Genomic DNA, 55,726 nt, shown 5'->3' with positions numbered 1-55,726 from the left:
AACAGCACGGTCGGCGACGGCGCTCTGGTCGTCAAGTGTTACCAGGGCCCGGAGGCCGCCTTCAGGCTGGGCACGGAGAGCAGGTACCTGCGCCGCCTGCGCGGCCGGCTGCCGGTCCCGCGGGTCCACCAGATCACCGCCACGAGCCTGACCACCCGCTTCGTGGCCGGCGTCCACGGCCAGGACCTCCTGGACGAGGGCCGCGCCGCCGAGGTGCTGGCCGAGTGCGGCCGGGTCCTCGCCCGCATCCACCGCCTCGGCATCGTGCACGGCGACTACGGGCCCCAGAACCTGCTGTTCGACCCCGCCACGTTCGAGACCACCGCGATCCTCGACTGGGAGTGGGCCCACCCGGGCCGGCCGGTGGAGGACCTCGCGTGGTGCGAGTGGATCGTCCGCAGCCACCACCCCGAGCACGTGTCCCTGCTGCCGCGCTTCTTCGACGCCTACGGCGGCCCGGTGCCGGCGTGGACCGAGCGGCAGGCGTCGATGGTGGCGCGCTGCCGCGACCTGCTGGAGTTCTGCGGGCGGTGGGAGCCGGGCGGGGGCGGCGAGAAGCTGTGGCGGGAACGCCTCGACCTCACGGCCGCCTGGAGCGCCTGACGCGCCCCCCGGTGCCCGAGCCCCGGGGCCGAGGCTCGGACGTCCTGACGGATCAGCCGCAGTGGCTCCAGCCGCTGGTCCACACGTACGGCGACTCGTCCCAGGCGCCGCCCCACTTGACGCAGGTGTTGCCGGCGGACAGGATCACCGGTCCCGCGTACGACTTGAACTCACCGGCGTCGGACTTGGTCGCGCCGCCCTGCACGCTCAGCGTCGCCCGCATCCACCGCGTGTACGGCGTCTTGTTGACCGTCACGACGCAGTTCTTGCCGGTGCCGGAGTTGTAGGACAGGTAGATCGTGCCCAGCGCCGTGCTGCCGGACTTGAACGGGTGCGAGTCGATGACGCGGAACCCGGACCCGCACACGCCGGCCGGGTCCACGGCGGCGGTGGCGGCCTGGGCGGGCAGGACGCTCGCCAGCCCGCAGGCGAGCACACCCGCAGTGAGGAGCGTCTTGGTGATCGTGCGCATGTTCATCCTTACTGTCGCTCTTGATCGTCCGTCAGCTTCGCGCAGCAAGTGATCAACAAAGCGAACAGCAGGCGAACAACACACAAATGCGATTTCGGCTCCCCCGTAATCCACAGCCCTCCCGGCCCGGCCAGGGACGACCGCGCAGGTACGGCGGGGTCACCCCAGAGCGGCGGCGAGCCGCGTGATCTCGCCCACAGCCGCGCCGAGCCCGGCGATCTCCGCCGCGCTGAGCGTCGGGTTGGCCTCCCGCCTGGCCCTGGCCGCCGCCAGATGCTCCTCCCCCGGCAGGGCGTCGCCGAGCCCGGCCAGCAATCCGCCCAGGACGGCGTGCGCCACGTCCGCGATCCCGGTCTCCGGCCGCACCGCGACCTCGGCCAGGATCACCGCGGACATCGCGCGGTCGAGCGCGGGCGGCCCCTCCTCGGCGTTGGCCCAGTCGATCACCATCGGCCCCCGGGGCGTCAGCATGACGTTGTCGGGATGCAGGTCGAGATGGAGCACCCGGTGCCCGGGATCGGCCGCCGTCCGCGCCGGGATCTCGTGCAGCCCGCGCAGCAGCCGCGCGAGGATCGTCCCCGCCTCCCGGGGCTCCATCCGGCCGGCCAGCACGGCGTGCAGCATCGTGGGCCCGGCCAGGCGTTCCATCACCAGGTCGGCCGGCCCGTGACCGCCCGGGTACACCCGTGGGACGGGATAGCCGCGGGCCGCCACGTGAGCCATGACCTCCGCCTCCCGGCGGCTGTCCACCGGGAACCGGTTGCGCCGCAGCACCCGGCCGTCCCCGAGTGCGTACACGTCCGCGGTGCGGCCCGTTCCCAGCAGCTCGCCGATCTCCATCAGGCCCCTTCTTGTGGTGTCGGAGAAGTGTCGCGCGACATGCGCCCCGCTTTGGGGCAGGATCCCACCATGGTGTCGGTATTGCAGAACGTCGCGATCGACTGCGCGGATCCGTACGAGCTGGCCAGGTTCTGGAGCGAGGTGACCGGCTGCCCCGTGCACCCGGAGGACCGTCCAGGGGACGAGGAGACCCGGGTGATGCTGCGGGAGGGCCCGATCCTGCACTTCAACAAGGTGCCGGAGCCGAAGGCGGTCAAGAACCGGCTGCACCTGTGCCTGCGTCCCGACTCCACGCGTGACGAGGAGGTGGCACGCCTGGTGCACCGGGGGGCCACCCTGATCGCCGACCTCCGCGAGCCGGACGGCACGGGCTGGGCGGTGCTCGCCGACCCCGAGGGCAACGAGTTCTGCGTCCTGCGCAGCGCCGCCGACCGCGCCGCCGCCGCCCACCCATAGGCGGATCCCGCGCACGGGGGCAGGCGCCCATAAATGCCGCATTAGATAAAATGAGTGGGAATTCCTCCCTGGTCCAGCCAAACTGATCACCAACCAGTGAGGAGATCTGAATTCATGCCGAACCAGCCCGCACCGAATTTGCTGTCGTGGGCCAGCGAGATCGACGAAGGCGCGATCATGCAGGCCGCACGTACCGCCCGCCTGCCATTCGTCTCCGGCCACGTCGCTCTCATGCCTGACGCGCATGTCGGTATCGGCGCGACGGTCGGCTCGGTGATTCCCACGGAGAATGCCATCATTCCCGCCGCCGTCGGCGTGGACATCGGCTGCGGCATGGTGGCCACGGAAACGACGCTCACGGCCTCGGACCTTCCCGACACCCTGGCCGCCCTGATGCCGATGGTGGAGCGCCGCATCCCCGCCGGGGTCGGCAAGGGCCACGAGGACCCGTCGATCGACCGTACGCTGAGCGACCTCGGCGTCCCCTACACCGACCTCAACCCGAAGCAGACCAGGAAGGTGGCCGAGCAGTTCGGCACCCTCGGCTCCGGCAACCACTTCGTGGAGGTCTGCCTCGACGAGCGCGACCACGTCTGGACGGTCCTGCACTCGGGATCGCGCGGCATCGGCAACCAGCTCGCCCAGATGCACATCACGGGCGCCAAGAAGCTGATGAGGAAGCAGGCCGTCGGCCTGGAGGACCCGGACCTCGCGTACCTCGTCCAGAGCACGCCGGAGTTCACCGCGTACATCGAGGACATGCTGTGGGCCCAGCACTACGCCATGGCCTCGCGTGCCCGCATGGACAAGGTGCTGATCGACGCCCTGTTCAGGGTCGTCGGGACGGGCCGGCGCGTCCGCACGATCAACTGCCACCACAACTTCACCCAGCAGGAGACCCACTACGGCAAGTCCCTGTGGATCACCCGCAAGGGGGCCATCAAGGCCGACACCGGCGACGAGGGCGTGATCCCTGGCTCGATGGGCACCCGCTCCTACATCGTGCGCGGCCGGGGGAACCCGGAGTCGTACAACTCCTGCTCCCACGGTGCGGGACGCCGCATGTCGCGCACGAAGGCGAAGCGGGAGTTGTCGGCCCGCTCGCTGACCGAGGCGATGAAGGGCCGCACCTGGAACGCGGACCGCGCCGCCGCCCTGGTGGACGAGCACCCTGAGGCGTACAAGCCGATCGACCAGGTGATGGCCGACCAGAAGGACCTGGTCGAGGTTCAGCACACCTTGCGCCAGATCTTCAACTACAAGGGCTGACCGGGGATGTCCCGCCCGCGGGACATCCCCTGCGTCACCGCTGTTCTCCCAGCTCCCGGAGCGACACTGACAGCATGTCGAATTGCACTCACGGTGAGTCGCCTGAAGGGCAACGTCGTCGCCCGAGGGAGGCGATGGTTGGGGTGGACCCCGACAGAGGAGCAGCGACATGGTCAGGCGAAGAGCGGACCGGGAGCCACCGACCGAACTGACCGCCGGCGCGGTCGGCATCATCGTGGTGGGTTTCGCCACCCAGACAGGCCCATTGCACGCCACCTGGGTCGCACAAGGAGCTGCCGGGACGATCTCCCTGATCCTCCTCCTTCTCACCGCCCTCGCCCTGCTGGGAACGCTGGCCGCCTGGACGACGGCTAAGTACAGTTCCGTGGCGAGGGCGATGTATCCGCGGCTCGCCATGACGGGAATCCTCCTGTTCGTGGCCTGGCTGTTCACGGCGACCGCGTTGCCGGGCTGATCCACGACCGCTAGGAATGGTGATGCAGCCACCTCCAGACGCAGGCGGCCCCTCCGCCTCCTCCTTCGCCTTCTGGGAATCCCTGCAACCGGAGGATCGGGATCACCTTGAGGCCGTCGGCCACCTCCGGCGTTTCCAGGCGGGCGGCATCCTCATGCGCAGCGGCGATCCCGCCGAGGAGGTGCTGGTCGTGCGGAAGGGCGTCGTGCGGATCTACATCGCCGACGCCGAGGGGCACGAGGTGATGATCAACGTCCTGGGAGTCGGCGCGGTCGTCGGCTCGTTCGAGGCCGTGGAGCAGGACGGCCGGATCGCGACGGCACAGGCGATCAACGACGTCATCGCGCTGTCGCTGACCATTGAGCAGTTCGTCGGATTCCTGAACTCCCGCACAGAGGGCTGGGCCCTCATGTGCAAGATCCTGGTCGGGCACATTCGACAGTCGAACCGCGCGCGACTGGCCTATCGCGTGCTCGACGCGCGCCAGCGACTGGCGCTTTCCATTCTCGACAACCTCGACGCCCTACAGAATTACTACGACGAGAGCCCCGAGGAGAAGAACACCCTCCCCTTCAGCCAGAACGAGTTGGCGGGCATCATCGGAGCAAGCCTTTCCACCGTCGCCCACATACTCGCCGGCTGGCGCAAGCGCGGGATAGTCAGGACTCGCAAGAACTCCTTGGTCGTCGACGACACGCTTGCCCTCCGCAAGATAGCCGGGAATCCCAAGTGGATGGGATGACCCGCGCGGCATTCGATCAGCGGGAGCGGACGTGAACCGATACGACTATCTGGCCCACATCCTCGACTCGGACCGAACAGATCCGGGAGCCGTCTTCTGGACCGCGCTCACCCCGGACGAGCAGCAAGCCCTCGCCGACCTCAGCCAGGAGCAGCTCTTCCACCGCGACGAGCCGCTCATGAGAATCGGGGAGCCCCCGATCTGCGTGATGGTCATCCAGTCCGGCTTCGCGAAGGTGCTGTACTCCGACGCCGAACGCACCGACTGCCTGGTCACCGTCATCGGACCGGGAAACCTGGTGGGAGAGTTCGAGGCCATCGACGGAGGGCGGCGCCGGGCCACCATCGTCGCGCTCGACGAGACCCGGGTCTACCGGCTGAGCACCAGGAAGTTCCTGGACTTCATCGAGGAGCACCGGCACGCCGACCTGATACTCAAGCAGTCGCTCATCTCCAGGTTCAGGGAGGTCAACCGGATGCCGCTGTCCATGGCGTCGCGCAAGCCCTCCCAGCGGCTCGCGCTGCTCCTGCTCGACCTGCTCTCGCGCTACGGCACCGACGGCCCCGAAGGGCGCTGCGTGACGGTGCCGCTGACCCAGGAGGAGATCGCCAACTGGGTCGGGGTCAACCGCCAGATCGTCAACAAGCTCCTCGGCTCGTGGCGAAGCGAGGGCATCCTCCGTGTGGCCCTACGTCAGGTGACGGTGCTCGACGCCGATCGCCTGCTTCAGCAGGCGTACCGGCGGTCCATTGGCTAGGGTGACCGACATACGCCCTGTATGCGCGCACCCGGGAGATATACCGTTGAGTACGGCCCGACCCCTCCGACTGCTTGTGGCGGCGGCCTCGTGCGGCAGGCCGAAGGCGTGTCCATGAGCGGTCCCGTCGCCGAGAGAACGGGGCGCACATGATCGCCGTCGCCGACCAGCCGGACGAGCACCCGCTGGTCCACCAGGCGCTCGTCTACTCCAGCGACGCCGGTTTCCTGGCGGTGGCCGTCCCCTTCTGCCGCGACGGGCTGGCCGCGCGGGAGAAGGTGCTCGCGGTGACCACCGCCGCCAACATCGCCCTGCTCACGCGGGCCCTCGGCGACGACGCCGGCGGGGTCGAGTTCGTCGAGACCGGCGGCTGGTACGACGCCCCGGGCCGCACCCTGGCCGCCTACGGCCGCTACCTGGACGGCAACCCCCGGGTCAGGGTCATCGGCGAGCCCGTCTGGCACGGCCGCACGCCGCTGGAGGAGACCGAGTGGACCCGGTACGAGTCCGCGGTCAACGCCGCGTTCGCCGCCCGGTCCGCCTGGATGGTCTGCGCCTTCGACGAGCGGGCGGTGCCGGACCGGGTCGTCGCCGGCGCCCGGCGTACCCACCCTGGGCTGCTGACCGGCGACGGCCCCCGTGCCAGCCCGGACTACGTCGAGCCCGGGTCCTTCACCTGCGCCGCCGATCACGACCCGCTCCCGCCGCCGCCTCCCGGGGCGGCCGCGCTGCGCTTCGACGGCGACCTGCACCGGGTGCGCCGGCACGTACGGGCGACCGCCGAACGGCTCGGCCTGTCCCGCGCCCTGACCGACCGCCTGCTGCTGACCGTCAACGAGGTCGCCGCCAACGCCGTCGAGCACGGCGGCGGACACGGCGACCTCGCGATCTGGACCGACGGGAACGCCGTCGTGTGCGACGTGACCGACCCGGGGAAGCTGACGGCCGTCCTGCCCGGCTACCTGCCGCCCGCCCCGACCGCCCTGCGCGGGCACGGCCTGTGGGTGGTCCGCCAGCTCTGCGACCTGCTGGAGGTGCGTTCCGGCCCCTCCGGGACCCGGTTCCGCCTGCACCTGAACCTGCTTCCCGGCTGAGCGGGCCCGTCTCAGCGCTTGGGGCCGGCGTCCGTCCAGCCGGACTCCAGGACGGCCTCGGAGCTCGACACCGTGCCCGGCTCCAGGACCGCCATCGCGCCGCGCGGCTCGACCACGATGCTCTCGGTGCCCAGTGCCCGCCCGGTGGCCTCGTCGAAGATCAGGCGGCTCTCCCGCACGCCGGTCCTCTTGTCGTTCGCCCGCAGGGCCGCGGCCGTGCCGGTACGTCCCTCGGCGTCGGTGACGTTCTCGATGACCTTCACCGAGTCCAGCCCGGCCAGCATGCGGAAGGCGGCGCCGCGCACCTGCGGGGTCACCGGCATGTCGACGATCAGCCCGACGCTGACCGCGAACAGCCAGTCGTCGGAGGACATCTTCACGCTGGACGACTCGGTCGAGTGCCCGGTGTAGGAGTCGAGCAGCCACTTCTTCAGCTTCGCCGGCTCGTCCGGCAGGCCGCGCAGGTCCTTCATCGTGACGTTGCGGCCCAGCCAGAAGACCTTGTCGCCGTCCACCAGGGAGCTGTGCGAGGTCGCGGGCTTGCCGGAGGCGGTCGACAGGCGCATCGGGGCCACCTTCTTCACCGGCACGACCACGTCGATCTCGCTGGGTGACCCGGCCTGCTCCCAGGCCAGCCGGTCGGCCTCGCCGGCGGGCTCCGCGCCGAGCCGCTGCTGGCGGCTCCACTGGTCGCCGCCGGTCGCGCGCGGCGTCCACTCGTCGTTGCGCTGCCGGTCCACGACCAGGTAGCCGCCCTTGACGGCGGGGTAGACGTACCTGCTCACCGACGAGGTGTACCACCAGTCGCCGGTGCCGTCGGGCTGCCGGTCGGCCTTCTCCGCGGCGGCCAGCAGCACCTCCCTGGCCGACAGCGTGACCTTGCGCGGCGTCGCGGACGCGCTCTCCCCGGCCTGCGGCACCTGGCCGTCGGCCTGCGGAGCCTGCCCGCCGGGCTGCGGCGCCGCGTTCCCCGCCACCACGACGGCCACCGCCGTCGCCCCCGCCGCGAGGGCCGCGAGCCCCCACACCGGACGCACGACCGCGCGCCGCCGCCGGGGCCGCCGGGCGCCCGACATGGCGCGCGCGAGCTCGGCGGCCCTGGTGCGCTCGTCCACCGGCCGGTCGCCGAGGTGCGCGGGCCGGGCGGCCCGGAGTTCGTCCATCGGGTTCATGACCACTCCTCGCTGAGGTTGCGCACGTAGGGACGGGACGGTTCGGACGACTCCATGGCCCGGGCGAGGCGCTTGCGGGCCCGGTGCAGCCGTACGCGGAAGGCCGCCGAGGAACAGCCGACGACCCGGGCGCCCTCCTTGGGCGTCAGCCCGTGCCAGGCGACCAGCATGAGCACCTCCCGGTCGTCCTCGTGCAGCTCGGCCAGCGCCCGCAGCACGCCCAGGCGCTCGGTCACCTGCTCGGCCACGTCCGGACGGCCGTCCTCGGTCCAGGTGCCCAGCTCGGCGGCCAGCGCGTCCCTGCGCGCCTGTGAGCGGGCGTCGTCGCGCAGGAGGTTGCGCGCCACGCCGAGCAGCCACGGCAGCGGCGGCTCGGGCACGTCGTCCAGCCGCCGCCAGGCGATGGCGAACGTCTCGCTCACCACCTCGTCGGCCACCTGCCGGCCCGCACGACTGACCACGTAGGCCCACACCCGTTGTCGGCATTCGTCGTACATGCCGGTGAAACGGTGGGAATCATCCGTCACCGCGCAGCCCCTTCGTCCCTGGTGCGTTCTTCTGACACCGGGAAGTGGTGCGAGCACCCCTGTTGTTACAGCTCGTCCAGAAAAAAGCAGGAGCCCCGCCCCGGTGGCGTTCCGGGACGGGGCCTGCTCGACCTGGCCTACTTGGCGTTGGCCTTGAGGTAGTCGCTGTTCATCTGGGCGATCGTGTCCAGCGGGATGCCCTTGGGGCACACCGCCGTGCACTCGCCGGTGTTCGTGCAGCCGCCGAAGCCCTCGGCGTCCATCTGGTCCACCATGGCCTTGGCGCGGACCAGGCGCTCGGGCTGGCCCTGGGGCAGCAGGCTGAGGTGAGTGATCTTGGCGGCGGTGAACAGGGAGGCCGAGCCGTTCGGGCAGGCGGCCACGCAGGCGCCGCAGCCGATGCAGGTCGCGGCGTCGAACGCGGCGTCGGCGTCCTCCTTGCGCACCGGGACGCTGTGCGCGTCCGGGGCCGAGCCGGCCGGGACCGAGACGAAGCCGCCCGCCTGGATGATGCGGTCGAACGCGCTGCGGTCCACGACCAGGTCCTTCACCACCGGGAACGGCGCGGCGCGCCACGGCTCGATGGTGATCTCGGCGCCGTCCTCGAAGTGACGCATGTGGAGCTGGCACGTCGTCGTGGCGCGCTGCTCGCCGTGCGCCACGCCGTTGATGACCATGCCGCACATGCCGCAGATGCCCTCGCGGCAGTCGTGGTCGAAGGCGATCGGGTCGTCGCCCTCCACGATCAGCCGCTCGTTCAGCACGTCCAGCATCTCCAGGAAGGACATGTCCGGGGACACGTCCTCCACCCGGTACGTCACCATGCGTCCGGCGTCCGAGGCGCCGTTCTGACGCCAGACCTTGAGGGTCAGGTTCACTTGTAGCTCCGCTGGGTCATCTTGACGTACTCGTATTCGAGCGCTTCCTTGTGCAGCACCGTCTCGCCGGAGGGCGTGCGCTCCCAGGCCGAGACGTGCGCGAAGTGCTCGTCGTCGCGCAGGGCCTCGCCGTCGGGGTCCTGCGACTCGGCGCGGAAGTGGCCGCCGCAGGACTCGGTGCGGACGAGGGCGTCCAGGCACATCAGCTCGGCCAGGTCGAAGAAGTCGGCGACGCGGCCGGCCTTCTCCAGCACCTGGTTCAGCTCCTCGGCGGTGCCGGACACCTTGACGTTCTTCCAGAACTCCTCGCGCAGCTCGGGGATGCGCTCCAGGGCCTTGCGCAGCGACTCCTCGGTGCGCTCCATGCCGCAGTAGTCCCACATGAGCTTGCCCAGCTCGCGGTGGAAGGAGTCGGGGGTGCGGGTGCCGTTCACCGACATCAGGCGGTCGATCCTGGTCCGGACCTTGATCTCCGCCTCGGCCACGGCCTCCTCGTCCACCTCGCCGTACGGGCCGTTGGCCAGGTAGTCGCCGATCGTGGTCGGGAGCACGAAGTAGCCGTCGGCCAGGCCCTGCATCAGCGCCGAGGCGCCGAGCCGGTTGGCGCCGTGGTCGGAGAAGTTGGCCTCGCCGATCACGAACAGGCCGGGGATCGTGGACTGCAGGTCGTAGTCCACCCACAGGCCGCCCATCGTGTAGTGGACCGCGGGGTAGATGCGCATCGGCACGTCGTACGGGTTCTCGCCGGTGATGCGCTCGTACATCTCGAAGAGGTTGCCGTACTTCTTCTCCACCGCGTCGCGGCCGAGCCGGTTGATGGCGTCGCGGAAGTCGAGGTAGACGCCGAGCCCGCCGGGGCCGACGCCGCGGCCCTCGTCGCAGACGTTCTTGGCGGCGCGGGAGGCGATGTCACGCGGGACGAGGTTGCCGAAGGCGGGGTAGATGCGCTCCAGGTAGTAGTCGCGCTCCTCCTCCGGGATGTCGCCGGGGGCCCGGTCGTCGTCCTTGCGCAGCGGCACCCAGACGCGGCCGTCGTTGCGCAGCGACTCCGACATCAGCGTCAGCTTCGACTGGTACTCGCCGGAGACCGGGATGCAGGTCGGGTGGATCTGCGTGTAGCACGGGTTCGCGAAGTACGCGCCGCGCTCGTGCGCCCGCCAGATGGCCGTCGTGTTGCAGCCCTTGGCGTTCGTGGACAGGAAGAAGACGTTGCCGTAACCGCCGGTGGCCAGCACCACGGCGTCGGCGAGGTGCCGCTCGATCTCGCCGGTCACCATGTCGCGCACGATGACGCCGCGCGCCCGGCCGTCGGAGACGATCAGGTCGAGCATCTCGTGGCGGGTGTGCATCTCCACGGTCCCGGCCGCGATCTGCCGCTCCAGCGCCTGGTACGCGCCCAGCAGGAGCTGCTGACCCGTCTGGCCGCGGGCGTAGAAGGTACGGGAGACCTGGGCGCCGCCGAAGGAGCGGGTGTCCAGCAGGCCGCCGTACTCGCGGGCGAACGGCACGCCCTGGGCCACGGCCTGGTCGATGATGTTCACCGAGACCTGGGCCAGGCGGTAGACGTTCGACTCGCGGGCGCGGAAGTCGCCGCCCTTGACCGTGTCGTAGAAGAGCCGGTAGATCGAGTCGCCGTCGCCGCGGTAGTTCTTGGCGGCGTTGATGCCGCCCTGGGCGGCGATGGAGTGGGCGCGCCGGGGCGTGTCCTGGTAGCAGAACGACTTGACGTTGTAGCCCAGCTCGCCCAGGGTCGCCGCGGCCGAGCCGCCCGCCAGGCCGGTGCCGACGACGATCACGTTGAGCTTGCGCTTGTTGGCCGGGTTGACCAGCTTGGCGCTGAACTTCCGCTTCTCCCACCGCTCCTCGATGGGACCGGCGGGAGCCTTGGCGTCCCGGATCTCCGAGCCTTCGGTGTACTTCACTTCACAACTCCGAACGTGATGGCGAGGGGCGGGGCCAGGAAGCCGACCACCAGGACCGCCGAGACCAGGGCGGCCGTCAGGCGCAGGCCGCGGTAGCGGTTGCGGTTGGCCCAGCCCAGCGTCTGGAAGGCGCTCCAGATGCCGTGCCGCAGGTGCAGGCCGACCATGACGACGGCCACGAGGTAGATGAGGGTCACCCACCAGCGGGAGGCGTCGAAGCCGGCGATCATGCGGTCGGCGGGCGCGGAGTCGAAGCCCTTGGGGTTCACGACGCCGAAGGTGAGGTCGAGCAGGTGCCAGACCAGGAACAGCAGGATCGTCAGGCCGCCGAACCGCATGATGTGCGTGGCGTAGCCGTTGGCCTGCGACTTCTTGGCCACGTACTTGACCGGCCGGGCCTTGGCCGCCTTGCGCGACAGCGAGATCGCGGCCCACATGTGCAGCACGACCGAGACGACGAGCCCGATCTCCAGGATCGTCAGCACCGTCCGGTACGGCGCGATGGGCTCGAAGAGCGTGCGCAGCGCGTCGGCGTACTCGTTGAACGAGTCCTTGCCGAGGAAGATCTTGAGGTTGCCGAGCATGTGCAGGACGAGGAAGGACACCATCACGGCGCCCGTGACGGCCATGACGACTTTCTTGCCGTTCGACGAGCTCAGGAACCGGCTCGGCTTCTTGGACGTCGGTGCGGGTGAGGCACCCTTGGGGGCGTTAACAGGCGCGGTGGCGGCGCCGCGCTCTATCGTGGCAGTCACGTTTGAACGCTAGGTATCCAGCAATGATCCGTCCAAGTCATCGCGGATCTGGTTTCCATAGCTTCCGGCTATGATGCTTGGTTTATACGGTCGGCATAAGGAAAAATGCTCGGCCGGTGCGAGGAAAATCACATGCAGTTGCAGCAGCTCGCCTACTTCGTCGCGGTCGCGGAGACCAGGCACTTCACCCAGGCGGCCGAGCGCATGCGGGTCGCCCAGCCCTCGCTCAGCAAGCAGATCAAGGCCCTGGAGAGCGAGCTCGGCGCGCCGCTGTTCTCCCGCGCGCGCGGGAACGTCACGCTGACGGCCGCGGGCGAGGCGCTGCTGCCCCTGGCCCGCCGCATGCTGGCCGACGCCGACACCGCCCGGCAGGAGGTGGCCGAGCTGGCGGGGCTGCGCCGTGGCCGGGTACGGCTGGGAGCCACGCCGTCGTTGTGCGCGGGCCTGCTGGCCGACGCGCTGGCGCGGTTCCACCAGGCGTACCCGGGGGTGGAGCTGCTGGTGGAGGAGGGCGGGTCGCGTGACCTGGTCAGGGCGCTGGCCAGGGGGCAGCTCGACCTGTCGCTGATCATCATGCCGCTGCAGAGCGACGACCCCTCGCTGGTGACCGAGGAGATCCTGCGGGAGAACCTGGTCGTGGTCGCGCCCTCGCACGAGCGGGCCCGGGGGCCGTACCTGCGGATAGAGGACCTGCGCGGCCGGCAGATGGTGATGTTCAGGCGTGGCTACGACCTGCGCGAGGCCACCCTCGCCGCCTGCCGCCAGGCCGGGTTCGAGCCCAGGTTCTCGGTGCAGGGCGGCGAGATGGACGCGGTGCTGCGGTTCGTCGAGGCGGGGCTCGGCGTGGCCGTGGTGCCGTCGATGGTGCTCGACGGGCGTCCTGGGCTGTCCGGCACGCCGCTCGCGCCGCCCGGCCTGAGCCGGACGATCGCCCTGGCCCACCGCAAGGACGTCGAGCCGACCAGGGCCGCGCAGGCGTTCCGGGAGACCCTGCTCTCCTTCGTGGTCGAGGCCGGCCAGGAAGGCACGCTTCCGCAAGGGGTCGAACTCATCGCAGAATGAGCAGCAACAGCCCGACTCCCCCGGGAAAGGCGTGTGTGACGGCAAACCTCGACGAGCCGCTGACACTGCTCCTCATCGAAGACGACGACGGCGACGCCTTCCTTGTCGAAGAGCTGCTCAACCAGGCCGTGGCGCCACCGACGATCTTCTGGGCGCGCAGCCTCCAGGAGGCCAGGGCCAAGCTCGACCCGACGATCCAGTGCGTGCTCGTCGACCTCACGCTGCCCGACGCCAGCAGGCTCGAAGCGCTGGAGGAAGTGCTCGCGCTGGCCCCGCACGCGGCCGTGCTGGTCCTCACCGGCCTGCGGGACGTGCACGTCGGCGTGGCCGCCGTCCAGGCGGGCGCCCAGGACTACCTGGTCAAGCAGGACATCGACGCCCGCCTGCTGGCCAGGGCGATCAGGTACGCGATGGAGCGCAAGCGCGCCGACCTGACCCAGCTCAGGCTGTTCGAGGCCGAGCTGACCGCCAAGGAGAACGCCCGCCTGGAGAGCGGCCTGCTGCCCGTGCCCCTGCTGCGCACCGACGCCATCACCCACCAGATCCGCTACCTGCCGGGCGACCGGGGCACGCTGCTGGCCGGCGACTTCCTCGACATGGTCCAGACGCCCGACGGCGCGGTGCACGTCGTCGTGGGCGACGTCTGCGGGCACGGGCCCGACGAGGCCGCGCTCGGCGTGGCGCTGCGCATCGCCTGGCGCACCCTGGTGCTGGCCGGACAGACCGGCGACACGCTGCTGCGCACGATGGACGCCCTCCTGCGCGCCGAGCGCAAGGCGCCCGAGATCTTCACCACGCTGTGCATGGCGACGCTCACGCCCGACCTGCGCGACGCCCGGATGCGCGTGGTCGGGCACCCGCCGCCGGTGCTGGTCCGCGGGGGCGTGCCCGCGGCGGTGGACGGCACGCCCTCGGGTCCGCCGCTCGGCATCTTCCCCGACGCCGAGTGGGCGGTCATCGACGTGCCGCTGGGCGAGGAGTGGTCGATGCTGCTCTACACCGACGGCCTGATCGAGGCGGCCGTCGGCGAGCGCAAGGAGGCGCTCGGCGTCGAGGGCCTGGTCGGGCTGGTGCGCGAGCACGGCGCGATCGACCTCGACCGGCTGATCGCGCACGTCGGGAAGCCGAGCGACGACCTCGCGGTGGTCATGGTGTCGAGGAGACCGGGATGAGCATCCATCCGCTGCCGCCCCCGAAGCCGCCGACCGGGCTCGGCAGGCTGCCCGTGGCCCGCTGGTTCCTGGCCATCGGCGCGGTGGCCGGGTTCGCGTTCGCGGCCGGCGTGGTGGTCACCATGACGATGATCGCGCACGCGCGGGCCCTGAACCCGAGGCCCGAGGTGGCCGCCCAGCTCGACCAGCTCAACGTGGCGCTGATCGTGATGTTCGCGGTGCTGGCAGTGTGCGGGGCGGGCCTGGCGTTCGTCGTCCGGCACGCCGTGCTCAACCCCGTCGCCCGGCTCACCGAGCAGGTCCGCACGGTCGCCGCCGGCGACTTCGACCACCGGCTCGGCGTCGACCGGCCGGCCGAGCTGAGCGAGCTGTCCAGCCACGTCGACTCCATGCGCCGCCGCATCGTCTCGGCCTGGCGCGAGGCCGCCGACCAGGCCGACGAGCTGCGCAGGTCCAACGGCGACCTGGAGCAGTTCGCCTACGTCGCCAGCCACGACCTCCAGGAGCCGCTGCGCAAGGTCGCCAGCTTCACCCAGATGCTGGAGCAGCGGTACGGCCCGCAACTGGACGACCGCGCCCGGCAGTACATCCATTACGCGGTCGACGGCGCCAAGCGCATGCAGCTCCTGATCAACGACCTGCTCGACTTCTCCCGGGTGGGCCGGGTGAACGGCGGCCGCGCGCCGACCGACTCGGGCGAGGCCCTGGGCCGAGCCCTGGAGAACCTGTCGGCCATGATCGAGGACACCGGCGCCACCGTCGTCCACGACGACCTGCCCATGGTCGAGGGCAACCGGCCGCAGCTCACCCAGCTCTTCCAGAACCTCGTCGAGAACGCGGTCAAGTTCCGCTCGCAGGAGCCGCCACGCGTGATCCTCACGGTCGAGCGGAAGGGCGACATGTGGGAGTTCAGCTGCTCCGACAACGGCATCGGCGTCGACCCCAAGTACGCCGACCGCATCTTCCTGATCTTCCAGCGGCTGCACCCTCGCGACGTGTACCCGGGGACCGGCATCGGCCTGGCGCTCTGCCGGAAGATCGTCGAGTACCACGGCGGGCAGCTCCGGCTCGACGACACACCGGCGGACCAGGGCGCGACGTTCCGCTGGACGCTTCCGGCGGCAGGAGACGACGCATGACCGACTGGCACCCGATCGACGTGCTCCTCGTGGAGGACGACCAGGGGGACATCCTGCTCACCAGGGAGGCGTTCGCCCTCAACAAGGTGCGCAACCGGCTCGACGTGGTCAACGACGGCGAGCAGGCGATGGCGTACCTGCGGCGGGAGGGCGTCTACGCCGGCGCGCCCCGGCCCGACCTGATCCTGCTCGACCTCAACCTGCCCCGGATGAACGGCCTGGAGGTGCTGCGCGAGATCAAGGCCGACGCCGCGCTGCGGACGATCCCGGTGGTGATCCTGACGACCTCGGAGGCGGAGGAGGACATCCTGCACAGCTACCGGTTGCACGCCAATGCTTATGTGTCGAAGCCGGTGGATTTCGAGCAATTTATCCGTGTTGTCCGGCAAATAGATGATTTTTTCGTGACCGTGGCGAAGCTCCCGACACCCGGCCGGCGGCCCTGACGCGCCTACGTGACAGGAATCACAGTGGGTCATCGAAAAAGTGAGTGACCCCGCTCACAAAATCCTATGCGGTCGTCGTAACGTATCCCCCACCAATACGCGCCCAGAGCGGTACCGCACCCGCCGTACGCGCGCCCAGTGAAACGACCCGGACCCCCTGTGTGCAGGGTCCGCGGGAGGTGGAGAGGTCCGCGATGACCCAGACGACGCCCGAAGCCCCGGTCAGAAGGCAACGCGCCCAGGTCAAGGTGCGCACGCTGCGCACCGACAGGTGGTGGCTGGTCCCGCTGCTGACCTTCCTCGGGCTCAGCTCGTTCCTTGTCTACGGCGTGTGGGCGATCATCGACGGCAGTTATTTCGTCGATCCGTACATCGCCCCGTTCGCCTCGCCCTGTCTGACCACGGCGTGCCCCGAGGGCGCGCGGCTGTTCGGGTGGGCGCCGATCGGCGACTGGTTCACCCTGCCGCCGGGGCTGCTCATCCTCGGCCTGCCGGGCGGGTTCCGGCTCACGTGCTACTACTACCGCAAGTCGTACTACCGGTCGTTCTGGCTGTCGCCGGCCGCGTGCGCCGTCCAGGAGCCGCACGGCAAGTACAGCGGTGAGACCCGGTTCCCGCTGATCCTGCAGAACATCCACCGGTACTTCTTCTACGCCGCCATCGTGATCGGCCTCGTCCTGGCCTACGACGCCGTCCTGGCGCTCGTGCACAAGCCGCAGGGGCTCGGCACCTGGATCCTGGTCGTCAACGCCGTGCTGATCAACACGTACACGCTGTCGTGCCACTCGTGCCGGCACATCACCGCGGGCAGGCTCAACCACTTCTCCCGTCACCCGCTGCGCTACCGGGCCTGGACGTTCGTCTCCAAGCTCAACGCCAAGCACCAGCAGCTCGCCTGGGCCTCGATGTTCTCGGTCATGATCGCCGACTTCTACGTCCGCATGGTCGCCAAGGGCGTCATCGCCTTCCCGTTCGCATAAAGGACTTCTTCCAGTGGAAATCGAGCGTCACGAATACGACGTCGTCGTCATCGGTGCGGGCGGCGCCGGGCTACGGGCCGCCATCGAGGCCCGCCAGCAGGGCAAGCGCACGGCCATCGTCTGCAAGTCGCTGTTCGGCAAGGCCCACACCGTCATGGCCGAGGGCGGCGCGGCCGCCGCCATGGGGAACGTCAACTCCGACGACAACTGGATGGTGCACTTCCGTGACACCATGCGGGGCGGCAAGTTCCTCAACAACTGGCGCATGGCCGAGCTGCACGCCAAGGAGGCCCCCGACCGCGTCTGGGAGCTGGAGGCGTGGGGCGCGCTGTTCGACCGCACCAAGGACGGCAAGATCAGCCAGCGGAACTTCGGCGGTCACGAGTACCCGCGGCTCGCACACGTGGGCGACCGTACCGGCCTGGAGCTGATCCGCACCCTCCAGCAGCGGGTCGTCGCGCTGCAGCAGGAGGACTTCGAGACGCACGGCGACCACGAGGCCTACATCAAGGTCTTCGCCGAGTGCACGGTCACCCGCCTGCTCAAGGACGGCGACCGCATCTCCGGCGCGTTCGGCTACTGGCGCGAGACCGGCAACTTCCTGCTCTTCGACGCCCCCGCCGTGGTCCTGGCCACCGGCGGCATCGGCAAGTCGTACGTCGTCACCTCCAACTCCTGGGAGTACACCGGCGACGGCCACGCCCTGGCCCTGCTCGCCGGCGCCAACCTGATCAACATGGAGTTCATCCAGTTCCACCCCACCGGGATGGTCTGGCCGCCGTCCGTGCGCGGCATCCTCGTCACCGAGTCCGTCCGGGGCGACGGCGGCGTGCTGCGCAACTCCGAGGGCAAGCGCTTCATGTTCGACTACATCCCCGAGGTGTTCAAGGACAAGTACGCCACCACCGAGGAGGAGGGCGACCGCTGGTACAACGACCAGGCCAACAACCGGCGCCCGCCGGAGCTGCTGCCGCGTGACGAGGTGGCCCGCGCAATCAACTCCGAGGTCAAGGCCGGTCGCGGATCGCCCCAGGGCGGCGTCTTCCTCGACGTCTCGACCCGCCTGCCGGCCGAGGAGATCAAGAAGCGGCTGCCGTCGATGCACCACCAGTTCAAGGAGCTGGCCGACGTCGACATCACCGCCGAGCCCATGCAGGTGGGCCCGACCTGCCACTACATCATGGGCGGCGTCGAGGTGGACGCCGACACCGGCGCGGCGGCCGTACCCGGGCTGTTCGCGGCGGGCGAGGTGTCCGGCGGCATGCACGGCTCCAACCGGCTGGGCGGCAACTCGCTGTCCGACCTGCTGGTGTTCGGGCGGCGCGCGGGCGCGGGCGCGTCGGCGTACGTCGACGGGCTCAAGGCCCGCCCCAAGGTCGCCCAGGAGCTCGTGGACGCGGCCCGCGAGGAGGCCCTGGCGCCCCTCCAGCGCGACGGCGAGAACCCGTACGAGGTGCACCACGAGCTCCAGCGGACCATGAACGAGCTGGTCGGCATCATCCGCAAGGCCGAAGAGGTCTCCGAGGCCATGGAGGTCGTGGAGAAGCTCAAGGAGCGCGTGCGCCAGGTCGGCGCGGCCGGCTCGCGGATCTACAACCCCGGCTGGCACCTGGCGATCGACCTGCGCAACATGGTGCTGGTCTCCGAGTGCGTGGCCCGCGCCGCCCTGCTGCGCGAGGAGAGCCGCGGCGGCCACACGCGCGACGACTTCCCCGGGATGAATCCGGAATGGCGCCGCAAGCTGCTCGTCTGCTCCACCGCGGACGGCAGCGACGTCCAGGTCGTGGAGAAGACCCAGCCGTCCATGCGCGACGACCTGATCACCCTGTTCGACCGGGACGAGCTGAAGAAGTACCTCACCGACGAAGAGATGGCCGAGTTCGACGGGATTGCCAAATGAGTTACAAGGCGAAGTTCAAGGTCTGGCGTGGTGAGGGCGGCGAGGGCAAGCTTGAGGACTTCACCGTCGAGGTGAACGAGGGCGAGGTCGTCCTCGACATCATCCACAGGCTCCAGGCGACGCAGGCCCCCGACCTGGCCGTGCGCTGGAACTGCAAGGCCGGCAAGTGCGGCTCGTGCAGCATGGAGATCAACGGCAAGCCGCGCCTGGGCTGCATGACCCGGATGTCCACCTTCTCCGAGGACGAGACCATCACGGTCACCCCGATGCGGACCTTCCCCGTCATCAAGGACCTGGTCACCGACGTGTCCTTCAACTACCAGAAGGCCCGCGAGATCCCCTCGTTCACGCCGCCCGCGGGCGTGCGTCCGGGCGAGTACCGCATGCAGCAGGTCGACGTCGAGCGCTCGCAGGAGTTCCGCAAGTGCATCGAGTGCTTCATGTGCAACAACGTCTGCCACGTGATCCGCGACCACGAGGAGAACAAGCCGGCCTTCGCCGGTCCGCGCTTCCTCATGCGGATCGCCGAGCTGGACATGCACCCGTACGACGTGGCCGACCGGCAGGAGTCCGCCCAGGAGGAGCACGGGCTCGGCTACTGCAACATCACCAAGTGCTGCACCGAGGTCTGCCCCGAGCACATCAAGATCACTGACAACGCGCTGATCCCGATGAAGGAGCGCGTGGCCGACCGGAAGTACGACCCGCTGGTCTGGCTGGGCAACAAGATCTTCAAGCGCGCCAAGTAGGCGAGCAAGCGGAAGCGGGGGCCGGATCCGTCCGGCCCCCGCTTCCGTCGTTCTCCGCTACTTGCGGCCCCAGCGCTTCTTCTTGTGCTTCGGGTCCGGAATCTCCTTGGTGGCGTCCTCCGGCTGCTGCGGCGGCAACGGCTGGACGACCGTCGCGGCGTCCCCCTCCGGCGGCAGGTACGGCGGCGGCTGGTACCCCTCGGACGGCCCCGGCTGCCGGGGCTGCACGGGCTGCTTCGGCTCGAACAGCGACGGGCCCTGCTGCCAGGGCTCGGAGTCGCCGCTCTCGGCCGCCGCGGCCGGGGCCAGCGGGAACTCGCGCTCGTCCTCGTACGGCTTCCCGCCGCCCGGCGGGATGTCGGCCGGCGGCTGCTCGGCCGGGATCAGCGGCTCGAACGGGTCACGGTAGTCCTGGGTGGCCTGCGGCGGCTCGCTGTAGGAGTCGAACTCGTCCGGGTGCAGCACGACGGGCTCGGGGGCTGTCGCGGGCATGGTCGCGGGCACTGTCGGCTCCGGCTCGGGCGGGTAGCCGCCCTGGTGCCCGTACGGGTCGTGGTAGGCCGCCGGGTCGTGGTACGCCGGGCCGTAACCGGGCTGGCCGGTCGGGTAGGTCTGGATCGGGACGAAGCTGATGATCGGCGCGTACGCCGTGCCGCCCGGGTAGCCGGGGGCGGGGAAGGAGGCCGTGGCGTAACCGGGACCCGCCGGGTAGCCGGGCGGCGGCGCGTCCGGACGGCCCATCGGGGAGCCCGCCGGAGGGCCCGCCTTGCGCACGGCCGCCGCGTGGGCCATGCGGCGCAGCCGTCCCTCGAAGATGAGCACCGCGAACAGCGCGAGCAGGACGAGCACCAGCGCCGGGATGCTGAGCTTCTGCGTCAGCGACTTCTGGTCGAACTCCGGCGCGGCCGCGCGCAACTCCAGCTGGCCCGAGTCCGTGGCCGGGGCGGTGTCGCTCGGCGGCGGCTGGACGGCCGCGGTGGGCGAGTCCGTCGGCGCGACGGACGGCATCTCGACGGTCGGCTCCGTCGACTGCTCCGTGGGCAGCGGCCCGGCCGTGGTCTGCGCGGTGGGCAGGGGCGCCAGCGGCTGCTGCGTCGTCTCCTGGACGGGCGGAGGTGTGGGCGCGGTGGTGGTCTTGGGCGGCTTCGGTGCCTTCGTGGTCTTTGTCGGGCCCGCGGTGACGGTGTGGGTGATCGTCGTCTCCGGAGCCTCCTCCGGCGTGGGCGTGCCCAACGTCGTCGTGACGGTGACCGTGGTCTGCGGATCGCAGGTCTCGCCCGCGTCGCACGGCTCCACCGCCGGGTCGAAGGCCGCGCGGCTGACGGAGGCGCTCGCGCTCTGACCGACGAACGGGGCCACACCGACACCCGTCAGCCCGAGCGCCAGGACGATCGCGGACACGGCCGTCGCTCGCGTGCGTGCCACCGGAGCCCTCCGCATAGTCCCGGAACCTTGGTCAAGGGAATACTAGTCGGGTCAAAGCAACAGTAAAGACGGAATTACCATACGTTTCGCGGCTTACGCCTGCGTTGGAGTCTCGGGACCAGCCACAGGGCTCCCAGCAGCACGCCGATCCCCCCGATGACCAGCGAGAAACCGCGAGGGCCGTCCAGAGGGCTGGCGTAGGCGACGGGACGAACAGGTTTCCGCGCCTCCACGACCTGCACCGGCCACGGCGCCCCGGCCGCCGACTCCGGCGCCAGGCTCACCACCCCCGGGCTCCCCCCACCGGCAACCGCCCCCGCCGGCACGCCCCCCGGCACCCCGCCGGCGGCCACACCCCCCGGCAGCGCCCCACCGGGCAGGCCCCCTGACACTCCACCGGCCACACCCCCGGGCATCACGCCACCGGGCAGGCTCTGATGCAGCGCCCCCGGCACCCCACCCGGCGCCAACCCCGCCGCCCCGGACACCCCCCCGTGCGCAGCCCCTCCGGCCAGACTCCCCAACGCCCCGGGCACACTCCCCGCCACACCACCAGACAGGCTCCCCAACGCCCCGGGCACACTCCCCGCCGCGCCACCAGGCAGGCTGCGCGCCACACCGCCGGGCAGGTTGCGCGCCATCAGGCCACCGGGGAGGGCTTGTTGCCCCGCCGCGCCGCTGTGCGTCTGGCCGGCCGCGCCGGGCACCTGCCCCACACCCCCCGCCCGCGGGAACGCCCCCAACGTCCCGCCCGTACCTCCGACTCGGGGAAGCTGCGCTCCGGGCAACGCCCCTCGGACCCCGCCCACGCCACCCGCGCGCGGGGCCTGCATCGCACCCCCGGCCCTCACCCTGGGGAGCGCCCCCTGAGCTCCGCCGACGGCTCCCAAGCCGGTGGCCCCTCCGGAAAGGCCGGGCCATCCCGCCGCCGCACCACCCGTGCCACCCACACCAAGCGCTCCACCGGTGCCACCCGCGCCGGCGCCACCCGCGCCCAGGAGGCCGCCTCGCGTCTTCCCTCCGGAACCTGCGAGCAACCCCGCAGCGCCACCCTGCTGCCCCCGTACGCCCGCCCACGGCCCGCCCTGCGCGCCGCCCGGCCGCCGCCCGTTGTGGGGCGCCGGAACGGGCACCGCCTGGCCGCTGATCGTGGCGGCCTCGCGCGGCATCTCCTCCCCCACCTGCATGGACGCGCTCCTGCTCATGGTGGTCAGCCCACCGGAGGGCGTCCGCATCCTGGCCACCGCCGCGAGCACCACCTCCTTGGCCCCCGCAGGCGCCTGGAAGATCACATCCAGTGCCCGTTCCCCGGAGACCGCCCCGAGGGCGCAGACCCGGGCGCCGGGCAGTGCACCGCCATCGGCAGTCGAACCCTCCCCACCGGCCAGGGCCCGCGCGGCCAGCATCCCAGCCGCCTCCCGCCCGCCGACCTGGGCTCCGCCCCGACCACCTTCAGCCCGTGCCCCCTCCTGGCCACCTTCAGCCCGGGACGCGTCCTCAGGGCGCGGGACGCCCCGACCATCCTCGGCGTGCGGCACCCCCTGCGCACCGCCGACCTGCGGCATCCCCTGCCCGGCCCCGACCGGCGGCGCGCCCTGAACCCCTGGCGCTCCCGGCCCCCACTGCGCCGCCTCCCGGTCGGCCCCTGTCTGCGGCGCGCTGTAACCGGCCTCCGCCCGCGTCAGGCGTCGGCCCGGCGCGGCCCGCCGCGCCTCCCGCCCGTCCGGGTACGCACCGGCCTCCGGGTCCGCCCCGTCTCCGGCGGCCCACGGCGCGGGCTCCCCGCCCGGAACCGGGAACGGCAGCGGATGAGCCCCCTCCCCGCCGGACTCCTCGGCCCCGTCCACCCCACCGGCCGCCATCCGGGAAGCGCCGGAGGACGTCGGGCAGGACACCCCCGCCAGCGCCTCGATCGGGCTGGTGGCCACCGCGACCTTGGCCCCCTTGGCCATCCCGTTGAGCCGGACCCTGAAACGCTGGACGTCACCCGTCCTGATCCACTTCCCCATGCCCTCGGGGCCGCTCACACGTTCGAGCACGAGCGTCACCCCCGCAGCCGCCACGGGCACGGAGGGCAGCGCCACCAGGATCAACGCTCCAGAAAGGATCCAGCCACGCCGCATCACTCCACTCCCCCACTGCGACAAATCACGTGTAGTAATCGTTATGTCACAGAGAGAGACGGTCTAATCCTGCCGCAGCAGACTCTCCACGGTCTTCATGATCGGCAGGTCGGCCCCGAGCCACTCCACGTCGTAGTACTCCCCCGGCCCCAGCCAGCGCAACGCCAGGTGCTCACGGGCCTCGGGCGTGCCGGAGGTGAGCGTGGCCAGCCAGACGCGCAGGACGTACCCCTCCGACAGCGCCCAGTCCTCGCCCACGCGCGCGCCCACCGTGATCTCCACGCCGAGCTCCTCCCGGCACTCCCGGACCAGCGCGTCGACCTCGCTCTCACCCGGGTCCACCTTGCCGCCGGGGAACTCCCAGCCCCCGGCCAGCGCGGCGGGCGCGGCCCGCTGCGCGGCCAGCACCTTGCCGCCCGGGGCGACGATCACCGCCGCCACCACGATCGTGCTCATGCGTTCGTCATCCTCACAGTGCGGGATTCTGCAGCTTCTTGAGCTGGTCGAGCACATCGGGGTTCTGCAGGGGACGGGTGAAGCCCATCTTGTTGTCGCGCGCCTGGTAGCTCGTCACCTTGATCGGCCCGCACAGCGTGCACCGGGCCTCCAGCATCTTGCCCTCGGACACGACCAGCCCCACGTGACCGGGGTTGTCGGCCGACGAGCCCGGACCGGCGTTGAAGAACACCAGGTCCCCGGGCTGCTCGTCCCCCGCCGGCACCTTCACCCCGAACGGCCACTGCGTGAACGTCGTGCGCGGGATGCTCAGCCCGGCGGCCCGGTAGGCCGCGTAGATGACGCCCGAGCAGTCGAACGCGTCCGGCCCGGTGCCGCCCCACAGGTACGGCTTGCCGCGCTGCGCCAGCGCGAACTGGAGGATCTTGGCCACGATGTCGCTGGGCGCGGCCGCCACCAGGGGGTCGTCGCACTCCTCGGAGGCCTGCGGCGGCACCTCCACCGCACCCGACTTGGCGTACTTCCTGGCGATCTCCTCGACCTGGTCGACGTACCACCAGGCGCGGTTGTAGGTGAACAGGGCCCGCCGGACGTTCTCGGGCGCGCCGTTGCGCTTGAGCATCTTGGCGGCCCCGAGGATGGCGTCGGCGGGGTTGTAGACGTCGCCCACGCCGTCGCCGTCGCCGTCGGAGGCGTAGCCGTTGAACGTCGAGGACATCGGCACCTGCGCCTTGCCGCCCCACGTCGAGATCAGGAACTGCATCGGGCCGGCCGCGCCCGCGTAGTTGGTGCCGCTCTTGACGCCGGGCAGGTCGCTGCGGCCGTGGTCGGTCTCGCGCTTGCCCACGGCGGCCAGGATCGTCCACTGGACGCCGATCTTCTTGCCCCACTTCTTGTACAGGTCGAGGTAGTCGCCCGGGATGTCGGCGGCGCCCGAGTCGGACACCTCCTGCACCTGGGTGCCGCCCTCGCAGTCGACCGAGCCCTCGCCACCGCCGTTCAGGAAGGACGGCATCGTGACCAGCAACATCGGCGAGATGATGATCGCAGCCAGGAGGAGGACCCCGGCGAGACCGAGCAGCAGCGCCAGGCGGGTGGGGGAGGACTTCACCGCTAGCTGTCCCCGTCCTGGCCTTCGGTGGCGGGCAGCACGTCGAAGATCCGCCAGTCGGCGCCGAGCTGGCTCACCGTGACCGCCAGGTCCTCGACGTCCTGCCTGCTGCCGCTCTTCGCGGTGACCTGCCTGGTCTCGGTCACGACGAAGACGATGGAGGTCTTCTCGATCTGCCTGATCTCCTTCAGTCGGGCCGTGGCCTGGGAGACGACCTGGTCGTCGCGGTTCTGCTGGACGGTGCCCGCCGAGGTGAGCGTCCGGGTGAGGATGTTGCCCAGCTCGGCGGTGGTGAACGTCTTGACCCTCGCCGCGTACGCGGCCGGCTCCTCGTCGTACCTGAAGGTGCCGTAGACGGCGGTGAAGCGCTCGGCGAGGTCCGCCGCCGCGGCGAGCTGCTCCTTCTTCATCGGCAGGTAGGAGTAGACGTCGAACGGCGCGTCGCTGGCCGTGGCCAGCGGCTTGCTGGGCGCCGAGGGCGCGGCCGCGGACGTCCTGCCCGTGGACGGGGCCTGCTCGGGCGGATCGTCCGAGCTCGGCCACATCGTGAGGTAGACGCCGACCGCCGCGATGACCACGACGATGGCGGCGAAGGCCAGCCCGCGCTTGTCACCGGACTGAGCCATGGTCAGTCCTTGCCGCTGTTGGGCTTGAGCCAGAACGGCACCGACGGATCGTCACCCGAGCCGCCGTTGCCGCCGCTGCGCAACCACAGCGGCGGCGCCTCGGACGAGCGGGACGACGACTCGTCCGACCCGAAGATCCTGGGCCCCGACGACGCGCCGGACGGCCGGGACGCCGACCCCCCGGACCTGGACCCGCCACCGTTCCTGGACCCGCCGCCGCCGCCGAAGAACCCGCCCCCGGACCCACCGGAACCGGACCCCGAACCGCCACCGCCGCCGAACAGTCCGCCACCGGAGCCACGCGTACGCGACCCCGAGGACCGCGAGCCGCCACCCCCGCCGGACCCGCCGAACCGGGAGCCGCGCGAACCGCCCGAGGAGCCGTTGCGCGAACCACCGGACGCGCCGCCCCGCGAGGCCCATCCGCCACCCGACCGGCCGCCGAACCAGCCACCGCCACCAGCGCCACCGCCGCCACCGCCGGAACCCCCGGCGGAGCCCCCACCCGCGGCCATGCCCCCGGACGGCGTGCCACCCGCGGCCGCCGCACCGGAGCCCGCTCCGCGGGCGCCGCTCGGCGCCGGGCCGCGCGTCCTGCCGGCCTGGCCGCCGAGGTTGAGCGGGGGCGCGGTGCCCCTGCGGGGTTCGAGCGGAGGCCGGGCCCCCGCCTTGCCGCCCTGCTGGTCGGTGTCCAGCGGCGCGGCCGACACGGGCATCCGGGTGCCCGCCGAGACGCCCTCGCCCTCCTCGCCGCGCATGCGCGCCTGGGCGACCGCGGCGCCGGCCGCCGCGCCCGCGCCGCTGCCCGCGGCCGCCGCCCTGATGAGCGGCTCGGCCTTGCGCAGGCCCCACCGGCCGAGCTTGGCGCCGGCGACCGGCGGCAGCACGTTCGCGGCCCGCTCCAGCACGGGCGAGCTCGCGGCGTCGCCGAGCATGCGGGTGGCGACCGTGTGGCCGCTCAGGGACGCGAACAGATGCTGGAACGGACGCCGGTAGAAGAACACCGCGATCGTCAGCAGCGCCATGAACAGCACCTGCAGCCCCCAGGGCATGGCCGTGGAGATGATCAGGGCGTACCCGTAGACCAGGACGCTGAGGACGAGCGTCAGCACCGCCTGCCTGAGCAGCGTGCCGACGAGCATCTCCACCCAGCGCATGGCGATGATGCGCCCGCTGCCCGGATGGACGCCAACCAGCAGGAACACCGGCCCGAGTATCAGCAGCAGCAGGAAGCCCACCTTGAGCACCAGCAGCGAGACCGCCACCAGGAAGATCAGCAGCCCGGCCACCACCGCCGCGATGAGCGCGCCGACGGACACGCCGAGCCTGCTCGACCAGTCGCGGCCGGAGAAGACCGTGTAGCGGGAGTCGTTCTTGAGCAGCTCGGCGACCTTGGCGTACTCGGCCTGGTGGGCGGCGATGTCGGGGGCGGGCTGGCCGGCCACGGCGGGGGCGATCGACTGGGTCTCCAGCATCTTGCGCCCGAAGTCGCGCACGATCGGCTGCTGCGGGTCGGCGGTGCCGAACATGCCCACCAGCCACGGCTTGCAGACCAGGGTGGACCACAGCGCGTCGGCGTTCTGATCGACGCCGGCGGTGCCGACCTGGCCGTAGCCGCCCGGTTTGATCTGGGGGTTCGTCTGGCCGGGTGGTGGCAGGCAGGACGCGCCGCCCGCGCCCGGCAGGCCGGAGAAGGCGGAGTTGACCACCTCGCCCGTCTTGTCGGTCACGACCTTGCCGAGCCCGGTGAAGTCGCCCGGCCGGCTGAAGAACCACACGGCCACGGTGACCGCGAGGACCATCCAGATCACGCCCTCGGCGGTGGTGGTGGCCCGCTTGCGGATCAGGCCGTACCAGGCGAGCCAGATCGCGCCGAGGATCACGATCGGCCGCAGGAACGGCCAGTACATGGCCTCGGACAGGTTCTGGACGATGTCGTCGACGACGTCCTTGATCGACTGGAGCGGCCCTTCCGTCGCGGCCGCCTGGTACGTCGTGATCGTCAGCCGGTCGATGGCCTTGGCCGCGGTGAAGACGCCGTTGGCCCACATGTTGCCCAGCACGGCGACGTAGTCGGAGCAGCCGAGCCCGTGGGTCTGCCAGAACTGGCCGGCCATGCCGAACTGGCCGTAGTTCGTCGTCGGGGCCTGGGCGCCGCCCGCGGGAGGCGGCGGCTGGATCATTCCGTCGGTGCCGCCGCCGATCATCTCGGGGTTGAGGGGCCCCGACAGGTCACAGGGCGCCGCCGCGACGGGCGTGGAGAAACCGCCCACCACCAGCGGAACCACGAGAACGGCACTGACCAGCGCGAGAACCAGCGCCAGTCGTCGGGATAGTCGGATCTTCATGACCGCACCTCCTGCGCCCTGCCCACGCCCCCTCGAAGATCATCATGCCCGCCACCGTCTGGTTTGTCGTGTGTCGGGTTCGTGTCGAGCCAGCGGAGCAGTTCTTCGGAGATCAGGTCTACTCCGATGCGCCCGGCTCTGCCATCCAGATCACGGAATACGCATTCGCCGTTGCCGAGCGAGCGGAGCACGGCCTTGTGCTCCTCCGACGGCTCCACGCCGAGCAGCGACATGACGTGGTCCACCTCCACCCTTTCGGTGGAACGGAACGCGAACACCGAGGACAGACAGTTGGTCACCTGCTCGTTCAGCAGGTCTCCGGCGTTCTGGGACACCAGGACGAGCGCCGTGTTCCGGGACCGTCCCATACGGCTGACCTCGGGCACGAGCTTGGCGCCCTCGGGCGTGGAGGTGATCGCCCACGCCTCGTCCAGGAAGATCGCCTTGGGGGCGCGGCGGTCGAGGCCGTTCATCAGCCTGCGGGCGAACTGCGAGACCAGGTAGAGCAGGGCCACCGAGAGCCGCTGCTCGTAGGAGTAGTCGTCCCTGGTCGTGGCCACGTCGGGGAGCGTCAGCCCGCCCAGGGTGAACACGGTGGTCCAGCCCTCGCTGTCGATCTGGTCGCCGCCCGAGGGGTCGAAGCAGAGCCGGGCCAGGTGCATCTCCGACATCGAACGCAGCACCGCGCCCAGGTTCTTGGACGCCGGGTCGTCGGCCTGCTCCAGATAGTCGACCACCTTGCCCAGCGACGGGTCGGCCCCGTTGGAGACCGCGGCCACCGCCTGGATCATGGCCGACTCGCGCTCCTCCGACATGCGGGGCAGCAGCAGCCGCAGCGTCTCGGTCGCCATGGTCTTCTTCGCCGCGATGTCGTCGCCGAACGAGAACGGGTCGAGCAGCCCCGGCGCGGCCGAGCCCAGCGGGATCACCCTGGCCTTGCGCCCGCGCTTCTCCAGGAGCTGGACCAGCGACTCGGCGTCGCCCTTCGGGTCGATCACCGCGACCGTGACCCCGCGCAGCGCCATCTGGTAGATCATCAGCAGCGCGAGCGTGGTCTTGCCGCCGCCCGGCTCGCCGGTGATCGCGATGGCGGTCGGCCGGTTGCGGCTCGCGGCCAGCAGCGGGTCGAAGTGCACGATGCTGCGCGCCCGGCCGACCGTCTCCCCGATGTACGGCCCGAGCCAGCCCTCGCTGCCGTCGTCGAGCCGGTCGCCGAGGTCGACGGTGGCCGTGGCCATGCCGCCCGCGATCGTCCGCAGCGGCTGACGCTGGGCGTAGGCGTTGACGCGCACCTTCTCGCCCGGCAGCGTCTCGCAGAACAGCGAGAACTGGTCGCCGGTCGAGTTCACCACGTCGATGCCCATGTCGCGGTAGTGCTCGACGACCGCCTCGACCCGCTGCACGCAGATGTCCTCCGTGGGGGCCGAGACGATCAGGCGGTGCCAGCCGTACACGAAGGGCAGTCGTTCCTTGGTGATGCCGTGTTCGAGCATGCGGGCCGCGTCGATCTGCTCGGCCAGCGCGATCGGCGCCTCCGCGCCCGCCTCGCGGATGTGGTGGTCCATGTCGCGGGCGTGGGCCAGCTTGCGCGCGACGTCCTTGGACGCCTTGACCGGCGGGATCAGCCGCATCCTGGACGAGATCTCCACCGGGAAGGGCAGCTGGTCGGCGAAGTGCATCCACGGCTCGCCGTCGGGGAACGGCATGAGGTCGGGGAAGCGGGCGAAGGACAGATGGGCCACGTACGAGTCGCCCTGCGGCTGCACGATCCGCAGCAACGACCTGCCGTTGTGGATCTCGCCCTCGACCAGCGACTCGATCTCGCCCTTGCCCCAGCGCCGCTTCGGGCTGGCCGAGGGCGGCGGGTCGCCGAGCGCTCCGGCGGCGGCGTGCTGGAACAGCCAGGCCACCTCGACGGACGTGGCGTGCCTGGCGTACAGGGCACTGGACGCCAGGGCCCTGCCCAGCCGTTCGGCCGACTCCGTCCAACGGCCGATCTCGCTGTCCGGGACGTGGTCGTCCTCCATGCCGAGCGCCTTCTCGGTCTTCTGGTAGAAGCCGAGAAGCTGGGCCAGCACGCCGCTGCCGAGCTGCTTGCCGCGCGGCCCGAGGCGTACGCCCAGGAAGACCTCCTTCGACCAGAAGTCCTTCGCCCAGACGTGCCGGTACATCTCCTCCAGGTAGTCGCGCCAGCCGGGCCCCTCGTCGGACGTGGCGTTGAGCGCCATCGCCCACTCGGCCGCCGGGTAGGTGCGGTGCGCGACCCGCAGGTGGACCTCGGCGTCGGGCATCCTGATCGCGGCCAGCGCGATCGTGACATTGGTGGCCAGCGCCTCGCGTTCCTCCGGCGTGACGAACTCGTAGCTGACCGTCGGGAGCCGGAAGTACGCCCACGCGCAGGTGTCCGTGAGCAGGATGCGGTCGTCGAAGTACCGGACCGCGAGGCGCTGGTGCGCTCGGGACGCCCTGCTCATGCCGCCCCCTCGGCGCATGAACGGGCCAGACCTGCTCGCATGTTCACTTAACGCTCACCGATTCTCGTGCCCGGGGGGTCACTCGCCAACTCCTCTTCGCTCGGTCGGACGGCCTGTCCGTGTGCCTGTACCGCGAAGCCTGCGATCACGACGCCGGCGAGGGCGAGGTAGGCCCGCCGTCCGGCCGCGCGCAACTGACCGGGGTCGACGATCTCGGCGCCGCCGGGCGCCAGGCCGTCCTCCCACGGGACCCGGACGATGGCCCGGCACCTGCCTCTGGCCACCGCCTCCGCCTGCTCGACGTCGGCCATCGAACGCCTGCTGACGCCGTTGACGACCATCACCGCACGCCTGCGCAGCTCGCCGCACCCGTGCCCGTCCAGCCATTCGTACGTCATCGCCACCGCTTCCGCCGCCTCCTCGCTCGCCGGGACCACCAGCACGAGCTGGTCGGCGTACGGCAGGATGCGGGCCGCGAGCGCGGCGGCCGGGTCGATGACCGACAGCTTGTAGTGGCGGTCGAGCAAACGCATCGACTCGCCGAGACGGTGGTCGGAGAAGAAGCTGCGGTCGGCGAGGCGCTGCTCGGCGCCCGCGTCGGTGTCGGCCGAGATCACCTCCAGGCCGGAGGCGGTGCGGGTGGTGAAGCCGCGCATCTTCAGGTAGCCGCTGACCTGGTCGAGCCCGGACAGCAACGACGTCAGGGTCTCGGGCGTCTCCGGCTCGATCCTGCTGGTCAGGGTGGTGCCGCCGGTGTTGGCGTCGACGGCGACGATCCGGTCGTCGCGGTAGGTGGCGAAGGTGTGGCCGAGCATGAGCGCCGTCGTGGACTGGCCCGCACCGCCGGTGCAGCCGAGCACCACGATCCGCCGGCTCCCGCCGAACACGGCCCTGGCCCTGGCCTCGTCGATCTCGGACGCGTCGGTTCGTACGCCGCCTCCGCCCACCACGACCTGGGCGATCCTGCGCCATCCGCCGGAGTCCCGGCCGACGACGGACTCGACCCTGCGCACCCGTCCCTCGGCGGGCCTGCTCTCACCGGGCCTGGGAACCGGCACCGGAGCCACGAACTTTCCAGCCCTGTCCCCTGACCTCCCGCCGACGGGCCGCTGCCGCGCCGCCACCTCCCGCACAGGCTCGTCCCGGACGGGCTCGTCCTCGACCCGCTCGTCGCGGACCGGCTCGGCATGCACTCGCTCGACGGGCGCGGGCTCCTCGTCCAGGGCAGGCGCATCACCGGCGTGGCCTACAGGGGCCTCCGCACCGACGGCATCGTCCTTCCGAGCGGGGGCGTCGTCCGGCGCAAAGGCGTCGACCGGGGCGAGGGCGTCCACGTGAGAGGGGGCGTCCATGTGGGAGGGGGCGTCCGCCCGGGCGGTGCCGGGCTCTCCGTGGGATGCGTCCGCTTCGGCGGCGGCCTGCCCGGCGGGGGCATCGCCACCGTCGCCGGCGGTACCGCCATCAGCGGGGGTGCCGCCTTCGGTGCCCGAAGGCCGTTCAGCGGGGGCGGCGTCGGACGCCGCGACGTCCGCGCCGGCGGCGGGACCGGTCTCCCCCGCGGGAGCGCCGTCGGAGGTGGCGGGGCGCTCGGCCTTGGGGATCTGGTCCTCAAGGCGGAGGGTCGGACCGGAGAGGGGCTTGGCGTCGGGGTCGATCGGCGGCCAGGAACGCTGCGCGCCCAGGATCACCGTGCCGGGCCCGCCTCGCGGCGGCTGCCCCTTCCTGTGCTGGTCGCGCGCGATCGCGTTCTCGTCCTCACGGCCCTCGCCCTCACGGTCCGCGCCTTCGGGACGCTCACCGGCACCCTGGCGGCGCTCGCCCGTGGCCGCCTGGCGCTCGCCCGCGTCAACGCGGTGCTCGTCCGTGGCAGCACGACGATCACTCACGTCGTCACGGCGCTCGGCAACGCCGCGTCCGGATGTCTCCGGAGGGGCGTCGGCGCTGGCGGCGAGCCGGCGCAGCCGCCGCAGTGCCTCGGTGTCGATCGGCTTGCCGGACACGGGCCTGCGCCCTTCCGCCGCCCGGATCGGCACGACCTCCCCGCGACCGCCCTGTGCCTCGGCCGACGCCCTGTCCGCCTCGCCGTCCGTACGCTCGCCCGCCTGCGCCGCTTCGAGCCGCTCCTCGCGGACGGCGGCCGGCCCGTCACCATGCCCGTCACCGCGCCCGTCACCGCGCCCGTCACCGCGCCCGTCACCGCGCCCTGCGGCGTCGCGCTCAGGGGCCTCGCGTCCGCCCGCGTCGCGTTCGGAGCGGGCGTGACGGGGGCGGGCGGGGAGGGCGCCGCCGGTGAGCTCGCGGCTGGCCAGCTCTCCGGCGGCGACGTCGTGCTCGACCGGCGACGACGCCGGTCCGTTCTCATCCCCGGGCACCAGGACCAGCGGCACGTCCTGCCCGAAGGCGGGCGCGGCCCGGCGGGCCTGCGGCGCCAGCGCGGGAGCCGTGCCCCGCCTGGTACGCGACCCCCACCCGGTACGGGCCTCCGCCACCGGCGCCTGCTGGGCGGCCGCCGCCGCGGCGGCCACGGCGGGACGCACCTGCCGCGGCCCGGTGATCCGCTGCCCCTCGCGCTTGCGCTGCGGCTGGCGGGCCTTGCGCGCCGCCTTCGCCTTGACCCGCACCGGAGTGGTACGCCACACGCGCCCGGAGAACGTGACCCCCTCGGGCTCGGACGTGGGCGCGAGCCGGTACCAGGCCTTGGGCTGGCCCAGGTAGCGGAGCTGGGACTCGAGAAGCTCGGTGAGCCGCTTCCCCTCGATGACGGGACGCGTGGACAACCACGTCACGATCCCCGGCGGGACCAGGAACAACACGTGCCACGGCATGGCCACCGGCACGCCCACCAGGATCAGCAGGAGGGACCACGGCACGAACACCCCGACGAACACGCCGATCCAGACGATGGGGAGCGGCATCGGGAGGCGAAGGTCGTAGAGCTTGTAGAGCCGCTTCTCGATGCGCCAGATGTTCGTATACGTGGGCAGGTCCACGCAGTCCTCCTCTCCACCCGCTCGTACATGACCGCCCTGGAGCGGTCTCAACCCTTTACTTGATGCCCAGCGCGCCCGCGATCGCCTTCGCGGTCACCTCGATGATGTTCGGAACGTAGAAGATCACTCCGATGGCCACAGCCAGGATGAGGAACTGGACGAAACGCGTGATCTCACGGGTGAAGAGGAAGAAGAGCGCGACCACGGAGACGACGACCAGGAACAACGGGGCGAAGAAGGCCCGCAGGAAGTTGGCGAGCCCTCCGGTGTCGATGCCGGTCGGCGACGGCGACGGCGACATTTCGATCAAGGTGAGCACTACGGTCTTCAACGTCACTTCTTGTCCTCCCGGGGGGTACCGAACAACAGCGCGGTCGTGCGTCTATCCAACGGCCCGACCAGCGCCGCGGATGTCGGCGACGTACCACTTGTCGCCCTGCTTCTCCACGGTGAGGCGGTAGGCCTGCTCCAGCCGCCCGCCGACGGCGGCCGGGTCGGTGGCACTGGGTGTGGCCGGAGCGTCGCCGTTGGGCACGATCCACACCACGACCGCCTGGATCTCTCGGGTGGCACCCCCCACAGGCACCACGATGTCCTTCAACTCCGCGAAGGTGAACGCGCTGCCGAAGCTCGGCAGCGTCTTCCCGGCGGCCACGTAACGCTGCAGCCCGGCGGTGTCGCCGGAGGCGTAGTCCTTGAAGAAGCCCTCCAGTTGCGGCTTGAGTTCGGCCGCCGCCGCGTCGTCGGCCTCAGGCTTCGCGACCTGCGGGAGGTCGGCGGGAGCCGGCGCGGGCAGGATCGCCGGGCGGCCCGAGATGACGAACCGCCTGCCGTTGTCGTCGCCGGAGTAGTAGATCGGGACCGACAGCATGAGCCGGCGCGGCCCGGACTGGAAGGCCACGCTCACCACGGCGTTCTGGGCGTCGGACGCCTCGATGTCGTACGGCTGGATCGCGACGGCGGCCATCTTGCCGAAGCCGTCCCACCACATCTGGGCGTCCATGCCCTCGGCCAGGAAGGCGGCCAGCTTCCTGGTCCTGCTGGCCGCGTCTTCCGGACTGAAATTCAGATAGACCCCCGCGAACTGGGCGGCGAAAGCCATGCCCTGGTCAGCGGGGAATCCCTTGTGCGCCACGACGGCGCCATTGGTCGTCGTGGGCTCTTGCTGGGTAAACCGCTCAAATGGGGCACGAATCCCATTCACCACGATAACCACAATAAGCGCCCAGAGAATGATGCGGCCGGCCCAAACCAGCCACCGTCCGCCGCCACCGGACCAGCCGCCCCGACGTGGCCTGCGCGAGGGCGGCGCGTCGAAGTCAGCCATGTCCGGGCGCGCGGAAAGCTCAGGCTCGCCAGCGATCCGAGGATCGTGCTGGACGGTAGACCTACGAGCCATCACGCCTCCGCTCGCGCCGATCCCCCCGGTTGGCGCGGTGTCGTCCGTTGCCGATCCCCATCATCCGCGGTGAAGTAGTCACCCTATCCGGTCCCGCCATTCTTCCAGGAAAGCCACGCCCATGCTGCAGGCATGACCGCCTTGACGGCAAACCGGATCCGTATGGCAGGACTCAGTGCCGCTTCCAGTCAGTTACCGGTGGAATCACCATTTGACCAGGCCAGACGCCTATTTCCGCCTAGCGCGGCGGACATGGATTGCTGTCCAAAACAGGCATAGATGCTCACGACCTGCGCATTTGGCATGAGAGGAGGACAGAGGGTGTTATGTGCCACTTCCGGGGGTACGACTCTCTCGGCTCAGGCGGGCTCGGGGTCCTGGCCGGCGCGTGCCCGGCGACGGCTGTGCAGGTCGACGACCGTGGGCGACACCGCGCGCTCCAGCGACCCCCGGAGGTCGGCCAGCATCGAGGCGGCGTCGCGCTCGCGCATGCGGCTGGCCAGCTCGTTGCGCTCGTCGACCTTCCTGCGCAGGTACGCCTCACGGTTGACGCGTAGCCCGTACATGAGCTCGACCCTGATCAGGGCCAGCTCCTCCTCCAGGCTGATGCCCGCGAGCGTGGGCGCCGGACGTCGCTTCCGGATGATGCGTCGGATCATGAGGGCCTCCCGAGTCAGCGTGAACGCCGTGACGATTCGACGCGTAGGGACCCAAAGTGGTTGACGCCTCAGTTGTCCCGGAATCACATAATCCCGGAAGGGCCTGCGAGTTCGTCATCCGGACGATGGGCTTTCGACGGCGATCCGCCGGTAACCTAGCGTAGCGAAAGTTAGCCCACCGTGATTGGACTGATGTGATGCGTCGCCTCGCCGCCGCCCTCCTGCCCGCCGCCGCACTCGCCGCGTTCGCCCTCACCGCCCCCTCCCCCGCCGCCGCCGCGCCCTCCTGGGTCACCGACAGCGAGTGCACGGGCGCGGGCGGCAAGGTCACGCCCGTCGGCCGCGGCAAGGCCGTGTGCCAGGGGGGCACGTACGCGAACGAGCTCATCCACTTCGACAACAAGAAGCCCGCCGGCAACAGCGGCGGCGGGGGCGGCCTCCCGCTCAGCGGCGGCCCCGCGGCCCTGCTCGGCGGGCTTCTCGGATAGCGCGGATCAGACGTTGAAGCGGAACTCCACCACGTCGCCGTCGCGCATGACGTAGTCCTTGCCCTCGATGCGGGCCTTGCCCGCGGATCGGGCGCTGGCGATGGAGCCCACCTCGACGAGGTCGTCGAAGGAGACCACCTCGGCCTTGATGAAGCCGCGCTGGAAGTCGGTGTGGATCACGCCGGCCGCCTCGGGCGCCGTGGCGCCCTTGCGGATCGTCCAGGCCCTGGTCTCCTTCGGGCCGGCGGTCAGGTAGGTCTGCAGGCCCAGCGTCTCGAAGCCGACCCGGGCGAGCTGGCGCAGGCCCGACTCCTCCTGGCCGACCGACTGGAGCAGCTCCAGGGCCTCCTCCTCGTCGAGCTCGACCAGCTCGGACTCGATCTTGGCGTCGAGGAAGACGGCCTCGGCGGGGGCGACGAGGGCCGACAGCTGCTCCTTGAGCGCGGTGTCGGTCAGCTCGTCGGCGTCGAGGTTGAAGACGTAGAGGAAGGGCTTGGCGGTGAGCAGGTGGAGCTCGCGCAGCTCCTCCCGGTCGAGGCCGCTCTCGAAGACGGTCTTGCCGGTCTCCAGGACGGCCAGCGCGGCCTCGGCGGCCTCCAGCGCGGCCTTCTTGTCCTTGTTGTTGCGCGCCTCCTTCTGCAGGCGCGGGACGGCCTTCTCGACCGTCTGCAGGTCGGCCATGATCAACTCGGTGTTGATGGTCTCGATGTCCCGCTTGGGGGAGATCTCCCCGTCGACGTGCGTGACGTCGGGGTCGCCGAAGACGCGGATGACCTGGCAGATCGCGTCGGTGTCGCGGATGTTGGCAAGGAACTGGTTGCCCCGGCCCTGCCCCTCGGATGCGCCCTTGACCAGGCCGGCGATGTCGACGAACTCGACCTTGGCGGGCAGGATGCGGGCCGAGCCGAAGATCTCGGCCAGCTTGGGCAGGCGGTCGTCGGGCACGCCCACGATCCCGACGTTGGGCTCGATGGTGGCGAACGGGTAGTTCGCGGCGAGTGCGTTGCCGGTCTTGGTCAGCGCGTTGAAAAGCGTGGACTTACCGACGTTGGGCAGGCCGACGATGCCGATGGAGAGGCTCACGGACAGCGAGTTTACTTGCTGAGCAGGTGCAGGCAGGTCACCGGACGGTACGTGCCGGGTGCCGCGCGCAGGTAACGCTGGGCGTCGGCCGGGCAGGCCGAGGGCGTGGTCTCGAAGGAGACGACCCGGGCCCAGGCGGCGGACGAGCCGCAGGCGGCCCTGGTCACCGCCGACCTGGCGACCACGTCGGCGGCCGGTCTGGCCACGCACGCGCCCTCGGCGAGCACCTGGCCACCGGGCCCCAGGCAGACGACGTCCGCTCCGCTTTCGAGCGTGTCGAGGGTGGTCGCGGGGCATTCGCGCGCGGACGAGGCGATCGCGACGGACCTGCCGTACCAGCCGGAGCCCGCGCACGGGCGCTCCCGGCCGTCGAGCGCCACGCAGTCGCCGGACCTGAGCACGCCGCCGCCACCGCCGGGTGCGCCGGCGTGCGGGGCCAGGAAGGACCGCACGCAGGCCGTGCGGCCCAGGCCGATGCGGAGCACGTCGTCGGTGTCGTCGGGGCAGTCGGCGGGCAGCGGCGGGTCGTGCGCGATGGCCAGCACCTCGAAGTCGCCGCCGTTGCAGGCGATGAGCGCGTACCGCTCGGTCACGCAGGCGCCGGGCGTCCAGCGCAGGGTCGGACGGGAGGCCGCGGGCGCCTCGGGGCCCGGACCGGTGAACACGGCTCCGGCCAGGGCGATCAGGGCCACCGACACCGCGGACACGGCGACTGCGAGCCGCAGATCGGTAGCCATCTCAATACTGTGCGTGACGGATGAGTCGGCGCACAAGCGGATTCCGCAAGCGTGTCGGGAAGATCCAGACGCGATGTGCTGCAATCATCGTTGGAGTGGATGTCGTCTCGCTGCTCATCGGGCTCGCCCTCGGACTCCTCGTCGGCTTCCTGGTCGCCAGGACCCGCGCGGCGGTGCGGGTCGCCGAGGCCGACGCGCGGGCCAGGTCGGCCGCCGAGAAGCTGGTCTACGTCGAGGAACAGCTCGCCGAACGTTTCCAGGCCCTGTCCACGCGCGCCCTCGACGTCAACAACGTGCGCTTCCTCGAACTGGCCGAGACCCGGTTCTCGGCCAGCCGGGCCGAGGCCGCCGGTGACCTCGACCAGCGCAGGCAGGCCGTCGAGCACCTGGTCGAGCCGCTGAAGGACGCGCTCGCGCGGGTCGAGTCGCAGCTTCGCGACACCGAGGCCGGGCAGCGGGCGGCGCGGGCGGAGCTGGCCAAGCAGATGGAGTTCGTGCAGCAGAGCAACGAACAGCTGCGCTCGCAGACGACCGCGCTGGTCAGGGCCCTGCAGCGGCCCGAGGCCCGCGGACGGTGGGGGGAGCTGCAACTGCGCCGGGTGGCCGAGATCGCCGGGATGCAGCGCCACTGCGACTTCGAGGAGCAGGTCACCGAGGGCGCGATGCGTCCCGACATGGTGGTCAGGCTGGCCGGCGGCAAGAACATCGTGGTCGACTCCAAGGTCTCGCTCGCGGCCTACCTGGAGGCGGCGGAGGCGGGCGACGAGTCGCTGGCCACCGTCCGGCTCGACGCGCACGCCAGGCATGTGCGCGAGCACGTCGACCGGCTGGCGGCCAAGGCGTACTGGCAGGGGTTCAACCCGTCGCCGGAGTTCGTCGTGCTGTTCATCCCGGGCGAGGCGTTCCTCGCGCCCGCGCTCGAACGCGACCCGGCCCTGCTGGAGTACGCCATGGCGCGGCGGGTGCACATCGCCACGCCGACCACGCTGATCACGATGCTGCGCACCGCTCACTACGCCTGGCAGCAGGCCGCGCTGAGCGAGAACGCGCGGGCGGTGTTCGAGCTGGGCAAGGAGCTGTACGAGCGGCTGGCGTCCCTCGGCAGGAACGTGGAGTCGCTGGGCAGGGCGTTGACGCGGGCGGTGGAGGCGTACAACAAGTCGGTCGGTTCGCTCGAAAGCCGCGTCCTGGTCACCGCACGCAAACTCAACGATCTGGGCGTCGTGGACGGCGATCTGGAGGCCCCGGAGATGCTCGAAGGGCTGCCGAGACCTCTGGCCTCGCCCGAACTGCTCGAAACCACGTCTCTCATTTCGCACTCGAACGGTAAGTTGGCAGGCGGGTCGCCGTAAACGGGGGTGGGAGAGTGGCAGAGAAGGGCAGGCGTTCCGGCGTCAGGCTGACCGCTCGCGGCGCCATCGCGCTCACTCTGGTCGCCACCTTGGCGGGCTATGTCCTGACCGCGGTGCTCGGCCTGTCCTACCTGGTGGGCGCCGCGTTCGTGGTGTCGTGCCTGCTCAGCGCGCTTCTGGTCAACAAGCGCGAGCTGCTGTCGCTGGTGGTCACGCCGCCGCTGGTGTTCTTCTGCGCGACGCTCTTCGTCGAGCTCGGGCGCGCGTTCGGCTCGGTGTCGATCGTGCAGTCACTGGCCCTCGGCCTGTACGGCTCGCTGACCCGCGGCGCGCCCTGGCTGTTCGCCGGCTCCGCGGTCGTGCTGGCCGTGGCCTGGCGGCGCGGCCTGCGCGACAACGTGCGGGAGCTGCGCGAGGAGCTGAAGGCGGGCGCGGAGGTGCCGCGCCCGCGCCAGCCGTTCGTGCCCGAGCCGGAGGGCTACTTCGAGCCCAAGGTCTACGGCACCCCGCGCGGCGACGACTAGGACACGCGAAGGTCCTTGCGCAGCTCGTGCGGGAGCGCGAAGCGCATGCTCTCCTGCACCGACTCGACCTCGCGCACGTCGCCGAAGCCGTGGCCGGCCAGCCGCTCGAGCACCTCGTCGACCAGCTCCTCCGGCACCGAGGCGCCGCTGGTCAGGCCGACCGTGGTGACGCCTTCGAGCCATTCGTCCTGGATGAAGCCGGCGTTGTCCACCAGGTACGCGGCATCGGCGCCGTAGTCCTTGGCCACCTCGACCAGGCGCTTGGAGTTGGAGGAGTTCTCCGACCCGACCACGATCACGAGCTGGGCCTCGGCGGCGATCTCCTTCACCGCGACCTGCCGGTTCTGGGTGGCGTAGCAGATGTCGTCGCTCGGCGGGTCGAGCAGGGTGGGGAAGCGCTCCTTGAGGCGGGCGACCGTCTCGGTGGTCTCGTCGACCGACAGGGTGGTCTGCGACAGCCACACGAGCTTGTCGGGGTCCTTCACCTGCACCTTGCCGACCGAGTCGAGGCCGTCGACGAGCTGGATGTGGTCGGGGGCCTCGCCCGCGGTGCCCTCGACCTCTTCGTGGCCTTCGTGCCCGATGAGCAGGATGTCGTAGTCCTGGGCGGCGAACCGCTTGGCCTCGTTGTGCACCTTCGTGACCAGCGGGCAGGTGGCGTCGATGGTGCGCAGACCGCGCTCCCGGGCCTCCTCGTGCACGGCCGGCGAGACGCCGTGGGCCGAGAACACCACGATCTCGCCCTCGGGCACCTCGTCGGTCTCCTCGACGAAGATGGCGCCCCTGGCCTCCAGCGTCTTGACGACGTGGGTGTTGTGCACGATCTGCTTGCGGACGTAGACCGGCGCGCCGTACTGCTCCAGGGCTTTCTCGACCGCTACCACGGCTCGATCGACTCCGGCACAGTAGCCGCGCGGCTTGGCTACGAGTACTCGGCGGGAAGTGGGGGTCTGGGGCTCCATACTTCTTATGCTACGTGGAGCGGCCATCAGGGCTGCGCGTGCGTGGTCGCCCGCCGTTTGCCAGACTGGCCGTCCAATACTGACCTCCCAGGGAGACGTCATGTCCCTTAGCGACGTGATACGCAACATCGCCAGAACCGTTACCAACAAGGACGAACTCAAGGAGAAGGCCAAGGACCTGCCGCTGCTCGTCGTCCAGACCACGCTCAGCGCCGCCGGACAGGCGCTGCTGGTGGTGGACCGGATGAAGAACTCCATCAAGGGGCTGGGCTCGAAGGAGGAGCGCGAGGAGGAGAAGGAGTCGCTTCCCTCCGCCGCCGAGCAGGTCGCCGCTCCCCCGGCCGAGGACGAGAAGCCGGCGCGCAAGGAGCCGGTGATCTTCGCGCCGCGTCCCGAGGCCGCGCCCAACGGGTCGTCCAAGAGCAAGCCGGACCCGGTCATCTTCGCCCCCGCGGGCAAGACCGCCACCAAGACGGAGACCGAGCCGGAGACCGCGCCCAAGACCGAGACCGAGTCCAACGCCGGGCCCAAGACCGAGACCAAGCCGGAAGCCGTCGCCGAGACGGAAGCCGCGCCCAAGGCGGAAGCCCCGGCCGAGACCGTGGTCGAGCCCGCCATCGAGGCCGCTGCCGAGCCTGCCGCTGAACCCGCCGCTGAACCCGCCGTCGAAGCCGAGCCCGCGGTGGAGTCCAAGCCCGCCGCCGTGGCCGCGGTCGCCGAGCCCAAGGCCGCGGTCGAGGCCGAGGCCGCGCCTGAGGCCGCCGCCGCTGCCGAGGCCGCCGAGGCCACCGACAAGGGCGCCGCGAAGCCCGCCAGGGCCGCCAAGGGCACGAAGACCGCCAAGAGCACGAAGGCCACCACGACCGCCAAGCCCGCGAAGGCGACCAAGGCCGCCAAGCCCGCCGCCGTCGCCCAGGAGCCCCAGGAGCCCGAGCCCGCCGCCGCGCCCCAGGAAGGCGTCCTCAAGGCCGCCGCCGAGGCCACCGAGCCGGCCGCCCACGCGGACGAGCCCAAGGTCGTCCCGGACGACCTGGCCGAGCCGCTGCCCGGCTACTCCGAGCTCACCGTGGCCTCCCTGCGGGCCAGGATGCGCGGAAAGTCCGCCGAGCAGATCGGCGACTACCTCGCCTACGAGCGCGCCACCCACGCCCGCGACGAGGTCGTGCGCATGTTCGAGAACCGGCTGGCCAAGCTGCGGGCCGGGGAATAGTCACAGCGAACCCGTAGTCTTCCGCCATGACCTCGAAGACCACACCCGAGTCTCCGCTGCCGATCCGCACGGTCCTGCAGATGGTGGGCGGCTGGATCGGCAGGCTCGGCACGGTGTGGGTCGAGGGCCAGATCACCGATCTGAGCGCCCGCGGCGGCACGGTGTTCCTGACCCTGCGTGACCCGGTGGCCAACGTCTCGGCCCGGGTCACGGCTCCGCGCGGCGTCTACGAGGCCGCCGAGCCGCGCCCGTCCGACGGGGCGAGGGTCGTGGTGCACGTCAAGCCGGACTTCTGGGTCAACAAGGGCTCGTTCGCCTTCACGGCGATGGAGATCCGGCCCGTCGGCGTGGGCGAGCTGCTGGCCAGGCTGGAGCGGCTGCGCCGGCTGCTGGCCACCGAGGGGCTGTTCAACGCCGACAGGAAGCGGCGGCTGCCGTTCCTGCCGGGCACGATCGGGCTCGTCTGCGGGCGCGACTCGGCCGCCGAGCGCGACGTGCTGGAGAACGCCCGCCGCCGCTGGCCGGCCGTGCGGTTCAAGGTGGAGGAGGTGGCCGTCCAGGGGCCGTACGCGGTCGGGGAGGTCACCGAGGCGCTGCGCAAGCTGGACGCCGACCCCGAGGTCGAGGTGATCGTCGTGGCCCGCGGCGGCGGCTCGCTGGAGGACCTGCTGCCGTTCTCCGACGAGACCCTCGTGCGCGCGGTGACCGCCTGCCGCACCCCCGTGGTCAGCGCGATCGGCCATGAGCAGGACAGCCCGCTGCTCGACCTGGTGGCCGACGTACGCGCCTCCACGCCCACCGACGCCGCCAAGAAGGTCGTCCCCGACGTGGGCGAGCAGCTCGCTCTGATCCGCCAGCTGCGCGACCGCGGGCGCCGGGTGCTCAACGGCTGGCTCGACCGCGAGATGTCGTGGCTGACGTCGGTGCGCTCGCGGCCCTCGCTGGCCGATCCGGTGCGCGAGCTCGAACGCCGGGCCGAGCAGGTCGACGCGCTGCGGGAGCGGGCCAGGCGCTCGCTGACCGGCTCGCTCGACCGGGCCGCCGACGACCTCACGCACCTGCGGGCCCGCCTGGTCGCGCTGTCCCCGGCGGCCACGCTGGAACGCGGCTACGCGATCGTGCAACATCCGTCGGGCGAGGTCGTACGCCTGGCCAAGGACGTGCCGCCGGGCACTCCGCTGACGATCCGGCTCAGCGACGACCGGCTCTCGGTCCGTACGGAGGACTAGGGCCCGCGCACGACGGCGGCGGCCAGGTCGGCGAGGCCGGCCTTGACGCCCTCCACCGTCATGCCCCGCTCCTCCCGCTGGAACTTGATCAGCCAGGCGGTGACCGGCGCGAGCAGCGCGTCGGCCAGGTAGGCGACGTGGGCCCCCGGACGGACCTCGGCGAGCAGGCCCGCCAGGTGCACCTGATGCACCCGGTACGGCCCGCTGTAGCGCGCCTTGCCCGGCCCGTTCTCCAGCAGCAGGAACAGATCCTGCTGCTCGACGATGCGGTCGACCAGCGCGTGCAGGAAGGCCGTGACCCGCTCGGCCGGCGGCGCGCCGGGCCCGAGCGGCGGCGGGCCGCTCAGGAACGCCGCCTGGAACCGCCGCTCCCGCTCGTCGATCAGCGCGAGGACGAGCCCCGCCCGGTCGCCGAAGCGCCGGTAGACGGTGCCCACCCCCACGCAGGCGGCCTTGGCCACCTCGTCGAGCGAGAGCTCGTCCGCGCCGCGTTCGGCGATCATCGTGGCGGCCACCTCGATGATCTTCCGGCGGTTGCGCGCGGCGTCGGCCCGCTCGGGCTGGGGTTGCCCGACGATGGGCAGCAGGTCACGTGCGCACACGCCTGGAGCATAACCCCGCTTGTCAGCGGAGAGCTCTCCGGTATTCTCCGAATCGGAGAACTCTCCGATTATGAGGAGCTGAGATGACCAACTCGTTCAACCAGCAGATCATCGACGAATTCCGGGCCAACGAGGGCCGGGTGGGCGGCCCGTTCGAGGGCGCGACGCTGGTGCTGCTCACGACGACGGGCGCCAAGAGCGGCAACCGCACGACCACGCCGGTGATGTACCTGGCCGACGGCGACCGCTACGTGATCATCGCCTCCAACGCGGGCGCCGACAACCACCCGGCCTGGTACCACAACCTGCGCGCCAACCCCGTGGCGACCGCCGAGATCGGCACCGAGACGTTCGAGGTGAAGGCCGACTTCATCGAGGGCGACGAGCGTGACCGGCTCTACGCCCGCATGGTCGAGATCGCCCCCGGCTTCGCGGAGTACGAGGCCAAGACCAGCCGCCGCATCCCGGTGGTGGCGCTGGGCCGCACCGGCTCCTGACGGTTCGGGACGGCGGATCAGAAGGGGGCGTCGTCGGCGCCCGGCTCCGAGCGCCTGGCCATGGCGGCGGCGAGCTTGACCCGGGCGCCCTGGAGCCACTCCTCGCAGACGGCCGCGAGCTTCTCGCCGCGCTCCCAGAGCTCGATCGACTGCTCCAGGGTCAGCCCGCCCGTCTCCAGGCGGCGCACCACCTCGGTCAGCTCCTCGCGGGCCTGCTCGTACGAAGGTGTCTTCTCGTCTGCCACGGCAACCACCCTAGACGCCGCCGCGCCCGACCTGGGTCATCCCTTGGCGCGCTGCTGGAGGAGCCCGGCCAGCTCGGTCAGCTCGGGCCAGTCGGCCGTGCCGGTGATCACGAGGGTGACGTCGGGGAGCACGCGTACGAGCGAGCGCTGGTTCTTGTCCTCGCGGAAGCGCTTCTCCCACGTGACCCCGCCGACCTGCTGGCTGCCGGACGGCTTGGCGATGCCGGTCATGCGGTTGGCGAACTCGGCGGCCGGCTTCTCGTCGCTCTGGGCGAACATGGCGTGCTGGCGCGCGGCGGTGGCGTAGCCGAGGTAGAGCACCTGGGCGCCGTTCTGGCCCTTGGCGATCCGGTTGCTGTTGGGCACCCAGCCCGCCGGGTCCTTCTGCGGGGACCACACCTGGTAGGGCACGCCGTGCCCGAAGTTGGCGACGGTGATGGAGTAGTCGAGCCGCGGGATGTGCTCCTCACGGCTCTGCGGAGCCACGAGCATGAAGAGCCCCACGCCCGCCATGCACACGAAGAGGGCTACCGCGTAGCCGTAGAAACCTTGGGTGAACCGTCGCACACTTGGCGAGGTTACCCGCTGGCGGGCGCGGTCGCCGAAGTGGCGGGCCTGATCTGGCCGATGATCGCGAGCACCTGGTCGACCATCGCGTGGTCGCCGGAGAAGACGATCTCGCTGACGGCCGCGGCCAGGGCGCCGGTGACCACGACGACGAGCGCGGGCTCGTCCTCGAACAGGGCGGCGTTGCGCTGGGCCCACGTGCGCAGCCGGTCGCGCATGACCACCTCGAAGCCGGGCGGGCCGTCGCCGCGCAGGAACAGGACGGCCAGCTCGCGCTCCTCCAGGCAGCCTTCGAGATAGGCGCGGGCGGCGTCGAGGAACACCCGCATGGGGTCGCCCTCGCCGGCGGCGCGGGCCGTACGGGCGGCCTGCTTGGTGCGCTGGGCCTGCCGGGCCTGCCATTCCTCCCACAACGTGAGGTAGAGGTCGGCCTTGCCGGAGAAGTGATGGTAGAGGCTGCCCACGCTGGCGTCGGCCCTGGCGACGACGTCCGTCACGCCGGACTCGGCGAAGCCCTTGGAGACGAAGACCTCCCTCGCGGCGGCCAGCAGCGAGCTCCGCGTCGCAGCTCCCCGCTCGGACGTGCGCGGCTGGGTCACCGCGTGTTCCACTTCGCTCATTCGATCTCCTCCACGGCGGGGGCGCATGTCCATGGTGGAGGCGAGATCTTCGACGCGCACGCGATATGGCGCAAAATCCGTTCTCCGTCATGCGGGCACCCATATAGATATCCCTTTTCGCCGGTCCCTGACCATCACGCGGCGGCCCTCGTGCGGAGGAGCATGCAGGAGTGGGCAGATTATCCCCCTCTGACCGGGAATAGACCGGCAACTACGATCGAGAGTGTTCTCAACGAGGAGGCTCAGCATGTCCGATCAGACGTCGGTACCGGCAGCGCTCGCGACGGGCGAGCACGCCCCCGACCGCAACCTGGCGATGGAGCTGGTACGCGTGACGGAGGCGGCCGCCATGGCCGCGGCCCGCTGGGTGGGCCGCGGCGACAAGAACGGCGCCGACGGCGCGGCGGTCAACGCCATGCGCCAACTGATCAACACCGTGTCGATGAACGGCGTGGTGGTCATCGGGGAGGGCGAGAAGGACCACGCCCCGATGTTGTACAACGGCGAGCGCGTCGGCGACGGCAGCGGCCCCGACTGCGACGTGGCGGTGGACCCGATCGACGGGACCAGGCTGACGGCGCTCGGCATGCCGGACGCGGTGTCGGTGATCGCGGTGAGCGAGCGCGGCTCGATGTACGACCCGTCCGCGGTGTTCTACATGGAGAAGCTGGTCACCGGGCCGGAGGCGGCCGACGTGGTGAACATCGAGGCGTCGGTGGCCGACAACATCAACGCGGTGGCCAGGGCCAAGCACTGCTCGCCGTCCGACGTCACGGTGGTCGTGCTGGACCGGCCGCGGCACGAGAGGCTGGTCAAGGAGATCAGGGAGACGGGCGCGCGGATCAAGTTCATCGTGGACGGCGACGTGGCCGGCGCGATCATGGCGGCCCGCGCGGGCACCGGCATCGACCTGATGCTGGGCATCGGCGGCACGCCCGAGGGCATCGTGGCCGCGTGCGCGCTCAAGTGCCTGGGCGGCGTGATCCAGGGGCGGCTGTGGCCGCGGGACGACGCCGAGCGCGGCAAGGCCATCGACGCCGGGCACGACCTCAGCCAGGTGCTCACCACGAACGACCTGGTCAGGTCGGACGACGTGTTCTTCGCCGCGACCGGCATCACCCAGGGCGAGCTGATGCAGGGCGTGCGGTTCAGGTCGGGCGCGGCGGTGACCAGCTCGCTGGTGATGCGCGGCCGGTCGGGGACCATCAGGAAGATCGAGAGCGAGCACCAGCTGTGGAAGCTGCGCGCCTACAGCGCGATCAACTTCGACACGGCCGGCTGACCCTTCTCAGCGGCGGCGTTTGCGCTTGGGCGGTTCCTTGACCTTGACCTCGCCGGCGAAGTTCGTGGTGCGCACCTCGACCACGGGCCCGCCGGGCTCGGCCGGCTCCCTGGTCAGGCGGACGGTCTTGTCCTTGGTGACCCTGATCACCTCAAGGTCCTCCGGCACGTGGATCTCCAGGCCGCCGAAGACCAGGGTGGCGTTGATGACGATCCGGCTGTTCTGCAGGATCGCGTCGCGGAAGTCCAGCTTGGTCGTGCCGAACATGGCCGTGACGTCGAGCTCGGCGGGCACCACCCAGCGCCCGCCGCGCTGCTCCTTCTTGAAGATGGCCGACACCGGCCGGCCGTCGAGGTTGAGCGGCTGCTCCTCGGCCGGGAGCAGGTCGGCGGTGAGCCCGGCCAGGTCGCCGAGCGTGCGCGCGGAGTAGACGACGCCGAGCCGCTCCTCCAGCTCGACGAGGTCGAGCCGGCCGTCGGCGTGGGCGTCCTGGAGAACCTGCGCGATGCGTTCGCGGTCGGCGTCGGAGGCACGCAGTTCGTGCGGCTGCGGCAGGCCGGGCGCGGACGACGCGCGCCGGGACGTCACGAACTCTTCGGCAAGCCGCTCTCCGACTTCCTGCAGCTTCGGCAACCACGATCCCGCGCGTTCGTTCACACTTCTGACGATATCCGGCGGCCCGGGTATTCGCTCGCCCAAGAGCGGACCAACAGGGCGCACATCCGCGAATCCGCCCGAGCAACGCGCCGCTCTCCCGGGCCTGCTCTCCGTTCGCGTCGGCGCGCCGGTCGAGCGGGTGGGGAGAGCGCGACGGTGGAGCGAACTGTGCACGTCAGCGCGCCGGTGGGCGCTACGCCGGAATCGTCCGGCGCGTTCCGCCGTTGATCCACGCGAAGACTTCTGGCGGCCGATCCCGGGAGGCGGGCGTGCATCAACCGGCACGATGGGGGCTCGGCGCGGCGGGGGTGGGCATCTCCGTGATCGTGGGCCTGGAGCTGACCAGCCTCGCCGAGACGAACCCGTTCAGGCGCACGATCAGCGAGCACGGGCTCGGCCCCGGCGGGTGGATCTTCGGGCTCGCGGTGGGGCTGCTGGCGGCCGGGTCGGCGGCCATCGGCGTCTCGCTGGCGCGCAGACGCCTGGCCGGGGTGGTCGGCACGATCGCGCTCATGGGCTGGAGCGTCGGACTGCTCCTGACGGCCGCGTTCCACAAGAACGACTGGGCGGTCGGCCCGAGCATGAGCGGCAGCATCCACCGGGTCGGCAGCTTCGTGGCCTTCCTGAGCCTGCCGCTGGCCGCCGTGATCATCGCCCGGCCCTGGCGGCACCGGGAGCGCCGCAGGTCGGCGGTGGTGGCGTTCGGGCTGGGGGTGTGCTCGGCGTTGTGGGTCGTGGGCATCGGCACGGCGATGGTCATCGGTGCCCGCCACGGCCTGCCGTGGTACCGGGTCATGCCCCTCGGCCTGGTCGAACGTGTGCTGGCCGGCACCGAGGTGGCCGCGTTGCTGGCCCTCGGGGTGTGGGCGGCCGGGCGGCTGGCGGAGACCGAGCCCGCCCAGGCGGTCAGGCGGGCCGTAGAGCGGCGATGAGGTCGTCCACGTAACCGCGGAAGACGGCCGCCATGTCCACCTGGTCGGGGTCGATCAGCCACTGGGTCTGGAGGCCGTCCATCATCGCGATCAGGCGGTCGGCGTGGGCCTCGGCGTCGAGGCCGGCCCGGAACTCACCGCGTTCGACGCCCGCGCGCAGCGCGGCGGCCACGTCGGCGCGCAGCCGCCGGTAGCGCCGCCTGGCCCACTCGTGGCCGGGGTGGCCGGGGGTCACCGCCTCGCCGCTGATCACCGAGAAGAGCTGAACGAGGCCCGGCACCCGCGCGTTGTGGTCGACGACGTCGGCCAGGGCGCGCAGGGCGTCGGCGCCGCCGTCGCGGCCGGTGCCGAACCTGCGCTGGTCGAGCTCGTCGCGGTAGTCGAGCACCGCGACGAGGAGACGGTCCTTGCTCCTGAAGTGGTGCAGCAGCCCGGCCTGGGAGAGCTCGACCCGCTCGGCGATGCGGGCCAGCGAGGCGCCGCGGTAGCCGTGCTCGGCGAACTCCAGGAGCGCGACCGCGAGAATGCGCTCCTTGCGCGCCTCGCCGGTCGCGTAGCCCCGCTTCACCCCGGCACCCTATCTGCTGCTGGCGTACGGCCCTGACCAGCCGCTAACCTGACTCCGCCTCACGTTTGATTCCCCCCCGATCAGGAGGCCGTCGTGCCGTCCCCGCGTGATCGCCAGGCCCGTACCGCCACGTTCGTCGTGTACGGCGTGCAGGGCCTCTCCTTCGCCACCGTGCTCGTCCAGGTGGCCAGCCTCCAGACCAAGCTGGAGCTCACCGACGGGGCGCTCACGCTCCTGTTGCTGATCGTGCCCGTCTTCGCCGGCGTGGGCAGCGTCAGCGCGGGGACGTTCGCCGCCCGGTACGGCAGCAAGCTGCTCCTGCGGGTCGCGCAGCCCGTGGTGGCGCTCGCCGTGGTGCTCACCGGCCTCGCGCCCTCGGTGCCGCTGGCCGTGCCCGCCCTGCTGCTGTTCGGCCTGGCGGTCGGCGCGGTGGACGCGGGCATGAACATGCAGGGCGTGGCCGTCGAACGCCGGCACGGCACCGCCGTGCTGAACGGCTTCCACAGCGTGTGGAGCGTCCTCAGCCTGGCGGGGGCCCTGTGGGCGGTGTTCGCGGCCGACCACCGGATCTCGCTGGCGGTCACGATGGCCGCCCCCATGGTCCTGGCGGTGGCCGGCTCGCTCTACGCCGGGCCGAAGCTGTGCACGATCAGCGAGGAGAAAGTCGAGAACGTCGTCGAGGCCCCGACCGGCAAGTTCCCCTGGCGGCCGATCATCCCGCTCTGCCTGGCCATGGGCTTCCTCTACATCGGCGACTCCGCGGTGTCGAACTTCGCGACCGTCTTCATGGGCAAGGCGCTGCTCGCCCAGGACAGCGTGGCGAAACTGGCCTACAGCGTCTACCAGGGCGCGACCCTGGCCGTACGGCTCGGCGGCGACGTCGCGGTGCGCCGCTACGGCCCCGCGGCCATCGTCCGGCTCGGCGGCGCGCTGGCCACGCTGGGCTTCCTCGGCGTCGTGGTGGCCCCGAGCCAGCCGCTGGCGATCATCGCGTTCGGGCTGACCGGGCTGGGGTTGTCGGTGGTGGCGCCGCAGTCGTTCTCGGCGGCGGGCAAGCTGGACCCGGCGGGCACCGGGGTGGCCATCGCCCGGGTGAACCTCTTCAACTACGTGGGCTTCATCGTGGGGGCCGCGCTGATCGGCGGCCTCGCCGACGCCGTGGACTGGCGGGTGGCGTTCGTCGCGCCGCTGCTGCTGGCGGGCGTGATCATCGTGCTCGCGCCGGGCTTCGCGCCCAAGCGGGCCGTCGCGAAGGCGTGACACCCCTCTCGGACAGGCCCCTGGGTCAGCCCCGCACCTCGGCCACCTGGACGGGACGGGACTCGCGCAGCGACAGGTCGGCGGCCTCGGCGACGTACAGGGCGGCCAGGGCGTCCTCGATCGGGCACAGGCCCTCGCCGCCGCGCAGGAAGGCGTCGATCTCGGCCGCGTACGCCGGGCCGAACCTGGCCACGAAGTCGGGCCAGGGCGGTCCGGGCGGTTGCAGGCCCTCGGAGCTGCGCAGCGGGGCACGCGGGCCGAGCCCGACCGCCTGGGTGCCCTTCGTGCCCGCCAGCTCCATGCGCACGTCGTAACCCGCGCCGTTGTAGCGGGAGCCCTGGAGGGTGACCAGCGTGCCGTCGTCGAGGGTGAGCAGGGCGGCGCTGTTGTCCACGTCGCCGGCCGCCCCGAAGAACGCCGCGCCCCGGTTCGCGCCGACGGCGTGGACGGAGACGACCTCGCGCCCGGTCACCCAGCGCAGGGCGTCGAAGTCGTGGATGTGGCAGTCGCGGAAGAGCCCGCCGGACAGCGGGACGTACTCGGCGGGCGGCGGCACCGGGTCGGCCGTGACCAGGTGGACGCGGTGCAGCTCCCCCAGCTCGCCGGCCCGCAGCGCCGCGCGGGCGGCCCGGTAGCCCGGGTCGAACCTGCGCTGGAACCCGATGCCCACCCGTCTGCCCGCGCTCGCCTCCAGCACCTTGAGCGTCTCGGCGACCGTGCTCGCCGCCGGCTTCTCGCAGAGGGCGGGGACGCCCAGCTCGCAGGCCCGGATCAGCAGCTCGGCGTGCGTGCCGGTCGGCGTGGCGATGACCACGGCGTCGGCGTCGAACGGGTCTCCGGGCCTGCCGTACGGCGACGTCCTGACCGGGTCGGCCACGATCAGCTCGTCGACCAGGGGGTGCGCGGCCAGGTTCGCGGCGTGGAAGGCGCCGATCCGGCCCAGGCCCAGCAGTCCGACCCGCATGCCGCCTCCAGTCACACGATTCTTCCTCAGTCCATACTATGTCCGGACATACGGACTTTTAAGCCTCTGACGGCCTCCCCCGCCTGATGCACCGGCACCCGGGCGAACCCGAGCACGACCGCCGGAGGGCCGGGCGAGAACCGCATCGGCCCGACCGGCTCGGCGGACAGGCCGAGACTCTGGGCCGCGTGGACGACCCGGAGCTCGTCCCAGCCGTCCGGCAGGTCGAGGTAGACGTGCAGCCCGGCCTGGATGCCCCGGACGCGGATCTCCGGAAACTCCTCGGCCAGCGCCCTGACCAGCGCGTCCCGGCGGCGGCGGTACTCCCTGCGCATGCGCCGCAGATGCTTGTCGTAGCCGCCCGTACGCAGGAAGCGGGCCAGCGCGTACTGCTCGATGACCGGCGAGCCCAGGTCCAGCTCGCTGCGGGCGCGGCGGATCGCGCCGGCCAGGTGGGCCGGGGCGGCGACCCAGCCGAGCCGCAGGCCGGGCGCGAGCGACTTGCTGACGCTGCCGGTGAGGATCACCCTGTCGGGGGCCAGCCCCTGCAGGCAGCCGACCGGGTCGCGGTCGTAGCGGAACTCGGCGTCGTAGTCGTCCTCCAGGATCATCCGGTCGCCCGCGCCGGCCCACTCCATGAGCGCGGCCCGCCTGGCCGGGGAGAGCACGACGCCCGTCGGGTACTGGTGCGCGGGCGTGACGAGCGCCGCCTCGCCCTTCATGTCACCCGCGACCAGGCCGTCACAACCCACGGGCACCGGCACCAGGCGGGCCCCGGCCCGTTCCAGCAGCGGGACCTGGCGCCGGCTCGTGGGGTCCTCGACGATCAGGCGCAGGCCGCCGCGCGGGGCCAGGACGTGCAGCGCCAGGCTCAGCCCCTGGGCCACGCCGCCCACGACGACCAGGTTGTCCGGGTGCACGTCGGCCGCCCTGACCCGCCGCAGGTAACCGGCCAGCTCCTCGCGCAGCTCGGGGACGCCCCCGGGGTCGCCGTAGTCGAGCGCGTCGGACGGCACGGTGGCCAGGACGTACCGTACCGCCGCCAGCCAGCGCTCCCTGGGGAAGTGCCCGAGGTCGGGGGACGTGGCCCGGTGCCCGTGGTACGGCCCGTAGACCCCGCCGTCGGCCACCGGCCCCGGCAGGGCGGACCGGACGGCGCCCAGCGCGGCCACCTCGGTCCCGGCCCCCACCCGCGAGACCAGGAACCCCTCGGCCACGAGCTGCTCGTACGCCTCCACCACCACGCCCCTGGAGACCTGGAGGTCGGCGGCGAGGTCACGGGTGGCGGGCAGGCGGGTGCCGGGCACGAGCCGCCCGAGGCGCACGCCTTCGCGCAGCTCAGCCGCGATCTGCCCGGCGATCCCTCCCTCATCCCGATTGATCTGGATGTGCAGGTCGGCCATATTGGTCCTGTCATATAGCGGGACATTGGACTGTTTGGACGAACCATTGTCTCCCTAACATCCTGCCCATGAGAAACGGAATCGCCGGAGCCGCCACAGCCATGTTCCTGGTGGGCACCCTGGCCGGGGTGTCCGGCCTGATCGGCTCCTACCCGGTGTACGGCGGCCAGGCCGTGCGCTACCTCGCGGCCGCCGTCATCCTGCTGGTCATCACCAGGGTGCTCGGCCTGCGGTTCGTCCGGCTGACCCGGCGCGAGACCCTGTACCTGGGCGGGTTGACCCTGCTCGGCCTGGTGATCTTCAACGTGTGCGTCGTCGAGTCCACCAAGGCCTCGGGACCGGCGCTGGTGGGCACCGTACTCGGCACCGTGCCGCTGGCGCTCGCGCTGGCCGGGGGGCGTCCGGCGCCGCGGCTGCTGGCGGGCGCCGCGGTGGTGGTGGCCGGGGCGACGCTGGCGACCGGGCTCGGCAGCGGCAACCCGACCGGGCTGCTGTGGGCGCTCGGGGCGCTGGTGGGCGAGGTCAGCTTCTCCATGCTGGCCATCCCCCTGCTGCCGAAGCTGGGGGCGATCCGGGTCTCGGCGTACTCGACGGCGCTGGCCGTGCCCATGCTGGCGGTGATCGGCCTGGTCAAGGAGGGCACCGCCATGTTGCGGACGCCGACCGCGCCCGAGACGCTGGGCTTCTCGTACCTGGCGGTGGTGGTCACGGTCGGGGCCTTCTTCCTCTGGTACACCTCGCTGCCCAAGCTCGGCCCGGGGGCGGCCGGGTTGTTCGCCGGGCTCATCCCGGTCGGCGCGATCGTCACGGGGCTCGTGCTCGGCATCGCGACGCCCAGCGCCTACGACCTCGCCGGGGCCGGTCTGGTGATCGCGGGCATCCTGGTGGGGCTCACCGCGCGGCGCTCGCCGGAGCCCGTACCGGCCCCGGGATGACCAGTGAACGGGGGGCGTACCCTCTATGGACATGGACTTCGACTACACCGATCTGCTTCCCCTTGGCGCCGATGAGACCGAGTACCGGCTGATCACGTCGGAGGGGGTGCGGAAGGTCGAAGCGGCCGGGCGTACGTTCCTCGAAGTCGACCCGGAGGCCCTGCGGCTGCTCACCGAGACCGCGGTCCACGACATCTCGCACTTCCTGCGCACGTCGCACCTGGCCCAGCTCCGCAAGATCGTCGACGACCCCGAGTCCAGCGGCAACGACCGGTTCGTCGCCCTCGACCTGCTGAAGAACGCCTCGATCTCGGCGGGCGGCGTGCTGCCGATGTGCCAGGACACCGGCACCGCCATCGTCATGGGCAAGCGCGGCCGCCACGTTCTGACCGACGGCCGCGACGCCGAGCACCTCTCGCGCGGTGTCTACGACGCCTACACCAAGCTCAACCTGCGCTACTCCCAGATGGCCCCGCTGACCATGTGGGAGGAGAAGAACACCGGCAACAACCTGCCCGCGCAGATCGAGCTCTACGCCGAGGACCCCCACGGCCACGCCGACGAGTACAAGCTGCTGTTCATGGCCAAGGGCGGCGGCTCGGCCAACAAGTCGTTCCTCTACCAGGAGACCAAGGCGGTGCTCAACGAGAAGCGCATGCTGGCCTTCCTGGAGGAGAAGATCCGCTCGCTGGGCACCGCGGCCTGCCCGCCGTACCACCTGGCCGTGGTGGTGGGCGGCACCTCCGCCGAGTTCGCGCTCAAGACCGCCAAGTACGCCAGCGCCCGCTACCTCGACTCCATCCCCACCGAGGGCTCGCCCTCCGGGCACGGGTTCCGCGACCTGGAGCTGGAGGCCAAGGTCTTCGAGCTGACGCAGAAGCTCGGCATCGGCGCGCAGTTCGGCGGCAAGTACTTCTGCCACGACGTCCGCGTGATCCGCCTGCCCCGGCACGGCGCGTCCTGCCCGGTGGCCATCGCGGTGTCGTGCTCGGCCGACCGCCAGGCGCTGGCGAAGATCACTGCCGAGGGCGTGTTCCTGGAGAAGCTGGAGACCGACCCGGCCCGCTTCCTGCCGGAGACCACCGACGAGCACCTGTCGGACGACGTCGTCCGGGTCGACCTCAACAGGCCGATGCCGGAGATCCTCGCCGAGCTGACCAAGTACCCGGTCAAGACGCGGCTCTCGCTCACCGGCCCGCTCGTCGTCGCCCGCGACATCGCGCACGCCAAGATCGCCGAGCTGCTCGACGAGGGCGGCGAGATGCCGCAGTACCTCAAGGACCACGCGGTCTACTACGCCGGCCCGGCCAAGACCCCCGAGGGCTACGCCTCCGGCTCGTTCGGCCCCACCACGGCCGGCCGCATGGACTCCTACGTCGAGCGCTTCCAGGCGGCGGGCGGCTCGATGGTCATGCTGGCCAAGGGCAACAGGTCCAAGCAGGTGACCGAGGCGTGCCAGAAGTACGGCGGCTTCTACCTGGGCTCCATCGGCGGCCCGGCCGCCCGGCTCGCCCAGGACTGCATCAGGAAGGTCGACGTGCTCGAATACCCCGAGCTGGGGATGGAGGCGGTGTGGAAGATCGAGGTCGAGGACTTCCCCGCCTTCATCGTCGTCGACGACAAGGGTGACGACTTCTTCACCGACCGCACCGGGCCGGTGCTGAGCATCGGGCGCAGGTAGGGCCCGAGCGCGTCGAAGGGTGCCGGGCGGGCGGTCACGCCCCTCGGCACCGGACGGCGGGGGGTTGCCCCCGGGCCTCGGGGCCCGCGGGCTCTCAGGCGGCGACGGGCGCTCTGTGGGGGGCGACGACGCTGCCGTCAGGCAGCAGCAGACCCGTGTCCTCGAACAGCACCACGCCGTTGCAGAGGAGGCTCCAGCCCTGGTCGGGGTGGGCCGAGATCACGTGCGAACGCTCACGGTCGGGCGAGTCCGCACTGGGGCATACGGGAAAGTGACTGCACATCATCGCGCACCTCTCAGATGGCGCTCCTGCTTCCTGATGATCAAAAGGGCAACGGTCGCCCCGACGGCGTGCGAAGGTCCAGTGCGGCTTTGACCGGCTTCCTCGGCCGGCGGCGAACCTGTGTCTGGCGCATCTCCATCACGTCCTTCAAGTTCAGTCGTCAGTGGTGGAACTCCGGCGTGTTCACCCAGTCTCGTGACCGGCACCGACAGTTTCAGCCGCTTCTGGGTTGTCGCCTGCTCTCATGTCCCTAACCATGCCCCCGTCCCCTTTCGGCACCCTTACATCTTGCTGACGGCGTGCCGTGGTTCCTGTCAAACAGCCTGCCGTACGGAGGAAAGTGCCCTACTAGGCATCATGCACATTTATCGAGAAGTCGGGTGTGCCGAGCGTCACAGCCGCCGTGACGTGCGGTAATACAACAAAGCGCGCATCCCGGGCAGGAATGCGCGCCGTGTCGAGGTGTCAGGCGGCGTAGGACGGGTAACCGTAGCCGACGACCTGGGACGTCGGGCGGACGCGCTCCTCCACCTTGCCGTTGCCGGTGTTGCCTTCGATCGTGGAGATCGTGCCGTCGCCGTTGTCCTTGACGACGAAGCCGACGTGCTGGATGTCGCTCAGGCT

At 71.2% G+C, this 55,726-nt stretch carries 55 protein-coding genes and 1 pseudogene (1 of these 56 cut by a window edge); 25 read left to right on the top strand and 31 right to left on the bottom strand.

What is annotated here, in order from left to right; all coding sequences use genetic code 11:
* Positions 1-603 carry the 3' portion of a phosphotransferase gene (locus ACWCSU_RS39770; protein ID WP_357704197.1) on the top strand. The gene continues 18 nt to the left of window position 1, outside the view, so only the last 603 of its 621 coding nucleotides appear in the window; the start codon falls outside the window, past its left edge; it ends in the stop codon at positions 601-603.
* A 52-nt stretch (positions 604-655) separates the two neighbouring features.
* Here ACWCSU_RS39770 and ACWCSU_RS39765 read toward each other — a convergent pair whose 3' ends face one another.
* Both ACWCSU_RS39765 and ACWCSU_RS39760 read right to left on the bottom strand, forming a co-directional pair.
* Positions 656-1,075, bottom strand: a complete 420-nt coding sequence (locus ACWCSU_RS39765) for a spore-associated protein A (protein ID WP_357704195.1) — start codon at positions 1,073-1,075, stop codon at positions 656-658.
* A 159-nt stretch (positions 1,076-1,234) separates the two neighbouring features.
* Positions 1,235-1,915, bottom strand: a complete 681-nt coding sequence (locus ACWCSU_RS39760) for a phosphotransferase (protein WP_449941962.1) — start codon at positions 1,913-1,915, stop codon at positions 1,235-1,237.
* A 69-nt stretch (positions 1,916-1,984) separates the two neighbouring features.
* Between ACWCSU_RS39760 and ACWCSU_RS39755 the strand changes: the two genes are divergently transcribed.
* The 6 genes from ACWCSU_RS39755 (at position 1,985) to ACWCSU_RS39730 (ending at position 6,708) form a co-directional block, all read left to right on the top strand.
* Positions 1,985-2,371, top strand: coding sequence for a VOC family protein (locus ACWCSU_RS39755; RefSeq protein ID WP_357704192.1), 387 nt, complete (start codon positions 1,985-1,987; stop codon positions 2,369-2,371).
* A gap of 114 nt (positions 2,372-2,485) precedes the next feature.
* A complete protein-coding gene (locus tag ACWCSU_RS39750) occupies positions 2,486-3,640 on the top strand; it encodes an RtcB family protein (protein ID WP_449941961.1) in 1,155 nt (384 codons plus the stop codon).
* Between the two features lie 169 nt (positions 3,641-3,809).
* On the top strand, positions 3,810-4,115 hold the full coding sequence (locus tag ACWCSU_RS39745) for a hypothetical protein (protein WP_357704188.1): 306 nt from the start codon (positions 3,810-3,812) through the stop codon (positions 4,113-4,115).
* A gap of 22 nt (positions 4,116-4,137) precedes the next feature.
* Positions 4,138-4,857, top strand: coding sequence for a Crp/Fnr family transcriptional regulator (locus ACWCSU_RS39740; RefSeq protein ID WP_449941960.1), 720 nt, complete (start codon positions 4,138-4,140; stop codon positions 4,855-4,857).
* A 31-nt stretch (positions 4,858-4,888) separates the two neighbouring features.
* Positions 4,889-5,614 carry a Crp/Fnr family transcriptional regulator gene (locus ACWCSU_RS39735; RefSeq protein ID WP_357704184.1) on the top strand — a complete coding sequence of 242 codons (726 nt, stop codon included), beginning with the start codon at positions 4,889-4,891 and terminating at the stop codon, positions 5,612-5,614.
* Positions 5,615-5,763: 149 nt separating this feature from the next.
* Positions 5,764-6,708, top strand: a complete 945-nt coding sequence (locus ACWCSU_RS39730) for an anti-sigma factor RsbA family regulatory protein (RefSeq protein WP_397038545.1) — start codon at positions 5,764-5,766, stop codon at positions 6,706-6,708.
* Between the two features lie 11 nt (positions 6,709-6,719).
* On the opposite strand, the gene ACWCSU_RS39725 is transcribed toward ACWCSU_RS39730, so the two are convergent.
* From ACWCSU_RS39725 to ACWCSU_RS39705, 5 genes are all read right to left on the bottom strand, one after another.
* Positions 6,720-7,880, bottom strand: a complete 1,161-nt coding sequence (locus ACWCSU_RS39725) for a CU044_5270 family protein (RefSeq protein ID WP_357704180.1) — start codon at positions 7,878-7,880, stop codon at positions 6,720-6,722.
* The gene (locus tag ACWCSU_RS39720) at positions 7,877-8,407 is read right to left on the bottom strand and encodes an RNA polymerase sigma factor (RefSeq protein ID WP_364098624.1); all 531 of its coding nucleotides are present in this window, start codon (positions 8,405-8,407) and stop codon (positions 7,877-7,879) included. The genes ACWCSU_RS39725 and ACWCSU_RS39720 overlap by 4 nt, the downstream gene beginning before the upstream one ends.
* 137 nt (positions 8,408-8,544) lie before the next feature.
* Positions 8,545-9,285, bottom strand: coding sequence for a succinate dehydrogenase/fumarate reductase iron-sulfur subunit (locus tag ACWCSU_RS39715; RefSeq protein WP_357704176.1), 741 nt, complete (start codon positions 9,283-9,285; stop codon positions 8,545-8,547).
* Entirely contained in the window at positions 9,282-11,207 is a 1,926-nt protein-coding gene (locus ACWCSU_RS39710; RefSeq protein ID WP_364098620.1) for a fumarate reductase/succinate dehydrogenase flavoprotein subunit, read from the bottom strand. Before ACWCSU_RS39710 ends, ACWCSU_RS39715 begins: the two co-directional genes overlap by 4 nt.
* Positions 11,204-11,962: a succinate dehydrogenase cytochrome b subunit gene (locus tag ACWCSU_RS39705; RefSeq protein WP_357704173.1), complete on the bottom strand. Its 759-nt coding sequence runs from the start codon at positions 11,960-11,962 to the stop codon at positions 11,204-11,206. The genes ACWCSU_RS39710 and ACWCSU_RS39705 overlap by 4 nt, the downstream gene beginning before the upstream one ends.
* A gap of 132 nt (positions 11,963-12,094) precedes the next feature.
* Here ACWCSU_RS39705 and ACWCSU_RS39700 point away from each other — a divergent pair, with 132 nt between their 5' ends.
* The 7 genes from ACWCSU_RS39700 (at position 12,095) to ACWCSU_RS39670 (ending at position 19,410) form a co-directional block, all read left to right on the top strand.
* Positions 12,095-13,024, top strand: coding sequence for a LysR family transcriptional regulator (locus ACWCSU_RS39700; protein ID WP_357704171.1), 930 nt, complete (start codon positions 12,095-12,097; stop codon positions 13,022-13,024).
* Between the two features lie 35 nt (positions 13,025-13,059).
* The gene (locus ACWCSU_RS39695) at positions 13,060-14,196 is read left to right on the top strand and encodes a PP2C family protein-serine/threonine phosphatase (protein ID WP_357704169.1); all 1,137 of its coding nucleotides are present in this window, start codon (positions 13,060-13,062) and stop codon (positions 14,194-14,196) included.
* A complete protein-coding gene (locus tag ACWCSU_RS39690; protein WP_449941959.1) occupies positions 14,193-15,335 on the top strand; it encodes a sensor histidine kinase in 1,143 nt (380 codons plus the stop codon). Before ACWCSU_RS39695 ends, ACWCSU_RS39690 begins: the two co-directional genes overlap by 4 nt.
* Positions 15,332-15,781 (top strand): response regulator, encoded by a 450-nt coding sequence (locus tag ACWCSU_RS39685; protein ID WP_449941958.1) that lies wholly within the window; start codon positions 15,332-15,334, stop codon positions 15,779-15,781. Before ACWCSU_RS39690 ends, ACWCSU_RS39685 begins: the two co-directional genes overlap by 4 nt.
* Positions 15,782-15,975: 194 nt before the next feature.
* Positions 15,976-16,761, top strand: coding sequence for a hypothetical protein (locus ACWCSU_RS39680; protein WP_357704163.1), 786 nt, complete (start codon positions 15,976-15,978; stop codon positions 16,759-16,761).
* Positions 16,762-16,774: 13 nt separating this feature from the next.
* Positions 16,775-18,661, top strand: a complete 1,887-nt coding sequence (locus ACWCSU_RS39675) for a fumarate reductase/succinate dehydrogenase flavoprotein subunit (RefSeq protein WP_449941957.1) — start codon at positions 16,775-16,777, stop codon at positions 18,659-18,661.
* Positions 18,658-19,410, top strand: coding sequence for a succinate dehydrogenase/fumarate reductase iron-sulfur subunit (locus tag ACWCSU_RS39670; protein ID WP_352324162.1), 753 nt, complete (start codon positions 18,658-18,660; stop codon positions 19,408-19,410). Before ACWCSU_RS39675 ends, ACWCSU_RS39670 begins: the two co-directional genes overlap by 4 nt.
* Before the next feature lie 57 nt (positions 19,411-19,467).
* Here ACWCSU_RS39670 and ACWCSU_RS39665 read toward each other — a convergent pair whose 3' ends face one another.
* From ACWCSU_RS39665 to ACWCSU_RS39615, 11 genes are all read right to left on the bottom strand, one after another.
* Positions 19,468-20,835, bottom strand: a complete 1,368-nt coding sequence (locus tag ACWCSU_RS39665) for a hypothetical protein (protein WP_449941956.1) — start codon at positions 20,833-20,835, stop codon at positions 19,468-19,470.
* A 74-nt stretch (positions 20,836-20,909) separates the two neighbouring features.
* Positions 20,910-22,958 (bottom strand): hypothetical protein, encoded by a 2,049-nt coding sequence (locus tag ACWCSU_RS39660; protein ID WP_449941955.1) that lies wholly within the window; start codon positions 22,956-22,958, stop codon positions 20,910-20,912.
* A 63-nt stretch (positions 22,959-23,021) separates the two neighbouring features.
* Positions 23,022-23,414, bottom strand: a complete 393-nt coding sequence (locus ACWCSU_RS39655) for a (deoxy)nucleoside triphosphate pyrophosphohydrolase (protein WP_357704155.1) — start codon at positions 23,412-23,414, stop codon at positions 23,022-23,024.
* A gap of 13 nt (positions 23,415-23,427) precedes the next feature.
* The gene (locus ACWCSU_RS39650; RefSeq protein ID WP_357704153.1) at positions 23,428-24,525 is read right to left on the bottom strand and encodes a C40 family peptidase; all 1,098 of its coding nucleotides are present in this window, start codon (positions 24,523-24,525) and stop codon (positions 23,428-23,430) included.
* Positions 24,526-24,527: 2 nt separating this feature from the next.
* On the bottom strand, positions 24,528-25,151 hold the full coding sequence (locus ACWCSU_RS39645; RefSeq protein ID WP_357704151.1) for a hypothetical protein: 624 nt from the start codon (positions 25,149-25,151) through the stop codon (positions 24,528-24,530).
* A gap of 2 nt (positions 25,152-25,153) precedes the next feature.
* Complete coding sequence (locus ACWCSU_RS39640) at positions 25,154-27,499, bottom strand: type IV secretion system protein (protein WP_449941954.1); 2,346 nt, start codon at positions 27,497-27,499, stop codon at positions 25,154-25,156.
* On the bottom strand, positions 27,496-29,973 hold the full coding sequence (locus ACWCSU_RS39635) for an ATP-binding protein (RefSeq protein ID WP_449941953.1): 2,478 nt from the start codon (positions 29,971-29,973) through the stop codon (positions 27,496-27,498). Before ACWCSU_RS39635 ends, ACWCSU_RS39640 begins: the two co-directional genes overlap by 4 nt.
* Before the next feature lie 47 nt (positions 29,974-30,020).
* Positions 30,021-32,963 carry a TcpE family conjugal transfer membrane protein gene (locus tag ACWCSU_RS39630; protein ID WP_449941952.1) on the bottom strand — a complete coding sequence of 981 codons (2,943 nt, stop codon included), beginning with the start codon at positions 32,961-32,963 and terminating at the stop codon, positions 30,021-30,023.
* 55 nt (positions 32,964-33,018) lie between these two features.
* Complete coding sequence (locus ACWCSU_RS39625) at positions 33,019-33,264, bottom strand: hypothetical protein (protein ID WP_352325464.1); 246 nt, start codon at positions 33,262-33,264, stop codon at positions 33,019-33,021.
* Positions 33,265-33,345: 81 nt separating this feature from the next.
* Positions 33,346-34,098, bottom strand: coding sequence for a conjugal transfer protein (locus ACWCSU_RS39620; RefSeq protein ID WP_357704143.1), 753 nt, complete (start codon positions 34,096-34,098; stop codon positions 33,346-33,348).
* 623 nt (positions 34,099-34,721) lie between these two features.
* Positions 34,722-35,021, bottom strand: coding sequence for a hypothetical protein (locus tag ACWCSU_RS39615; protein ID WP_357704141.1), 300 nt, complete (start codon positions 35,019-35,021; stop codon positions 34,722-34,724).
* 197 nt (positions 35,022-35,218) lie between these two features.
* On the opposite strand from ACWCSU_RS39615, the gene ACWCSU_RS39610 reads away from it, so the two are divergent.
* On the top strand, positions 35,219-35,509 hold the full coding sequence (locus ACWCSU_RS39610; RefSeq protein ID WP_357704139.1) for a hypothetical protein: 291 nt from the start codon (positions 35,219-35,221) through the stop codon (positions 35,507-35,509).
* Positions 35,510-35,515: 6 nt separating this feature from the next.
* Here ACWCSU_RS39610 and ychF read toward each other — a convergent pair whose 3' ends face one another.
* Together ychF and ACWCSU_RS39600 are read right to left on the bottom strand one after the other, a co-directional pair.
* On the bottom strand, positions 35,516-36,592 hold the full coding sequence (ychF, locus tag ACWCSU_RS39605) for a redox-regulated ATPase YchF (RefSeq protein ID WP_364098582.1): 1,077 nt from the start codon (positions 36,590-36,592) through the stop codon (positions 35,516-35,518).
* An 11-nt stretch (positions 36,593-36,603) separates the two neighbouring features.
* Positions 36,604-37,329 (bottom strand): hypothetical protein, encoded by a 726-nt coding sequence (locus tag ACWCSU_RS39600; RefSeq protein WP_449941951.1) that lies wholly within the window; start codon positions 37,327-37,329, stop codon positions 36,604-36,606.
* A 95-nt stretch (positions 37,330-37,424) separates the two neighbouring features.
* Between ACWCSU_RS39600 and ACWCSU_RS39595 the strand changes: the two genes are divergently transcribed.
* Both ACWCSU_RS39595 and ACWCSU_RS39590 read left to right on the top strand, forming a co-directional pair.
* Positions 37,425-38,681 carry a DNA recombination protein RmuC gene (locus ACWCSU_RS39595; RefSeq protein ID WP_397038526.1) on the top strand — a complete coding sequence of 419 codons (1,257 nt, stop codon included), beginning with the start codon at positions 37,425-37,427 and terminating at the stop codon, positions 38,679-38,681.
* Between the two features lie 14 nt (positions 38,682-38,695).
* Positions 38,696-39,205 (top strand): DUF6542 domain-containing protein, encoded by a 510-nt coding sequence (locus ACWCSU_RS39590; protein WP_357704133.1) that lies wholly within the window; start codon positions 38,696-38,698, stop codon positions 39,203-39,205.
* Here the strand turns inward: ACWCSU_RS39590 and ACWCSU_RS39585 are convergent.
* Complete coding sequence (locus ACWCSU_RS39585) at positions 39,202-40,167, bottom strand: 4-hydroxy-3-methylbut-2-enyl diphosphate reductase (protein ID WP_357704131.1); 966 nt, start codon at positions 40,165-40,167, stop codon at positions 39,202-39,204. The two genes, ACWCSU_RS39590 and ACWCSU_RS39585, sit on opposite strands and share 4 nt — an antisense overlap.
* A 100-nt stretch (positions 40,168-40,267) precedes the next feature.
* Between ACWCSU_RS39585 and ACWCSU_RS39580 the strand changes: the two genes are divergently transcribed.
* Positions 40,268-41,377 (top strand): hypothetical protein, encoded by a 1,110-nt coding sequence (locus ACWCSU_RS39580; RefSeq protein ID WP_449941950.1) that lies wholly within the window; start codon positions 40,268-40,270, stop codon positions 41,375-41,377.
* A 26-nt stretch (positions 41,378-41,403) separates the two neighbouring features.
* Complete coding sequence (gene xseA, locus ACWCSU_RS39575; RefSeq protein WP_449941949.1) at positions 41,404-42,606, top strand: exodeoxyribonuclease VII large subunit; 1,203 nt, start codon at positions 41,404-41,406, stop codon at positions 42,604-42,606.
* Here xseA and ACWCSU_RS39570 read toward each other — a convergent pair.
* Complete coding sequence (locus tag ACWCSU_RS39570; RefSeq protein ID WP_357704123.1) at positions 42,603-43,208, bottom strand: TetR/AcrR family transcriptional regulator; 606 nt, start codon at positions 43,206-43,208, stop codon at positions 42,603-42,605. The genes xseA and ACWCSU_RS39570 overlap by 4 nt on opposite strands.
* An 83-nt stretch (positions 43,209-43,291) precedes the next feature.
* Between ACWCSU_RS39570 and ACWCSU_RS39565 the strand changes: the two genes are divergently transcribed.
* Positions 43,292-43,705, top strand: coding sequence for a nitroreductase family deazaflavin-dependent oxidoreductase (locus ACWCSU_RS39565; RefSeq protein WP_449941948.1), 414 nt, complete (start codon positions 43,292-43,294; stop codon positions 43,703-43,705).
* A 17-nt stretch (positions 43,706-43,722) separates the two neighbouring features.
* Here the strand turns inward: ACWCSU_RS39565 and ACWCSU_RS39560 are convergent, their stop codons facing one another.
* From ACWCSU_RS39560 to ACWCSU_RS39550, 3 genes are read right to left on the bottom strand one after another with little or no spacing between them, the layout of a single operon-like run.
* Complete coding sequence (locus ACWCSU_RS39560) at positions 43,723-43,950, bottom strand: exodeoxyribonuclease VII small subunit (protein WP_125636712.1); 228 nt, start codon at positions 43,948-43,950, stop codon at positions 43,723-43,725.
* Positions 43,951-43,986: 36 nt separating this feature from the next.
* The gene (locus tag ACWCSU_RS39555; RefSeq protein WP_357704119.1) at positions 43,987-44,517 is read right to left on the bottom strand and encodes a DUF4245 domain-containing protein; all 531 of its coding nucleotides are present in this window, start codon (positions 44,515-44,517) and stop codon (positions 43,987-43,989) included.
* A gap of 11 nt (positions 44,518-44,528) precedes the next feature.
* Complete coding sequence (locus ACWCSU_RS39550) at positions 44,529-45,137, bottom strand: TetR/AcrR family transcriptional regulator (protein WP_449941947.1); 609 nt, start codon at positions 45,135-45,137, stop codon at positions 44,529-44,531.
* A 247-nt stretch (positions 45,138-45,384) separates the two neighbouring features.
* On the opposite strand from ACWCSU_RS39550, the gene glpX reads away from it, so the two are divergent.
* Positions 45,385-46,419, top strand: a complete 1,035-nt coding sequence (glpX, locus tag ACWCSU_RS39545; RefSeq protein WP_364098562.1) for a class II fructose-bisphosphatase — start codon at positions 45,385-45,387, stop codon at positions 46,417-46,419.
* Between the two features lie 6 nt (positions 46,420-46,425).
* On the opposite strand, the gene ACWCSU_RS39540 is transcribed toward glpX, so the two are convergent.
* Positions 46,426-47,076, bottom strand: a complete 651-nt coding sequence (locus ACWCSU_RS39540; protein ID WP_357704113.1) for a DUF1707 SHOCT-like domain-containing protein — start codon at positions 47,074-47,076, stop codon at positions 46,426-46,428.
* Between the two features lie 269 nt (positions 47,077-47,345).
* On the opposite strand from ACWCSU_RS39540, the gene ACWCSU_RS39535 reads away from it, so the two are divergent.
* A complete protein-coding gene (locus ACWCSU_RS39535; protein ID WP_364098559.1) occupies positions 47,346-48,008 on the top strand; it encodes a DUF998 domain-containing protein in 663 nt (220 codons plus the stop codon).
* On the opposite strand, the gene ACWCSU_RS39530 is transcribed toward ACWCSU_RS39535, so the two are convergent.
* Positions 47,983-48,576, bottom strand: coding sequence for a TetR/AcrR family transcriptional regulator (locus ACWCSU_RS39530; RefSeq protein WP_357704109.1), 594 nt, complete (start codon positions 48,574-48,576; stop codon positions 47,983-47,985). The two genes, ACWCSU_RS39535 and ACWCSU_RS39530, sit on opposite strands and share 26 nt — an antisense overlap.
* Before the next feature lie 93 nt (positions 48,577-48,669).
* Here ACWCSU_RS39530 and ACWCSU_RS39525 point away from each other — a divergent pair, with 93 nt between their 5' ends.
* Complete coding sequence (locus ACWCSU_RS39525) at positions 48,670-49,836, top strand: MFS transporter (RefSeq protein WP_449941946.1); 1,167 nt, start codon at positions 48,670-48,672, stop codon at positions 49,834-49,836.
* 25 nt (positions 49,837-49,861) lie between these two features.
* On the opposite strand, the gene ACWCSU_RS39520 is transcribed toward ACWCSU_RS39525, so the two are convergent.
* Together ACWCSU_RS39520 and pdxR are read right to left on the bottom strand one after the other, a co-directional pair.
* On the bottom strand, positions 49,862-50,800 hold the full coding sequence (locus ACWCSU_RS39520; RefSeq protein ID WP_449941945.1) for a Gfo/Idh/MocA family protein: 939 nt from the start codon (positions 50,798-50,800) through the stop codon (positions 49,862-49,864).
* A 26-nt stretch (positions 50,801-50,826) separates the two neighbouring features.
* On the bottom strand, positions 50,827-52,203 hold the full coding sequence (pdxR, locus tag ACWCSU_RS39515) for a MocR-like pyridoxine biosynthesis transcription factor PdxR (RefSeq protein WP_449941944.1): 1,377 nt from the start codon (positions 52,201-52,203) through the stop codon (positions 50,827-50,829).
* A gap of 68 nt (positions 52,204-52,271) precedes the next feature.
* Here pdxR and ACWCSU_RS39510 point away from each other — a divergent pair, with 68 nt between their 5' ends.
* Together ACWCSU_RS39510 and ACWCSU_RS39505 are read left to right on the top strand one after the other, a co-directional pair.
* A complete protein-coding gene (locus ACWCSU_RS39510) occupies positions 52,272-53,138 on the top strand; it encodes a DMT family transporter (protein ID WP_357704101.1) in 867 nt (288 codons plus the stop codon).
* 31 nt (positions 53,139-53,169) lie between these two features.
* On the top strand, positions 53,170-54,819 hold the full coding sequence (locus ACWCSU_RS39505) for a fumarate hydratase (protein ID WP_357704099.1): 1,650 nt from the start codon (positions 53,170-53,172) through the stop codon (positions 54,817-54,819).
* Positions 54,820-54,913: 94 nt separating this feature from the next.
* Here ACWCSU_RS39505 and ACWCSU_RS39500 read toward each other — a convergent pair whose 3' ends face one another.
* Positions 54,914-55,102, bottom strand: a complete 189-nt coding sequence (locus tag ACWCSU_RS39500) for a DUF5999 family protein (protein WP_352327892.1) — start codon at positions 55,100-55,102, stop codon at positions 54,914-54,916.
* Positions 55,103-55,567: 465 nt separating this feature from the next.
* Positions 55,568-55,726 (bottom strand): annotated as a pseudogene (locus ACWCSU_RS39495) (CHAP domain-containing protein); the annotation flags it as partial.

The organism is Nonomuraea sp. NPDC001699, assembly GCF_053596455.1.
Note: the sequence above shows the minus strand (reverse complement) of the source record. Positions and strands in the feature narration are given on the sequence as shown.

What these genes read in the sequence shown, in the direction of transcription:
- ACWCSU_RS39655 (WP_357704155.1), bottom strand. Translation starts at nt 23,414, where the DNA reads ATGAGCACGATCGTGGTGGCGGCGGTGATCGTCGCCCCGGGCGGCAAG.
- pdxR (WP_449941944.1), bottom strand. Translation starts at nt 52,203, where the DNA reads ATGGCCGACCTGCACATCCAGATCAATCGGGATGAGGGAGGGATCGCC.
- ACWCSU_RS39550 (WP_449941947.1), bottom strand. Translation starts at nt 45,137, where the DNA reads ATGAGCGAAGTGGAACACGCGGTGACCCAGCCGCGCACGTCCGAGCGG.
- ACWCSU_RS39740 (WP_449941960.1), top strand. Translation starts at nt 4,138, where the DNA reads ATGCAGCCACCTCCAGACGCAGGCGGCCCCTCCGCCTCCTCCTTCGCC.
- ACWCSU_RS39565 (WP_449941948.1), top strand. Translation starts at nt 43,292, where the DNA reads ATGACCAACTCGTTCAACCAGCAGATCATCGACGAATTCCGGGCCAAC.
- ACWCSU_RS39610 (WP_357704139.1), top strand. Translation starts at nt 35,219, where the DNA reads ATGCGTCGCCTCGCCGCCGCCCTCCTGCCCGCCGCCGCACTCGCCGCG.
- ACWCSU_RS39600 (WP_449941951.1), bottom strand. Translation starts at nt 37,329, where the DNA reads ATGGCTACCGATCTGCGGCTCGCAGTCGCCGTGTCCGCGGTGTCGGTG.
- ACWCSU_RS39585 (WP_357704131.1), bottom strand. Translation starts at nt 40,167, where the DNA reads ATGGAGCCCCAGACCCCCACTTCCCGCCGAGTACTCGTAGCCAAGCCG.
- ACWCSU_RS39660 (WP_449941955.1), bottom strand. Translation starts at nt 22,958, where the DNA reads ATGCGGCGTGGCTGGATCCTTTCTGGAGCGTTGATCCTGGTGGCGCTG.
- ACWCSU_RS39670 (WP_352324162.1), top strand. Translation starts at nt 18,658, where the DNA reads ATGAGTTACAAGGCGAAGTTCAAGGTCTGGCGTGGTGAGGGCGGCGAG.
- ACWCSU_RS39725 (WP_357704180.1), bottom strand. Translation starts at nt 7,880, where the DNA reads ATGAACCCGATGGACGAACTCCGGGCCGCCCGGCCCGCGCACCTCGGC.
- ACWCSU_RS39745 (WP_357704188.1), top strand. Translation starts at nt 3,810, where the DNA reads ATGGTCAGGCGAAGAGCGGACCGGGAGCCACCGACCGAACTGACCGCC.
- ACWCSU_RS39635 (WP_449941953.1), bottom strand. Translation starts at nt 29,973, where the DNA reads ATGAGCAGGGCGTCCCGAGCGCACCAGCGCCTCGCGGTCCGGTACTTC.
- ACWCSU_RS39625 (WP_352325464.1), bottom strand. Translation starts at nt 33,264, where the DNA reads ATGTCGCCGTCGCCGTCGCCGACCGGCATCGACACCGGAGGGCTCGCC.
- ACWCSU_RS39520 (WP_449941945.1), bottom strand. Translation starts at nt 50,800, where the DNA reads ATGCGGGTCGGACTGCTGGGCCTGGGCCGGATCGGCGCCTTCCACGCC.
- ACWCSU_RS39615 (WP_357704141.1), bottom strand. Translation starts at nt 35,021, where the DNA reads ATGATCCGACGCATCATCCGGAAGCGACGTCCGGCGCCCACGCTCGCG.
- ACWCSU_RS39755 (WP_357704192.1), top strand. Translation starts at nt 1,985, where the DNA reads ATGGTGTCGGTATTGCAGAACGTCGCGATCGACTGCGCGGATCCGTAC.
- ACWCSU_RS39685 (WP_449941958.1), top strand. Translation starts at nt 15,332, where the DNA reads ATGACCGACTGGCACCCGATCGACGTGCTCCTCGTGGAGGACGACCAG.
- ACWCSU_RS39765 (WP_357704195.1), bottom strand. Translation starts at nt 1,075, where the DNA reads ATGCGCACGATCACCAAGACGCTCCTCACTGCGGGTGTGCTCGCCTGC.
- ACWCSU_RS39690 (WP_449941959.1), top strand. Translation starts at nt 14,193, where the DNA reads ATGAGCATCCATCCGCTGCCGCCCCCGAAGCCGCCGACCGGGCTCGGC.
- ACWCSU_RS39505 (WP_357704099.1), top strand. Translation starts at nt 53,170, where the DNA reads ATGGACTTCGACTACACCGATCTGCTTCCCCTTGGCGCCGATGAGACC.
- ACWCSU_RS39700 (WP_357704171.1), top strand. Translation starts at nt 12,095, where the DNA reads ATGCAGTTGCAGCAGCTCGCCTACTTCGTCGCGGTCGCGGAGACCAGG.
- ACWCSU_RS39760 (WP_449941962.1), bottom strand. Translation starts at nt 1,915, where the DNA reads ATGGAGATCGGCGAGCTGCTGGGAACGGGCCGCACCGCGGACGTGTAC.
- ACWCSU_RS39500 (WP_352327892.1), bottom strand. Translation starts at nt 55,102, where the DNA reads ATGTGCAGTCACTTTCCCGTATGCCCCAGTGCGGACTCGCCCGACCGT.
- ACWCSU_RS39645 (WP_357704151.1), bottom strand. Translation starts at nt 25,151, where the DNA reads ATGGCTCAGTCCGGTGACAAGCGCGGGCTGGCCTTCGCCGCCATCGTC.
- xseA (WP_449941949.1), top strand. Translation starts at nt 41,404, where the DNA reads ATGACCTCGAAGACCACACCCGAGTCTCCGCTGCCGATCCGCACGGTC.
- ACWCSU_RS39510 (WP_357704101.1), top strand. Translation starts at nt 52,272, where the DNA reads ATGAGAAACGGAATCGCCGGAGCCGCCACAGCCATGTTCCTGGTGGGC.
- ACWCSU_RS39680 (WP_357704163.1), top strand. Translation starts at nt 15,976, where the DNA reads ATGACCCAGACGACGCCCGAAGCCCCGGTCAGAAGGCAACGCGCCCAG.
- ACWCSU_RS39730 (WP_397038545.1), top strand. Translation starts at nt 5,764, where the DNA reads ATGATCGCCGTCGCCGACCAGCCGGACGAGCACCCGCTGGTCCACCAG.
- ACWCSU_RS39580 (WP_449941950.1), top strand. Translation starts at nt 40,268, where the DNA reads ATGTCCCTTAGCGACGTGATACGCAACATCGCCAGAACCGTTACCAAC.
- glpX (WP_364098562.1), top strand. Translation starts at nt 45,385, where the DNA reads ATGTCCGATCAGACGTCGGTACCGGCAGCGCTCGCGACGGGCGAGCAC.
- ACWCSU_RS39640 (WP_449941954.1), bottom strand. Translation starts at nt 27,499, where the DNA reads ATGAAGATCCGACTATCCCGACGACTGGCGCTGGTTCTCGCGCTGGTC.
- ACWCSU_RS39750 (WP_449941961.1), top strand. Translation starts at nt 2,486, where the DNA reads ATGCCGAACCAGCCCGCACCGAATTTGCTGTCGTGGGCCAGCGAGATC.